Source organism: Pseudodonghicola sp., from assembly GCF_048268305.1.
Classification (GTDB): Bacteria; Pseudomonadota; Alphaproteobacteria; order Rhodobacterales; family Rhodobacteraceae; genus Pseudodonghicola.
Map to the genome: position 1 here is coordinate 220,850 of NZ_JBLWVT010000003.1, position 54,108 is coordinate 274,957.

The window sequence follows — 54,108 nt, forward strand, 5'->3', positions numbered from 1 at the left end:
ACGTCACCTGGAAGGAAGGCACGCCGAGCCCCGAGGTGATGATCAACCCCGAGATCACCGACCGATCCGCCACGCTGGTCGAGGGCGAGGAGGGGTGTCTGTCGATCCCGGGCATCACCGCCGTGGTGTCGCGGCCCGACTGGGTGGTGATGGACTGGACCGATGCCGAGGGCCGGCGCCAGAGCCGCAGGCTGGACGGCTTCGCCGCCCGCTGCGCCCAGCACGAACTCGACCACCTGGACGGGCTGGTGACCTTTGATCGTCTTGCCCCCGGCGCGCGGGAGGCGGCCTTGGCGGCCTATCAGGGGAAAACTCCGGCATGACCGCGCGCCTCTGCCTGCCCTGGCCCGACAAGCGTCTGCGTACCCCGGCCCAGCCGGTGGAGGCGATCACCGACGACATTCGCGCCATCTGGACCGACATGATCGACACGATGGAGGAGATGCCGGGGGTGGGCCTTGCCGCGCCGCAGATCGGGGTGATGCTGCGGCTGGCCGTGGTCGATGCCTCGGACAGCCGGGGGCAGGCGGTGCGCATGGCCAATCCGGAAATCCTGCACGCTTCGGTGCAACTGCGCCCGCATGAGGAAGCCTCGCCCAACCTGCCCGGGGTATCGGCCAAGATCGAGCGGCCGCGCGCGGTGACGGTGCGGTTCCTGAACGAGCGGGGCGAGATCGAAGACCGGGATTTCGTCGGTCTCTGGGCGACCTCGGTCCAGCATCAGATCGACCACCTGAACGGCCGGATGTATTTCGACAATCTCAGCAAGGTCAAACGCGACATGCTGCTGCGCAAGGCCCGCAAGCTGGCCGGCTGAGCGGTCAAGTGACGCGGCGTTCCGCCCCGGCCCGATGCTTTGGTCATTGCAACCGCCCGCTGCCTTGCGCCCATTTTGCGCGGGAAAGGCCAGTCAGGGAGGATGCAGATGGCTGAGGATACGTTGGGTTTCATCCCCTTCGAGCGTTTCGAGATCGGGCAGGTGCAGGAATTCGGCGCCTATGAGGTGACCAAGGAAGAGGTCATCGAATTCGCCAGCAAATACGACCCGCAGTTCTTTCACCTCGACGAGGAAGCGGCGAAACAGTCGCTGTTTGGCGGTCTCTGTGCCAGCGGCTGGCATACCTGCGCCATGACCATGGCGATGATGGTGGAGCATCTGGACCGGACCGGCCGGTCGCTGGGCTCGCCGGGGATCGATTCGCTGAAATGGCTCAAGCCGGTCTATCCCGGCGAGGTGCTGTCGGTGCGGATGGAGGTTCTGGAACTGACCCCGTCGAAAAGCCGGCCGATCGGTTTCGTGAAGAATAGGGTCACGGTCAGCAAACAGGACGGCGTGCCGGTGATGGAATTCATCAGCAACGGCATCTTTCCCCGCACCGAGGGCTGAGGCACTGCCAAAGCTGGACACCGGGCGGCGCATGGCTAAGGTGCGCCGCAATTGAAGGCCGGCGGCAAGGCGGAGGTTTGGCAATGCGTATCATCTTCATGGGAACCCCCGATTTCTCGGTCCCGGTGCTCGACGCGCTGGTCGAGGCGGGTCATGAGATCGCCGCCGTCTATTGCCAGCCGCCGCGCCCCGCCGGTCGTGGCAAGAAGGATCGCCCCAGCCCGGTGCAGGCGCGGGCCGAGACGCTGGGGCTGACCGTGCGCCATCCCACCAGTCTGAAGACGCCCGAGGCGCAGGCGGAGTTTGCCGCGCTGAAGGCCGATATCGCGGTGGTGGTCGCCTATGGGCTGATCCTGCCGCAGGCGGTGCTCGATGCGCCGGCGAAGGGCTGCCTCAATATCCACGCGAGCCTGTTGCCACGCTGGCGCGGGGCGGCGCCGATCCATCGCGCCATCATGGCGGGGGATGCCGAAACCGGCGTCTGCATCATGCAGATGGAGGCCGGGCTCGACACCGGGCCGGTGCTGTTGCGCGAGGCCACCCGGATCGGCGCGGAAGAGACCACCGAGCAGCTGCATGACCGGCTCTCCGCCATGGGCGCGGCGCTGATCGTCACCGCGCTGGCGCGGCTTGACGACCTGAAGCCCGAGCCGCAGCCCGATGAGGGCGTCACCTATGCCACCAAGATCGACAAGGCCGAGGCGAAGATCGACTGGTCGCTGCCGGCGGTTGAGGTCGACCGCAAGATCCGTGGCCTTTCCCCTTTCCCCGGCGCCTGGTGCGAGGTCGAGGGGGAGCGGTTGAAGCTTCTGGCCTCGCGGCTGGCCTCGGGCGGCGGCGCGCCGGGCGAGGTGCTGGATGACGCGCTGACTGTCGCCTGCGGCGAGGGGGCGATACAACTGACCCGCTTGCAAAGGGCGGGCAAGGGGGCGCAGGATACCGAGACCTTCCTGCGCGGCCGCCCGGTGCCCAAGGGCACGCGTCTCTGAGCGAAAGAGGATTGACCGGATGTACATGACGCTGATGGGGACGGTGGTGATCGCGGGGATCATCGGATACGCGTCGGAGAAATCCGGCTTTACCCGCAACGGCATCATCCCCTCGATCATTATCTGCATCGGCGGGGCCTTCCTGTTCTATTTCATCCGGGTGATGTTCGGCATAGGCTTTCATTCCGCCGGGATGAACGCCATCGTCTCGTCGATCGGGGCGCTGATCATCGTGCCCTTCCACTGGAGGAAATGAGCCGTGGGCATCGTCGCCTTGATCATCATCGGCGCCGCCGCCGGTTTCCTGGCGACGCGGATCATGCGGATCGAGGCCGATATTCCCACCACCATGCTGATCGGCATCGTCGGCGCGCTGGTCGGCGGCCTGGTGCTCAGGGCGCTGCTGACGATGATGGGGGCCCTGGCGGGTTTTGTCGGCGCGGTGCTGGGCGCGCTGGTGGTGATCTGGGTCTGGCAGACCTATCTGAAACGCTAGATCGGCCGGCTGCATGCGGTTCGGGATCGTCGCCGGATGTGGCGGAACGGTTGTCCGAGAGGAATTGCCGACCGGGGGAAATGGGGCGGTCGCGTCAATGTGACGGTCACGCGTTGGCCCACACCGATGGCGTCATCAGGCGATTCGGTGCGGGCTGCGTCCTTGGTGCCCCTTCCTGCAGCGCGATATCGTGATAGGATCGGCGAACGGATGTCCCATAGCCCGGGGGAACTTCTTATGCTTGAGACTGCGCTGGTGGAGGACAGGCGAGGGGCCGCGTTGCTCGAGGGGCAACTGACCAATTCGCGCGATTGGGCGGATGTCGATGCCTTCTGCCACAACACCTATATGCCACTGCAAATCCGCCCGCTGCAAAAGGGCGCGCGACCGGATGCGACCCTGCGCCGGGTGGAAATCGGCCAGATCACCCTGAGCCGGTTTTGTTTCGGCGTTCCCACCCGGGTCGAGGATTTCGATCCCGCCGCCGGCAATATCATCGTGCTGAATACCCTGCGGGGGCGGGTGCGACATCCGCTGGCTGGCGACACCGAGGTCGAGACCCGGCCAGGCGACAGCTATGTCGTCGATTGCAGTCGGACCGAATATTGGAATGTCGCGAACGGTGCCGATCTGCAGTTCAACCTGACCATCCCGCATCGGCTGATGGAGGAAACCGCGGAGCGCTGGTATGGCTTCGTGCCCGACGATCGGCTCTGGACCAGTCGGATCGCCTTTGGCGGCGCGCAATCCTCCTGGCTGTCGCTGCTCGATTACGCTGCCCGGTCGCTCGATGCCCGTCAGGGCGGGGTTCCGGATGCGCTGATTGCCCGGCGGATCGAAGAAACCCTGGCGATCGACCTGCTGCGGCACTGGGCCGAGGGGGCGGAGATCGACTTGGAGACCGGGGCCCGCGCTGCGGCCCCCCGCTATGTCCGCGATGCCGAACGGCTGATGCAGGAGCAGGCGGACCGGGCTCCGACGGTGGGCGATATCGCCGGGCAGCTCGGGATCACCGCGCGCAGCCTGTCGGCGGGATTTCGGCGGTTTCGCGGGATCACACCGCACGGCTATCTGAACGCGCAGCGGCTGGACGGGCTGCGGGCGGCACTTCTTGAGGCGCGCCGGGGGCAGACCGTTGCCTCGATCGCGGCGGGACGGGGCTATGTCAATCTCGGGGCGATGACCGCACGTTATCGCGAGAGGTTCGGGGAGACCCCGGCCGAGACCCTGCGGCAGAGACCCGTGAAAGGTTGACCCTCGGCGAGGGCTCGGGTCGTGAGGCGGGGGCTATCCCCTCGGCTCGCCGCTGGAGGCGCATTTCCTTTCCCGAATGGATCGGATGTTTCTTGTTTCGATCGGTTTCCCGCATGCCTTCGTCTACAATGGGGACGACCGAAGGCACTAGATAGGCACATTATCAATCAGCCCGCTGCAGAGGTTGCGGAGGGGGCTGTCCCGATGACGGGGCAGAGGCCTTATCCGCGGGCAGAGAAATCTGCGACGCTGCAGCTCTATCTGAGGAGGAGACGGCGATGAAAGCCCTCGTATACCAAGGCCCCGGCAAGAAAGACTGGATCGAGAAGCCGAAGCCGGAGATCGAAAAACCCACCGATGTGATCGTCAAGGTGACCAAGACGACGATCTGCGGCACCGACCTGCATATCCTCAAGGGTGACGTACCCGCCGTGACCGAGGGCCGGATTCTCGGCCATGAGGGCGTCGGTATCGTCGAGGCGGTCGGTGATGCGGTGGCCAATTTCAAGCCGGGCGACGCGGTGCTGATCTCCTGCGTCACCTCCTGCGGCAAATGCGCCAACTGCAAGCGTCAGCTCTATGCCCATTGCGACGACGGCGGCTGGATCCTCGGCCACCTGATCGACGGGACGCAGGCCGAATACGTCCGTATCCCGCATGGCGACAACTCGCTTTACCCGATTCCGGCGGATGCCGATGAAGAGGCGCTGGTGATGCTGTCGGATATCATGCCCACCGGTTTCGAGATCGGCGTGCAATATGGCCATGTCAAACCCGGTGACACCATCGCCATCGTCGGCGCCGGTCCGGTTGGCATGTCGGTGCTGCTGACCGCGCAATTCTATTCGCCCGGCCGGATCGTGATGATCGACATGGATCCGAACCGTCTCGAGGTGGCGAAGACATTCGGCGCCACCCATACGCTGCAGGTCGGCAAGGACGATATCGTCGCCGAGATCATGACGCTGACCGATGGGCTGGGCGTTGATGTCGCCATCGAGGCGGTGGGCGTGCCGGCGACCTTCGACACCTGTCAGAAGATCGTCTCGGCCGGCGGCTCGATCGCCAACGTCGGCGTGCATGGCAAATCGGTCGAGCTGCATATCGAAGAGCTCTGGATCAAGAACATCAACATCTCGATGGGGCTGGTGAATACCAACACCACGCCGATGCTGCTGAAGACGCTGCAAACGGGCAAGGTGAACCCGGCCGAGCTGATCACCCACCGCTTCAAGCTGGACGAGATTCTCGACGCCTATGAGGTCTTCGGGAATGCCGCGCGCGAGAAGGCGATGAAGGTGCTGATCAGCGCCTGATCCGGCTCTGGCCGACTGCGACAGCAACCCGCCCGGAAGGTCTGAGGCCTTTCGGGCGGGTTTTCTTTACGGCGGGCCTAAAGCGCCAGTCGTTCGGACAGGCTGGCGGCCAGTGCGGCGCATTGGACCCGGATGTCCGGGATTGCGGTGATTTCCCACAGCGCGCCGCGGGCACAGGGGCCGATGGCGAAGACGCGGTCCGAGGGCCGGCCGTCGCGGTCGATCAGCCGGGCGTCCTCGGTGGTATCGAGGCCGAGGCGGAGGCTATCGACCCGCGCCGCGCCGCGCGCGATCAGATCGAGGACGACGGCGGCGCTGGCGGTTTCCGGATCGCGCCGGATGCCGCGGCAGTCGATCACATGGCCCGTCATCCGGCGCAGGTCGCCTGCCGATGTGGTGATTCGGACCTTGCAGAGGGGACCATCGGGCGTGGCTTCCTCGAAGCGGGCCTTCAGGAGGGCGAGTTGACCTCGGGCCTGAGCTCTGGCGATCACCTCGGCGGACCGGGGCGGCATGCGGTGGCGGTGAACCTCCCACCAGGAGGCCGCGTGGCGCAGAAAGCGCCGGCGCTCCTCCCGGTCCCAGCTTTGCCAGATTGCGGTGACATGGGGTCTCACCCCGTCCACTGCGTCGCGCCAGGTTCCACCCTTGGCCTCGGCCTGGCGGGCTTGCCGGCGCAGCCAATGCAGGACCTGGCTGACCGATCCGCCAATGGGGAGGACATCACGGTCGATCGTCATGGCCGTCGCCGGCGCATGCGCGCGGGGCAGCAGCCCGCGGCGCGACAGGCAGGTGATCTGTCCCCGGTGGCCGGAGCCGATCAGGGAAACCACATGGTCGACCATCGACAACCCGGTGCCGATGATCACCACCGGCACATCCGGGCTGGCCGGTGGCGTGAAGTCCCAGCCGCCGCGCAGACCGCCGCCAGGGGTGGGGGAAACCGCATGGCCGGTGGCAAGGATGGCCACATCAGCGCTCAGCACGGCGCCGGTCTTCAGATGGGCCCTTACCCCGTCGGGGTCGCTGTCGAGGCGGGTGCAGTCGTCGCGCAGGCAGCGCAGCCGACTGTCGTGCCGGCCTTCGGGCTGATCTTCGGTCGGGCCGGCGATCAGGCTGCCCAGATAGCGCCCATAGGTCTGGCGCCCGACGAAACACGCCCCGGTCGCCTGCGGCGCTTCGCCAGAACGGTGCAGCCAGCGCAGGAAGTGATCGGGGTCGTCGGGAAAGGCGCTCATGTTGTGGACGCGGGTGTTCAGCAGGTGATCGGGATTGTCGGTGGCATAGGCTATGCCGCAGCCCAGCATGGCGGATTTCTCGATGATCGTGACCCGTGTCGCCGGAGCGAGGGACAGCAACTGGGCGGCCATCAGCACACCGCTGGCGCCGCCACCGATGATCAGCACATGGGCGGCGGGGTGGCCGGTGTCGAAGGTCATGGCGGTGTCGGTTGCGGTGTCGCGCATTGTGGAAACTCCCCAAGCGTCAGCTGAAAAGGACAAAGGCAAAAAGCAGGCCGTATGCGGCTGCGAAGGCCAGCAGGGCAAGGATGTGGGCTAGGTGTGGAATCAGGGCTGACATGGTGTTTCCTCGTGCCTGGTTTCGGGAAAATGCCCCCGGGCATCTGCGCCAGGGTGGCGGGTGGCGCGGGCGGCAAGCTCTCTGGCCAGGCGCTTGCCTTCGGGCCAGGGGCCGAAGCCTGCTTCGGCGTTGATATGTCCGGCCCGGCCCATGTCGACGAGTTCGGCGCCCCAGGCCCGCGCGAGGGCGCTCGCCCGGGGGAAGGACATCCAGGGATCATCGCGGCTTGCCACCATCGTGGCGGCAACCGGCAGCGGCCGTTCGGGAAGGTCACCGAAGCCGCAGAGGCGCGGGTCGCGGGTGGTTTCGGCCGGGGCCACCAGCAGCACGGCCGAAACCCTGAGCTGCGGCCATTGGGTCAGCAGCTTGACCGCAGCCACGGCGCCCAGCGAATGGCCGACCAGGACCGCGCCGGGGTGCTGAAGCAGGGCGCCGGCGATTTCGGTCAGCCAGAGATCGGGGCAGGGGCGGGACCATGAACCCTGTTCGACGATCCGGGCGGTGGGGTCGCTCTGCGCCCACCAGTGTTGCCAATGGGGGGCAGGCGACCCGTCCAGGCCGGGAAGAAGCAATGTCTGAATCATCGGGCACTCCTTTCTTGAAAAACACTATCATGTTTATCGTGATTTAATTTTCCAAATATGGGGCCCGTCGGAGAAGGCTGTTCTCTGTGGTCGGGGGGAACTGGAGCGGTCTCTACACATGGGGAAGTCCCTGGCGATTAGGTCGGGTGGATCTGCCCACATCAGCGGCGGGAGAATAAAATTCTATAATGACGATCAAAATAGGCGTGATTTTTCCTTTGATAATCTCGATCAACTCTGTCGTAATTATCGTGTCAGATGGGCGTTCCGCTCGGAGGGCTGCGGACAGGGTCGCTGGACGGTGATGTCCGATCCGGGATGGCCGCCCGTCTGACGCGAGATTGGTTTCGAGGGTCAGCAAAGGAGGCTCTGATGTTCCGCACTGTTCAGATTGGACCGCATGCACTTGCACAGGGGACTTTTGTCCGGGATCACGACGAGGGCCGGGTCGAGATCGACATTGGCGGCAAGACCGTCGTGGGGCTGCCGGTCGGTCGCGAAAAGCAAAGCGCGCCACGGCCGAACGTCTTTGTCCGGGCCTTCGGCTCGGGCCTCTGGCGCGGCGGGTTGCTGGCGCTGGCCATGGCGCTGGGCGCGATTGGCGCCACCCCCGACAAGGCAGTGGCCGAGGAAGGCCTCCTCAACGTCTCCTACGACCCGACGCGAGAGCTTTACCGGGCCTATAACACCCTGTTCGCCACCTGGTGGGAGGCGCAGGGCCATGCGCCGGTGACGCTGCGCCAGTCGCATGGCGGCTCGGGCGGGCAGGCGCGGGCGGTGATCGACGGGCTCGACGCGCAGGTGGTGACGCTGGCGCTGTCGGCCGATATCTCGGCCATCGCCGAGCGGACCGGCAAGATCCCCGCCGACTGGCAATCACGGCTGCCGCACAACTCGTCGCCCTATACCTCGACCATCGTGTTCCTGGTGCGCGACGGCAATCCGAAGGGCATCAAGGATTGGGACGATCTGATTCGCGACGACATTCAGGTCATCACCCCCAATCCCAAGACCTCGGGCGGGGCGCGCTGGAATTTCATGGCGGCCAGGGCCTGGGCGCTGAAGGCCTTCGACGGCGACGAGGCAAAGGCGCGCGCCTATATGACGTCGCTCTATCGCAATGTTCCGGTGCTCGACACCGGGGCGCGGGGATCGACCAATACCTTCACCCAGCGCGGTATCGGCGATGTGCTGCTGGCCTGGGAGAACGAAGCCTTCCTGGCGCTGGCGGAACAGGGAGAGAGCGCCTTTGACATCGTGGTGCCCTCGGTCTCGATGCTGGCCGAACCGCCGGTGACGCTGGTCGACGGCAATATCCATTCCGATGCGCAGCGCGCGCTGGCCGAGGCCTATCTGACCCATCTCTACAGCCCCGAGGCGCAGGCGCTGGCGTTGAAGAACTATTACCGCGCCTGGGACGTCTCTGCCGCCGCGCCGGAGGATATCGCGCGCTTCCCCGAGGTGGAGCGGCTGTCGATCGACACCTTCGGCGGTTGGGCCAAGGTGCAGCCGGAGTTCTTTGGCGACGGCGGTCTGTTCGACCAGCTCTATGAGGAGTGAACCATGAGGGCGGCTGGTTTTCGCATGCCCTCGCCCCTGCCGGGGTTCGGGCTGAGCTTCGGGGTCATGCTGGCGCTTCTGTCGGTGGTGGTCCTGCTGCCCCTGGCCGCCCTGCTGGGCCGGGGCGCAGGCATCGGCCTGGGGGAGCTGTGGGCGATGATCGATTCCCGGCGGGTCTGGGCGGCGCTGTCGCTGTCCTTTCGCGCGGCGCTGGTGGCGTCCCTGTTCAACCTGGTGTTCGGACTGATCCTGGCCTGGGTTCTGGTGCGCTACCGGTTCTGGGGCCGTCGCCTGGTCGACGCGGCGATCGACCTGCCCTTCGCGCTTCCGACCGCGGTGGCCGGGATCGCGCTGACCGCGCTCTATGCGCCGAACGGGGTGTTCGGCCAGGCGCTGGGCGGTCTCGGCATCAAGGTCGCCTATACCGAGATCGGCATCTGGCTGGCGCTGATCTTCATCGGCCTGCCCTTCGTCGTGCGCACGGTGCAGCCGGTGATCGAGGAGATCGACCGCGATTGCGAGGAAGCCAGCGCGACGCTGGGGGCCAGCCGGTTCTATACCCTGCGCCGGGTCGTCCTGCCGGTGCTGGCGCCGGCGCTGATGACTGGCTTCGCCCTCGCCCTGGCGCGGTCGGTCGGCGAATACGGATCGGTCATCTTCATCGCCGGCAACCTGCCGGGCCGGACCGAGATCGCGCCGCTGCTGATCGTGATCCGGCTGGAGGAGTTCAACTATGACGCCGCCGCCGCCATCGGCATCGCCATGCTCGCAATCTCCTTCGCGATGTTGCTGGGCATCAACGGCATTCAGGTTTGGAACAGACGGAGGATCGGCCATGGCTGACGCGATTTCACACAGGTTCGTTCCGGTCACCACCGAACGCCAATGGCTGCGGGCGGTGCTGATCGGGCTTGCCCTGGTTCTGGTGGCGGTCCTGCTGTTCGCGCCGCTCGGGGCGGTCTTCGCCACCGCGCTGGCACAGGGCGGGCGGGCCGCGCTGGCGGGCATTTCCTCGCCCGATGCGCTCAGCGCGATCCGGCTGACGCTGATCGTCGCGGCGATCGCCATCCCGGTGAACATCATCTTCGGCATCGCCGCCGCCTGGGCGATCGCCAAGTTCGACTTTCGCGGCAAGGCCTTTCTGATCACGCTGATCGACCTGCCGTTTTCGGTTTCGCCGGTGGTGGCGGGGCTGGCGCTGGTGTTGCTGTTTGGCAGTCACAGCGTCTTTGGCAGCTGGCTGATCGCCCATGATCTGAAGATCGTCTTCGCCTTTCCGGGCATCCTGCTGGCGACGCTTTTCGTCACCTTTCCCTTCGTGGCGCGCGAATTGATCCCGGTGATGGTCGAACAGGGCCGGGCCGAGGAAGAGGCGGCGCTGACCCTGGGCGCCTCGGGCTGGCGGATGTTCTTCACCGTCACCCTGCCGAACATCCGTTGGGCGCTGCTTTATGGCGTGTTGCTGTCGAATGCCCGCGCCATGGGCGAATTCGGTGCGGTGGCGGTGATCTCGGGCAAGATCCGGGGCGAGACCACCACCATGCCGATCATGATCGAGATGCTCTATAACGAATACCTCTCGGTCGCGGCCTTTTCGCTCGCTGCGCTCTTGGCGCTGCTGGCGCTTGTCACCCTCACCCTGAAATCCCTGCTGGAATGGCGCTACGCCGATCAGCTTGCCGCGACGCGGCGGCATTGAGACCGGCAGAGAAGGAGGCCATCATGCATATCGAAATCGACGAACTGGCCAAGGAATTCGGCACTACGCGGGCGCTGCACCCGGTTTCGCTGGCGCTGCCGTCGGGCGCGCTGGTGGCGCTGCTGGGGCCGTCGGGCTCGGGCAAGACCACGCTTCTGCGCATCCTTGGCGGGTTGGAGTTTCCCACCTCCGGCCGGGTGCTGTTCGACGGCAAGGACGCCACCGGCCTGACGGTGCAGGACCGGCGCGCCGGCTTCGTCTTCCAGCATTACGCGCTGTTCCGGCACATGACGGTGTTCGAGAACATCGCCTATGGGCTGCGCGCGCGCAAACGGCGCGAACGCCCGACCGAGGCCGAGATCGGCCGCCGGGTGAACCGGCTGCTCGACCTGATCCAATTGCCCGAGATCGGCAGCCGCTATCCCAGCCAGCTCTCCGGCGGCCAGCGGCAGCGGGTGGCGCTGGCCCGGGCGCTGGCGATCGAACCGCGGATGTTGCTGCTGGACGAACCCTTCGGTGCGCTTGATGCCAAGGTGCGCAAGGAACTGCGCCAGGGTCTGCGCGACATTCACGACACCACCGGGCTGACCACCGTCTTTGTCACCCACGATCAGGAAGAGGCCATGGACCTGGCCGATCTGGTGGTGGTGATGTCGATGGGACGGATCGAACAGATCGGCAAGCCCTCGGACATCCGCAGCCATCCGGCCACGGATTTCGTGCGAAGCTTCACCTCGGTCTGAGCGGGCGCGCCGACATGACGATCGCCAGAACCCTCCTGTCCCGGCTGGCCCGCGCGGTCTTGTTGCTGACCACGGTGCGTTGCCGCTTTCCGTTGTCCCTGCCCGAGATGGCGCGGGGGTGGCAGGTGCGCCTCGCTGCGTTGAGATGGGATATCGTCTGGCGCGACAGCCTTGCGCTGCAGGTCCGGGCGCGGGTGATCGTGATGCCGATGCCGGAAGGGGCAGGGATCGGCCCGCATTGGGGGGCGCTGCTGCGGCACCGGCGGCACCGGCTGGCGCTTTGCCCCGAGGATGCCGATCCCGCCCTGGTGCAGGCGGCGGAACAGGAGCTGTTCCGCCGGATCGCACCGCCTTGGACCGATAGATTGACAGGACCGGAGCAATGACAAAACCCACGCTCGACCGGATCGACCGGCGGATCCTCAAGGAACTGATGCGGGACGCCACCATCCCCGTTGCCCAGCTTGCCGAGCGGGTGAACCTGTCGCAGACCCCGTGCTGGAAACGGGTGAGGAAACTGGAGGAGGCCGGTTTCATCACCGGCCGCGTGGCGCTGGTCGATCCCCAGAGCATCGGCCTGGGGCTGATCGTCTTTGTCGAGATCGAGGCCGCCGATCATACGCCGGCCTGGCGCGAGGCGCTGCTGCGGACCCTGGAGGGGTTTCCCGAGGTGGTCGAAGCCTATCGGCTGGCCGGGGATGTCGATTATCTGCTGAAGGTGGCGGTGCCCGACATGACGGCCTTCGACCAGTTCTATAACAGCCTGACCGCGGGTCTGCCCTGCCGCAACGTGACCTCGAAATTCGCGATGGAGCGGATCAAGTCCACCACGGCCTGGCCGATTGATACCGAACGCCATGTGCTGTGAGGGGCGGGCGCCGGAGGCGGGCCGTCACCTCTGCACGATCATCTTTGCCACCAGCTCCGCGGCGTTCTGCACGCCGAGCTTCTTCATCACCGAACTGCGGTGCACCTCGACCGTGCGCGGCGAGATGCCCATCGCCTGGCCGGTTTCCTTGCTGGTATAGCCGTTGACGATATAGCGCGCGACCTCGCGTTCGCGCGGGGTCAGGGCGGCGGAATCCGGCGGGCGGGTGTCCAGTTGTTCGAAAGTCCAGACCATCAGCCGGAACGGATCGGTCGGTGTCAGCGTCCGGCCCGAGGCGCGGGTCCAGATGATTTCCCCGCTTCGGCATTGCATGAAGCGTTCGTCGGTATAGCGCGGCCGGCCCTCGAGCCAGCGCCGCCAGCGGGTGCCGGTCTTTTCATAGTCGACGCTTGAGGGATAGAGGGTCCGGATCGACTGCCCTTCGAGGTCGTCGCGGGTCCAGCCGAAGATGCGCTCGATCTCGGTATTGACCCGCTGGATCATCCGGTTCGACAGGACCATGATTCCGATCGGCGCATCCATGAACCCGGTAAAATTCAGATCCGCCTCGGAAATCCGGTCGTAATCCATCTTCTCCCCCTTTCGCTGCGCCTGCATCTACGTACTACCTACGTAGTTTATTACGTAATTCCACGCATTGCTGCCATGCGCTTTTCCATGAATTTTCAAGGGGGGAGGACATTCCATGACCACAGACATTTTCATCATCGGCTCCGGCCACACCCGTTTCGGCCGGCTTGAAGAGCGGCTTGAAGACCTGATCGTCGAGGCCGCGCGCGAGGCGCTGGAAGAGGCGCAGATCCCGCCCGCCGAGATCGACGCGGTCTTTCTGGGCCATTTCAATTCCGGCCTGGTTTCCGATGGCTTCGCCTCGTCTCTGATCCTGCAGGCGCATCCCGATCTGCGGTTCAAGCCGGCGTCGCGCTGTGAAAACGCCTGCGCCTCGGGCGCGGCTGCGATCCACGCCGGGCTGAACGCCATCCGGGCCGGCCGGGCCCGCAACGTGCTGGTGGTCGGCGCCGAGAAGATGACCCACCGGTCCACCCCCGATGTGACCACCGCGCTGGCCGGGGCCGGCTATCAGAACGATCCTGCCGAGGCGGCGCTGAGCTTTCCGCAGGTCTTCGCCATCGCGGCCGAGCAATATGCCGCGAAATACGGCGATCCGCTGGACGCCATGGCGCGGATCGCGGCGAAGAACCACGCCAATGCGATGCAGAACCCGCTGGCGCAGATGCACAAGGCCATGCCCTATGAATTCTGCCGTGAGGTGAGCGAGAAGAACCCGCTGATCGCGCCGCCGCTGCGGCTGAGCGATTGCTCGCTGGTGACCGACGGCGCCGCCGCCATCGTGCTGAGCGCGGGCGACGCCCGGGCGCAGGACGCCGCCGCGCGGGTCAAGGTCGCTGCCGCCGAACATGTGTCCGATTATCTGCCGATGAGCCGGCGCGACTTTCTGGCCTTCGAAGGTCCGGAGCGGGCCATTCGCCAGGCCTATGAGGCGGCCGGGATCACCGTTGCCGATCTGGATTTCGCCGAGGTGCACGATTGCTTCACCCCGGCCGAGCTGCTGATCTACGAGGCGATGGGGCTGGCGCCCAAGGGCGAAGGCGCCCGCGCCCTGGCCGAGGGCATCGTCTATGCCGAGGGGCGCACGCCGGTGAACCTGTCGGGCGGGCTCAAGGCCAAGGGCCATCCGGTCGGTGCGACCGGGGTGTCGATGCATGCGCTGGGGTTCCGTCAGCTCACCGGGCGGGCGGGGGCGATGCAACGCCAGGGGGCGGAATGGGGGCTGGCCTTCAACATGGGCGGCGCTGCGGTGGCCAATTACGCCACCATCCTGCAGGCCGACCGCGCCTGACCCCGACAATCTAGGACCGAAAAGACGATGAATATCGCGAACTGGCTCTACCAGACTGCCTTGTCATGGCCGAACCGTCCCGCGCTCTACGAGGGCGAAACCCTGCGCCAGAGCTATCAGGAGCTGTTGCAGACGACCTGCGACCGCGCCGCCTGGCTGGCCCGGGAACACGGGATCGGCGCAGGCGACCGGGTGGCGATCTTCGCCAAGAATGCCCCGGAATACATCGAGGCGATGCATGCCTGTTGGTGGCTGGGGGCGGCGGTGGTGCCGGTCAACTGCAAGCTCCACCCGCGCGAGGCGGAATGGATCGTCGGCAATTCCGCGGCAACGCTGGTGCTGACCGAAACCGGCAGGGTCTTCGCCGACAAGCCGGATATCCGCGAGACGGCGCTGGCCGCGCCGGTGCCGACCGGGGCGAAGATCGCGCCGCCGGCGCTGGCCGGGGATCACGATCTGGCCTGGCTCTTCTATACCTCGGGGACCACCGGCACGCCGAAGGGCGTGATGCTGAGCCACGACAACCTGCGGCACATGACGCTGTGCTATGCGCTCGACGTCGATGCGGCACGGGCCGAGGATCACATGCTCTATGCCGCGCCGATGTCGCATGGGGCCGGGCTTTACATGTTCGCGCAGATCCGCGCCGGCGGGGCGCATCTGGTGCCCGCCTCGCACGGGTTCGACAGTGACGAGATCATCGCCCTGGCGCAGTCGCGCGGCAATCTGGTGTTCTTCGCCGCCCCCACCATGGTCAAACGGCTGATCGCCGCCTCCAAGGCGCGGGGGTTCGACGGGACCGGCATTCGCACGATCATCTATGGCGGCGGTCCGATGTACGCCAATGACATCGACGAGGCGCTGGCCTGCTATGGGCCGCGGTTCGTGCAGATCTATGGCCAGGGCGAAACGCCGATGACGATCTCGGTGCTGCCGCGCGATCTGGTCGCCGATCAGACCCACCCGCGCTGGCGCGCCCGCCGCGCCTCGGTCGGGATCGCGCAGGGGGCGGTGACGCTGGCGGTGCTGGGGGCGGACGGCACCCCGCTGCCGCCGGGGGTCACGGGCGAGATCTGCGTGCAGGGCCCGACCGTGATGGCAGGCTATTGGAACAATCCCGAGGCCAGCGTGCAGACGCTTAAGGGGGGCTGGCTCCACACCGGTGATCTCGGCCATCTCGACGAGGACGGGTTTCTCTATCTCACCGACCGCTCGAAGGACGTGATCATCTCGGGCGGCACCAATATCTATCCGCGCGAGGTCGAAGAGGCCTTGCTGCGCCATCCGGCCGTCTTCGAGATCGCGGTGATCGGCGAGCCGGAGCCCGATTGGGGCGAACAGGTGGTGGCCTATGTCGTGCTGGAGCCGGGCCATGACGTCAGCCTGCCCGAGCTTGACAGCTGGTGTCGCCAGCAGATCGCCGCGTTCAAGCGCCCGAAGCGCTATGAGTTCGTCGAGGAGCTGCCGAAGAACAGCTACGGCAAGATCCTGAAAACCGATCTCAGAACCCGAAAAGCAAACGCGCCGGTCTGATCCCGGCACCCCTGTCCGGGCGGGAGGAGCCCGGTATCCACGGAGGAGAAAACCTATGAAAAGACGTGACTTTCTGAAATCCACCGGGGCCATCGCCGGGGCCGGTCTGGTCTCGGGCCTGCCGAGTTTCGCCCAGGCCGCCACCGCGCTGAAGTTCGACAGCTATGTCAGCGAGACGGCCGGCCCCTCCTGGATCGACCGCTGGTTCCTTGATGAGCTGACCAAGCGCAGCAATGGCGAGATCGCGGTGAAATACTATTGGGCTGGCAGCCTGAACAAGGTGGGCGAACATCTGGGCGCGGTGCGCGACGGCACCAGCGAGATCACCCTGATCGCGCCGGGCTATTATCAGGCGGAACTGCCGGTGACGCGCGGGTTGGAATGGTATTTCCGCATGGAGCGCGCCGACGAGCTGCAGCTTGTCTGCCGCGACGTCTATGCGAATTTCGCGCCGCTGCGTCAGGAGTGGGAAGACCGCCACCGCACCAAGGTGCTCTATTGGACCAACTGGAACTATGCGCCGCTGGTGATGCGCGAACCGATCACCTCGCTCGCCGACATCAAGGGCAAGAAGATCCGCGGCTATGGCGTCGCCACCGACGTGATCGAAAGCCTGGGCGGCATCGCCGTGCCGATGGCCGCGGGCGAGGTCTATCAGGCGCTCGAACGCGGCGTGCTCGATGGGGTCTATGGTTTCGATTTCGTCACCGCCGTGGCCTATAAGCTGCATGAGATCGCGCCGAATTTCTACGACATCGGCGACGGGCCGCATGCGCCGGCCGTCACCGTGATGAACCGCCGCGTCTGGGAAAGGCTGCCGGCCGAGCAACAGCAGATCTGCACCGATCTGGCGGACGAGCTCTATGGTGGCAAGTTCACCGAGATCTACAGCCAGGTGCTGACCGATTACGTGAAAAAGGCGCTGGCCGAAGGCGCGATCCTGTCCTCGCTGACCGCCGAGCAGAAGGCCGAGGCCAAGGCCATCGTGCAGCCGGCGCAGGTCAACAAGTGGATCGAGACGGTGGCAAAACCCAACGGTATCGACGGCGTCGCCATGCAGCAGGTTGTCGAGGAGGCGATCGCGCGCCATGCGGGCACCGGGACGTTGAAGCGCCCGGTCGAAATCGCGGCGGGTCTCTGATCCGATGCTGGCGCGACTGAACCGCCTGCTCGACGGGATCGCCCGGATCACATCATGGCTGGCGCTGGGGTTCCTCGCCTTCATGATGGTGGCCATCACGGTGGATGTGGTGGCCCGCGCCCTCTTTGGACGGGCGGTGCCCGGCCTGTTCGAGATGACCGAGATGTCCATGGTGATGGTCGTCTTCATGGGGCTTGGCGCGACGCTGATCGACGACGGACATATCCGGGTGACGATGATGACCGATGCGCTGCCGGGGCCGTTTTCGCGTGGCTGTACCGCGCTGGCCTGGGGCTTTGCGGCGCTCACCTTCCTGCTGCTGGCCTGGCCGGCGACGCAGGAGGCGGTCTATTCCTTCTCGATCCGGGAATTCCGCTGGGGCTATTTCCAGGTGCCGATCTGGTGGGCCAAGATCGCGGTCGCCGCGGGGCTGTGGTTCGCCGCGCTTCAGGCCGCCGTCCATGCCCTGCGCATCGCGCTGAAACAGGTGGCCCTGCCACATCCCGACGAGAGCCGCAGCCTCTCTCTCTGATCCCGACCGGGGCAGGCGGGGCCTGCCCCACTCCGGTGCCGCACCCCCGCCCGCGCGGGGGCCTGCGGTCCCGGTGCAACAACAGGACATCGAAAATGGATGTGACCCTCATCACCCTGCTCGCCGTCGGGCTGATCTTCCTTCTGATGGCGCTCGGCACGCCGGTTTTCGCGGCCCTCGCGCTGTCCGGTGCCTTCGGCATCGTCATGGTCGAAAACCTGGGCTTCCTGATCGCCCGGCTGAAATCCTTTTCCTTCGCCCATACCGCCAATTACGCGCTGACGGTGATCCCGCTGTTCATCCTGATGGGGGCCTTCGCCCATCACGCGCAGGTCGGCAAGCGGCTGTTCCATGTGGCGAACAAATGGGTGGGGCACCTGCCGGGCGGGCTGGCGATGGCCAGCATCCTGACCTCGGCCGGCTTTGCGGCGACCTCGGGGTCTTCGGTGGCCACCGCCGCCACCGTCGGCGCCGTGGCCATTCCCGAGATGAAGGCAAAGGGCTATGACGCCCGCCTGGCCGCCGGTGCCGTGGCTGCCGGCGGCGTGCTGGGGGTGCTGATCCCGCCCTCGGTCCTGCTGATCTTCTACGCCGCGCTGACCGAGGTGTCGGCGGGCAAGATGCTGATCGCCGGCTTCGTGCCCGGCATCCTGACCACGATCGCCTTCATGATCGGCGTCGCCGTGATCGGGCATCGGGTGCAGGACCGCGCCACCCGGGCGCCGCGCGCCTCCTGGGCCGAACGGGCGCGGGCGACCACCCAGGCCTGGCAGGTGCTGGTATTGTTCGTGATCGTTCTGGGCGGGATCTACCTGGGTCTCGTCACTCCGACCGAGGCCGGCGCCATCGGCGCGCTGGCCGCCCTGGTGATGCTGCTTTTCGCCAAATCCGCCCGTGGCCGGCTGGGGGCGCTGCTGTCGGAGAGCTTCCGCTCGACCACCACCACCACGGTGATGATCCTCTTCACCATGATCGGGGCGGGGATCTTCAGCTTTTTCCTCACCCTGGTGCAGGTGCCGCAGATGATCGCCGGCGCGATCACCGAAAGCGGTATCCCGCCGCATCTGATCGTTGCGGTGCTGCTGTTGCTCTATATCCCGCTCGGCATGTTTCTCGATGCCTTCTCGATGATGGTCATCACCCTGCCGATCGTCTTCCCGACGGTCTCGGGCCTGGGGTTCGATCCGATCTGGTTCGGCATCCTCTGCGTGAAGATGTGCGAGATCGGGCTGATCACGCCGCCGGTGGGGCTGAATTGCTTTGTCATCGCCGGCATCGACCGCGACACGCCGCTGCCGGATGTGTTTCGCGGCGCGCTGTGGTTCGTGGCGATGGAACTGATCACCGTCGTGGTGCTGTTCTGCTTCCCGCAGATCATCACCTGGCTGCCCGACACGATGATGGCCCGCTGATCGGGCGCGACTGGGAGGACCAAGATGACAGATCGTACAGACTATGGCACCGCCTTCATCACCGGGGCCGGTTCGGGGATCGGGCGCGCCAGTGCCCTGCGGCTGGCAGCCGAGGGCGCCGCGGTGGCGGTGAGCGATCTGCGGCGCGAGGCGGCCGAAACCGTGGCGGCCGAGATCCGCGCGGGCGGCGGCCGGGCGGTGGCCGTTGCACTCGATGTCGCTCAGGCCGAGGCCATTGCCGGCGCGGTGGCCGAGGCCGAGGCGCAGCTTGGCCCGATCGACATTCTGGTGAACAGCGCCGGGTTGATCCTGGTCGAGCCGCTGCTCGACTTCTCCGCCGCCACCTGGGCCAAGGTCATGGCAGTGAATGTCACCGGCACCTTTTTGGTAAGCCAGCAGATCGCCCGCGGCATGGCGGCGCGGGGCTATGGCCGGATCATCAACATCTCGTCGGTTTCGGGGCTGCGCGCCGGGGTCGGCCGCGCCGCCTATGGCACGTCGAAGGCCGCGATCCTCGGGCTCACGCGGCAGTTCGCGCTGGAACTCGGCGCCCGGGGGATCACCACCAACGCCATCGCGCCGGGGGTGATCGAAACGCCGATGACGCTCAACGCCTATAGCGAGGAAACCTGGGACCGGGTGCTTGCGATGATCCCGGCCCGCCGTCGCGGTGCGCCGGAGGATATCGCCGAAGCGGTCGCCTATCTCGCCAGTCCCGCCGCCTCCTATGTCAATGGGGAGGTGCTGACGGTCGACGGCGGCTATATGGCCTCGGGGATGACCCAGACCGGCCAGTTGCAGGCTTAGCCGGCGGCGACGATATCGCCACCGGCGGCCTGTCGCGTGCTGCTGGCGCTCGGCTCAGAGGTTTCCGATGCCGGGCGGGCAGGGGCGGGGCATCGTCTCGTTACAGTGAAACCGCTTCGGGCTGCGCGGTTATGACAGCCCGAAGCAGCGCCTCTTCCGCGGTATAGTCGGGCTCGGTGATCGCACCGAAAGCGGCGGCCGCCTTCCGCGTCCGGTCCTCGGCGTCGGGCAGCGCGCCCGCCCCGTCGAGCCGGAAGGAGACCGGCGACAACGGCCCGAACAGAAGCGCCCGCTCAAGCCCTGGCCGTTGTTCCAACCGCGGCTCCACCCCGGCGCGGCGCGCGAAACCGAGCGCCACCATGTTCATCGGCCGGGCCGGCGGTCCCTGCCGGGCGAGCCGCGCCTCGGCCAGTCCTGCCGCCATCTCTGCCGCGGAGGGCATCGCGCCGGGTGTTGCCCAGCAACCGGCGACATAGCGCGCCTGAAGCTCCAGCACCGGCAGATAGGGGCCGACGAGATCATAGAGACCGACGAAGGCCAGCCCGTCGAGGTCGGGATGGAAGCTGTCGGCGAAAAGGGTCATGCCCTGGGCGTCGAGGTCGATCGCATCGGCGATCTCGGGCGCGAGCCAGGGCAGCGACAGCTTGAACCCGGTGCCGGACAGGATGCCGTCGAAGCGGCCCTTGCTGCCGTCGCAGAAGCGGACTTCGCTGCCGATGATCGACTCGATCCACGGCTTCACCGTGATGCGCCCTTCGGCGACGGCGGGCAGGAAGCCCTGGCATTGGGTCACTCCGGCGGCAAAGACATCCGGGTCGGGGGCGAAGGCGCCATATTGGTCGGGCGCCCCCGCGGCCTTGAGGACCTGGGCCTTCAAGCCGGCGGCGGCGGCGACGGGGGTCAGACGCTCGCCCGCAAGCGCGCCGGCCCGGTTGAACAGCACATGTTCGGTCGGCACCCCGGCGATCAGCTTGGGGAGCACATAGCGCTGGCGGCGGTAGGCGATGGTCGCCTGGGTGCCCGACTGCGCAAGATGGGTCGCGATTTCGAGCGCGCTGACCGAGCAGCCGGCAATCAGGACCGAGGTGTCGCGATAGCGCTCTGCGCCGGGATACTGGCTGGTGTGAGCGATGCCGAACTTGCCCGAAAACGTCTCCATCCCCCTGATCTGGGGAATGCAGCCTTCCAGGTGCCGGCCCGAGGCCACGACAACGCGATCGAATGCTTCCCTCTGGCTCTCGCCGCCGCGGGAGGAGTGAATCGTCCAGCCGCCCAGCGGTGACCGGCCAAGCTGTTCGACCCGGGTGCCGAACCGGATGTCGGGCCGCAGGCCGAACATCTCGCTATAGCGGCCCAGATAGGCATGCATGGCCTCCCGGCTCGGATAGGTGGGCGTGCCGGCCGGGTGATCGAGATCCGAGAAGGCCGTCATCACCCGGCTGGTGTTGGTCACCATGCCTGGCCAGGTGGCGCTGAAAAGCCCGTTCGGGTTCCATTGGCCGCCAAGATCGCTGGACGCCTCGAAGAGGGTCGGGGTGAAGCCCAGCGCCTTGAGCCAGCGCGCGGTGACAAGGCCGGCAGGCCCCGCGCCGATGATCGCGACCGAGGGGCGGATGGGGGATATTTTGGTCATGAAAGCCTCCGATATATGACTGACGCCTTCCTGAGCCCTCGGCGGCGGAAGAGCTTGCTAAATGGCTGCTAACGGGGCGCGACTTTGTCTAAATTCCTGCTAAGGAAGGGGGGTGAATCAGAGGGAAATCTCACGTGGACGCTGCGCTTGTCCGGTTCCTGCAACGGCCCGTCATGATCATCGTCGGCACGCTTGACGCCGCATCGCGCCCCGAGATCGGCCGCGCGGTGGGGGCAAGCGTCGATCCGGAGGCCAGAGGCCTGGAGCTTGTGGTTTCGCGCTGGCAATGGCCGGCGACGATCGAGAATATCCGCACCTCTGGCCGGGCGGCAGCGACCTTTTCCCGCCCTTCCGATTACGAGACCTACCAGATCAAGGGCCGGGCGGAGCTGCGGCAGGCGACGGACACCGATCGGGAGGTCGCGCGCGCCTATTGCCGCGACACGCTGGCCGCGCTGATGGAACTGGGGGTGGCCCCCGGCCTGGTCGAACATTGGCAGGCCGAACGCGATCTTGTCGTCGTGGCCTTGTCGCCGGAGTCGGTCTTCGTGCAGACGCCGGGGTCACGGGCCGGGCAGCGGCTGGGGGGGCTGTCATGATCCGCCTGTCCGATCTGGATGCCTGTTTCGAGGGGGTGATCCCCTCGATCATCGCCACCAGCGGTGCGGATGGGGCGCCCAATATCTCCTATCTGTCGCATGTGGTCCGGGTCGACGACGATCACATCGCGCTGTCCAACCAGTTCTTCGGCAAGACCGCCGAGAATCTGCGTCGCAACCCTTGCGCCACGCTGCTGCTGGTGGACGGGCGGAGCGGGGCGCAGATCCGGGTCGAGGCGATTTTCGTGCGCTCCGAGGCGGCGGGGCCGCTGTTCGATCTGGTCGCGGCGCAACTGGCGGCAAGCTCGGCGCAGGTGGGTATGGAGAGCATGATGCGGCTGAAGGCGGTGGACGTGTTCCGCGTGCTGTCGCTTGGCGCTTCGCCGACCCTTGCCACAGCCGGCCCGGAAGTGGCGGGCAATGTGGAGCTGCCCCGGCTCGCCCAGGCTGTCGAAACCCTTGGTGCGGCGCCCGATGTCGGGCCGGCCTGCGAGGCGGCGCTTGATGCGGCCACCGGGCTGATCGGGGCGGATGCCGCCATGGTGCTGATGCGGGATCATCCGCGCGAGGCGCTGGTCGCGGTGCTGAGCCGTGGTTACGATCAGGGCGGCGCCGGCGCCGATGTGCCCTTTGGCGAGGGTGTCATCGGGCTGGCGGCCTCGATGAACCATGTGATCCGGGTTGGCGATCTTGGCAGGGTCCGGCGGCTGAATGCGGCGATCGAGGCCAGTTCCGGGCAGGAGGACCGCAGCCGCCGCATCCAGTTGCCCGGCCTCGCGGGGGCATTGAGCCAGATGGCGGTGCCGCTGCGCGCCGGTGACAGCCTTGTCGGCGTGCTGTTCGTCGAGGCGCGCCGCCGCCTTGCCTTCGGACCGCAGGAGGAAGCCGCCGCGGTCATCCTGGCCCGAATGCTGGCCACCTCGATGGGGATTGCCGAGGGCCGCCCGGCCGCGCCGGCGGCGGAGGCGGGGCAGACGAAGGTGCGACCGAACGGCGGCCGCCCCATTCGCGTCAGATGCTATGGCTATGACGACAGCGTCTTCATCGACGACGCCTATATCATCAAGGGCGTGGCCGGCCGCATCCTCGCCTTTCTGATCGGACGCTACCTGGCCGAAAACCGGGACGAATTCACCAATCGCGAAATCCGGCTGGCGCCTGTCCTGCGCCTGCCGGGCTATCGCGACAATCTTGAAACGCGGTTGATCCTGTTGCGCCGGCGGCTTGAGGAAAAGGCTGCCCCGATCCGCCTGACCCCGGCCGGGCGCGGGCGCGTCCGGCTGGTCATCGACGGGCGGCCCGAGCTGATCGAGGATCAGCCGGGCTTGGGCCAGTCATGAGGGAAAGCCGCTGAGGGCGGCGCCCGCAGGCCCGCCGCAGCGCCAGGGCCTCAGTTGGCGGGCAGGGTGACGCGATAGAAGGGGGCAGGGGCCGGCGCACCCGGGGCAACCGGCGTGGGGACCACGTTCTCGACCGGCGGCATCGACCGCAGCCAGGCGACCAGCGCGGCGAGATCGGGTTCCTCCAGCGCGGCATAGCCGGGCCAGGGCATGACCGGGGCCAGCACGCGCCCGTCCGGACGCAGCCCGGTGGTGATCGCGGTCCGGATCTCCGCATCGCTCCAGTCGCCGAGACCGGTGGTATGCGGCGTCAGGTTACTGGGCCAGAAGGTGCCGAGCCCGGGGAGCTCGAAGCCGACGGTGCCGCCCGACAGCCCGGCCTCGAACTCCGGAAGTCCGTCGGCGTCGCGCGGCATATGGCAGCCGGCGCAATCCATGATCCGGCCGAGATAGCTGCCCCGTGCGACAAGATCGGCATCCGGGGTTTCCGCGCGGGCGGTGGTGGCCAGGAAAAGGGCTGCAATGACAAGGCTGCGGATGGTCATGTTCTCTCCATGTGTTGGCCGCATCTGGGCCGTCTCGGTGGCGGCGGCACTGCGGATGACATTGGAAAGCCCGTCCCGGGACGCCTGATGGCGTGTGGTCTAGGGGCGGTTGCATCGGCGCGCATGCTAAGAGATCGCGAAGGCCATGCCTGCCTTTGCTAAAAGAATGCTAAGCGTCGTCGGCTGCGGGCGATGACGGCGGAGCGATGGTTCACCCCTCCGCCCCCGATCTCGCGCCTCAGTCTGAGACGTCCGACAGCGCGACATATTGCTGGGCGATCACCCCCGCGGGCACCGAGGCGCGGGCGATGCCGTGGAAGCCGTCGCAGCCGGCGACCAGCGCGCAGTCCAGCACCTTGTCTCACCCTCGTGGCGATAGTGAATCCGGGGCGCGTCGCTGTCGAGGTTTTCCAGCCGCACCACCTCGGCGTCGAAGATCAGCGGATCGCCCGCCTTCAGGCGCGCGTCGATCAGATCCTTGACCACCTCCTGCTGGCCATAGATCTTCACCGCCCGGCCGGTCAGCCCCGGCAGGTCCAGGTGGATGTTGCGGTGCTTGAACCGCATGTCGAGCCCGTTGTCGACCAGCCCCTCGCGCTCCATCCGCTCGCCGAGGCCGAGGTTGTGCAGGGTGTCGATGGTGCCCGCCTCGAGCACGCCGGCGCGCACGCGGCCCAGAACATAGTCGTGGCTGCGCGCCTCGAGGATGACACTTTCGACCCCCTGCTGTTTCAGAAGATGCGCAAGGAAGAGCCCGTCCGGGCCCGCGCCGATAATACCGACTTGGGTTGTCATGGTGTCGTCTTTCAGTATCTGCGCCGAGCCTATCGGCTGGTGAATGTCGCGCGTCGGACCGGGGCCCGATGGAAATCCGTGGCGGGGTCGCCGAAATAGCCCAGCGGCGTGACGCGCCTGGCGTCCTCGTGACCGTTGCGCCAGATCGCCAGAGCCTCGGGCCCGAGACGGGTCGAAACCAGGGAGGGCAGCACGCTGTCCTTCATCGTCTTGGGGTTCATCGCCAGCATGATCGAGGTTTCCCATTCGCCGGCGTGGATATCGAGAAACTCGGGCGGTGTTTCCGGCGGCACGGGGTGGAAGGGCAGCACGTTGGGATGATCGGGCGGAACCCCAAGGCGGTCGATCATCGCCGCCTCGGACAGGAAGGCCGCCTGCAACGCGCTTGCCGCCGTGCCCTGCTGCACCGTCTCGAAGATCGCGGCATTATGCGCCCGGTCGTTGTGCCCCGACGTGCAGTAGAGCACCCTGAGCCCGTCGTCGGCGAGGCCTTGCATCACGTTCGACCATCAGGGCGATCATCACCTCGGGGCGCACCTTGATCGAGGCCGGAAAACTGGCCGAGACATGGTTCCCCCCCCAGTAGAACGGCGGGATGATCAGCGCCTCGATCCCGTGATCTGCCAGCATCCGGCGCACCAGGTGCAGCCGGGCCGAGGGGATGTAGATATCGGTGCCGGTGGGCAGGTGCGGCCCGTGCTGTTCGGCCACACCGCAGCCCCAGAGCGCGATGGCACCGCGCCCCAGCGCCTCGGCCACCTCTGCATAGGTCATCTCGGCAATCGTATCCTTCAGGATCGACGCCCCCCGATCGGCGTTCAGACCGCGATCCATTTCTGCATCTCTTCCAGATTGTCCATAAGGTCTGTGGCCGCGCCCGCCATCACGATCCGCCCGCGGTCAAGCACGATGGCCTGATCCGAAAGCCGCAACGCGTCCTCAGCCTGCTGTTCGACGATGATGGTGGCAAAGCCTTCCTCGCGACGCAGCCGGTCGATGGTTTCTTCCAGCTCGTCCAGGATCACCGAGGGCGAGCCCTTCGAAGGGCTCGTCCAGCAGCAGGAGTTTCGGATTGGTCATCAGCGTGCGCCCGATCGCCAGCATCTGCTGTTCGCCGCCCGAAAGCCTGTCGCCCATGTTGCGCCGCGGCTCCTTGAGCCGCGGGAAGATGTCATAGACCCGCTCAAGCCCATAGGGGCCGGGCTGGCCCGCGATCAGCACGGTGAGCCCGGTTGATCTGGACGGTCCGGGCCAGCCCCTTGTGCACGCGGGCGGCCTGGCTCTTGCGGGTGACATCCTCGCCCGCGATCAGCACCGCGCCCGAGGTCGCGGGGATCGAGCCGGTCAGGGCGTGCACGAAAGAGGTCTTGCCGGCCCCGTTCGGCCCGATGATCGGCATGGCGCCCCCCCCGGCTGCAGGCTGAGCGACACCCGATCCACCGCGGCGAAGGAGCCGAAGCGCGAAGTCGGGATCATTCAACGAATTGGCGCGGCCCCGACGACCGCGGCGCAACTGCTGATGGCCGAGATCGCCGCGGGCGCCTGACACCGCGCCGGCGGGGTGGTTTGAGCTGGTCGGTCACGTTGCCCCGCCCTGCGAGCGGCTGGTCGCGGTTCGCAGGGCGGGGCAGAGGGGTGCTCAGCCGGTCACGCCGGCTGAAACCGCTCCATCAGCCAATGCGCCACCGACAGGACCGCGCGGTCGTCGCCCTGGCGGCCGACGATCTGCACCCCCATCGGGGCGCCTGCGGCGTCGCGCAGGATCGGCACCGTGCAGCAGGGGAAACCCAGCAGGGACCAGAGCCGGTTGAAGATCGGATCACCGGTGCCGCTGTCGAAGGCCGGGGCGACGCCGGTGGTGGCGGGGGTCAGCCAGATGTCCCCGGGGCGGGTCTCATTCATCGCGCGGCCGCGCAGGTCAATCATCCGCTGCCGGTCGGCATGGCGCATCTCGGCCGTTTGCGCGGCGCCTTGCAGGATCTGATCCCGCAGCCCCTGCGACAGCAGATCGGGCGCGATCGCCATCTCGTGACTCAGCGCCTCTGACGCCTCGATCGCCATCACCCGGGCGTGCAGATCGGGGATCTCCGCCATTGCAGCGACTAGGGCGTCCGAGAAGGGCACGCCCGCCAGGGGCGCCTGCCGCGCGAGGTCGTCTTCGAAGGCGGCCCAGGCCGTCTGCATCGCGGGGGTGGCGTGATCCCAGACCGGGCTGAGGAACAGCGACAGGGTGGATAGCGCGGGGGTGACGGGCTGCAATTCGAGCCCGGTCAGCGCTTCGACCCCAAGGGCTGCATCGGGGACCGAACGGGCGAAGACGCCGACGGTATCGAAGCTGCGGGCGAAGACGGTGACGCCGCCGGTCTCGATCAGATCGAACGATGGCTTGAAGCCGACCACGCCGCAGAAGGCCGCCGGCCGGATGATCGAGCCCGACGTCTGTGTTCCCAGCGCCAGCGGCACCATCCCCGCGGCCACCGCCGCCGCCGACCCGGAGGAGGAGCCGCCTGGCGTCGCCCCGGGCACCACCGGGTTGCGGGTGCGCGAGGGCTTGTAGCCGGCGAATTCGGTGGTCTCGGTCTTGCCGAGGATCACCGCGCCGGCTTGCCGCGCCAGCGCCACCGCGCCGGCATCGAAACCGGCCACCCGGTCACGCCAGATCGGCGAGCCGCTGCGCCAGGGCAGATCGCTGACCGCGAAGATATCCTTCACCCCCAGCGCCACCCCGTGCAGCGGGCCGCGCATCGGCCCGGCATCGAGCGCCCGGGCGGTTGCCAGGGCGCCCGCGGCATCCAGATGCACCCAGGCGCCGATCTCGTCTTCCCGTTCGGCGCAGCGCTCCAGCCGCACCCGGGTCGCGGCCTCGGCGGTCAACCGCCCCTCGGCGATCGCCCGAACGGTGTCCAGCGCGTCGGGCAGCGCGCAATTGTGGTCTTTCATCGTTTCAGCCTCTCCAGCGCTCCAGTGCCCCGCGATAGATCGCGACAGCCTCTCGCAGGCGGGCGACAGCGACATATTCGTCGGTCTTATGGGCCATTCCGGGTTCGCCGGGGCCGAGGATCACCGTCGGCACATCCGCCAGCGCCGGGGTGAAGACCGAGGCGTCGGTGAAATAGCTCATCGCCATCGGCGCGGTCTCGGCCCCCGAGATGACGGCGCTTTCACGGGTGATCTCGTCCAGCCAGGGCGTGGCCGGATCGGTCCAGACCGCCGGCAGGTCGATCAGCGCCTCGATCTCGGCATCCGGCGGCAGGCAGGCGCGGATCGCGGCGATCAGCCCGGCATGGTCGATGCCGGGAACCGAGCGCAGATCCAGCGTCACCTCGCAGAGGTCGGGCACCGAATTGGTGTTCAGCCCGCCGTGGATGGTGCCGATGTTCAGCGTCGGCGGTCCCATCACCGGATGCGCCAGGCCGAGGTGGAGCGCCTCGATCTGCAGCAGTGCCCGCGCCGCCAGGCTGACCGCGTTCACCCCGCGTTCGGGCATCGAGCCATGGGCGGTCACGCCATGGAACCGCAGCCGCAGCCAGAGCGCGCCCTTGTGCCCGGGCACCGCCCGGTTGGCGGTGGGCTCGGCCACCACCAGCGCGCCGATCTGCGGCAGCCCGCCAAGCTCGGCCAGACGCCGGGCGCCGTCGCTGCCGGTTTCCTCTCCGGCGGTGATCAGCATCGCGATACCGCCCGGCGGCGTCTCTTTCAGCTCCAGCGCGGCGGCGATGAAGGCGGCGACACCGCCTTTCATGTCGGTGCTGCCGCGGCCATAGAGCCGCCCGTCCTCGATCACGCCGGCATGGGCTGGGTGGCGCCAGGGGGCGCCGCCCAGCGGCACGGTGTCGAGATGGCCGGTGAAGCCCAGGGCCCGGCCCTGGCCCAAGCCGCGCGTGGCGACAAGGTTGCAGCGCCCCGGCCCCTGTGGGACCAGTCGGCAGTCGAAGCCGCCGGCGGTCAGCAGATCGGCGCAGAACTCCATCACCGCTTGTTCGTTTCCGGGCGGGTTGATCGTGTCGAAGGCGATCAGCCGTTGCGTCAGGTCGATGACATTCATGGCTTCACCCAAAATAAGCTTCGTGAACGGCGGAATCCTGTGCCAGATCGGCCGCCGCGCCCTGCGCCACCAGCTTGCCCCCAGACAGCACATAGCCGTAGTCCGAGATCGCCAGCGTCTGGCGCACGTTCTGTTCGACCAGGAAGACAGTGATGCCCTGATCGCGGATATCCTTGATGATGCGGAAGTTCTCTTTGACATAGAGCGGCGACAGCCCGAGCGAGGGTTCGTCGATCAGCAGGATCTTCGGCCCGCCCATCAGCCCGCGCCCGATCGAGACCATCGCCTGTTCACCGCCCGACATGGTGCCGGCGAGCTGATCGCGCCGCTCGGCCAGCCGGGGGAAGGTGGCAAAGACATGCTCCAGCCGCTGCCGGATCAACGCCTCGTCAGTGACCTGGAAGGCGCCCAGGCGCAGGTTCTCGGTCACCGTCATCTTGCCGAACATCCGCCGCCCCTCGGGGATCGCCGCGATGCCGCGGGCGATGACCTTATGGGTGGCGAGGCCCGTGATATCCTCGCCCTCCAGCAGGATCTGCCCGGTGTGCGGCGGCGTCAGCCCAAGGATCGCCCGGATCAGGGTCGATTTGCCGGCACCGTTCGAGCCGAGCAGGCAGGTGATCTTGCCCGGCGCCACGTTCAGCGACACGTCATGCAGCACGTCGGCCTTGTCATAGGCGGCGCGCAGCCCGCGAATTTCGATTCCAGCCATCAATCCGCTCCCAGATAGGCGTTCTGCACTTCGGGGTCCGCCGCCACCGCGGCATAGGGGCCCTCGGCGATCTTGCGGCCATAGCTCAGCACGCAGCAGCGGTCGGTGATCCGCTCGATCACCCCCATCTCGTGTTCGACGATGATGATCGACAGCCCTTCGCCGCGCGCCCGCACCGCGAGGATGTCGTCCATCAGCTGATGCGTCTCGTCATGGGTCATGCCGGCGGAAGGCTCATCAAGCAGGATCAGCCGCGGCCCCGAGATCAGCGCGCGGCAGATCTCGATCCGGCGCCGTTCGATCATCGGCAGGGCGCCCACCGGCTGATCCATCCGGTCGGCCAGATCACCCGAGAAGGTGCCGACCAATTCGCGCGCCAGCCGATAGGAGGCATCGAGCCGGTCGTTCAGCGCCCGGCGGTTGATCAGGTTCGACCACAGCCCCAGGTCGAGCCGCGCGGTATCGCCGATCATGATGTTGTCATAGATCGACAGCGGCAGGCACAGGCGCGACCGTTGGAAGGTGCGCACGATCCCCGCCTCGTAGACGGTGCGCGCGGGGGCGTTGGTGATCTCGCGCCCCTCGAAGAACACCTGGCCCGAGGTCGCCTTGTAGATGCCGGTCAGCACGTTGAAGCTGGTGGTCTTGCCCGATCCGTTCGGCCCGATCAGCCCGAGGATTTCGCCCGACGACAGCGTCATCGAGAAATCGTCGAGCGCGGTGACGCCGCCGAAGCGTTTCACCAGATTGCGGAATTCCAGTAGCGGCTGGCTCATTTGACGGCCCTCCGGGTCGCGAAGAAGTTGCGCAGCTGACGCGGCAGCAGCCCGTCGGGACGGAACAGCAGCACCAGCATCACCAGGATCGAGAACAGCAGGAACCGGTATTCCTGCAGCAGTTGCAGCTTTTCGGGCAACAGCACCACGATGGTTGCCGCCACCGCCGCGCCCCAGGGGCTGCCCATCCCGCCCAGAAGGACGATCGAGACCAACAGCAGGCTGTCGGAAAAGGTGAAGGAGGCCGGCGCGATGAAGGAGATCATCATGCCGTAAAGCGCGCCGCTCACCCCCAGGATCAGGTTGCCCATCAGGAAGGCGGTGATCTTGGTGCGCTTGACCGAGATGCCGAAGCAGGCCGCCGCGGTCTCGTCCAGCCGCACCGCATCCATGTGCAGCCCGATCCAGCTGCGTTCCAGCCGGCGCATCAGCACGAAGACCAGCGCGGCGAGGACGGCGGCGAACAGCGCGTAATTGGCGTAGAACGACATCTCGAACCCGCCGAGGGTGGGCGAATTGTTGAAGTCCCAGCCAAACAGCCGCATCGGCGCCACCATCAGCCCCTGCGGGCCGCCGAGGATCTCGTTCACCTCAAGAAAGGTGCGGAACAGCACGCCGAAGGCGATGGTCACCACGGCGGCATAGTGTCCGGTCGTGCGTACGATCGGCACCAGCAGCGGAATGCCGAGCAGCAGCGCCACCAACCCGCCGGCGATCAGCGTCAAAAGCGGCGGGAAGGCCTCGACCGTGCCCAGAACCGCCGCGGTATAGGCGCCGGCCCCGAAGAAGGCGGCGCCGGCGAAGTTCACCATGCCGGCGAAACCGAACTGGATGTTCAGCCCCATCGCCGCGACGAAATAGAGCAGCACCGTCGTCACCATCAGCAGCGCGAAATGCGCCTGCGACAGGGCCAGGATCAGCACGATCAGCGTGGCGAAGGCCAGCCGGTTCAGCCGCGGCTCGGACTGCGCCCAGTCCTGCTGCACGCGCCGGCTCAGCCCGGTCTTGAGGCCGACGACCACGGCCACCAGCGCCAGCAGCAGCAGGCCCAGCACCTGCCAGGTCTCCTCCGCCACGATCAGCGCCCAGACATAGAGGCCCGAGGCCAGGATCACGCTCGCTCCGGCCAGCCAGGGGCGCGGGCGGTCGAGGGGATTGAGGGAAATATCGGTCATGGTATCACACCCGGTCACTGGAGCGTTCGGGGATCAACCCGGTGGGTTTCCACGCCATCAGCGCGATGACGACGGCAAAGGCGAAGACGTCCTTATAGGCCGAGGCGAAGGGCAGGAGCGCCGCGCCGACCGTTTGCAGCCCGGCGAAGAGAAAACCGCCAAGGATCGCGCCATAGAGGTTGCCGAGCCCGCCGACGATCGCCGCCGAAAAGCCGATCAGCCCCAGGATCAGCCCCATGCCGAAATTGATCTCGTTATAGTAAAGCCCGTTCATGATGCCGGCGAAGGCCGCCACGCCGGAGCCGAGCGCGAAGGTGGCCAGAACCACCAGTGTATAGTTGATCCCCATGATGCGGGCGGTTTCCTCGTCCTGCGCCACGGCGCGGATGGCCAGCCCCAGCCGGGTCCGGTTGATCACCAGATTGAGCAGCCCGATCAGCCCCAGCCCGGCAAGCACCAGGATCACGCTGTCGGCGCGCAGAGAGAAATTGCCGATCTCGATTGCGCTGTTCGGCAGCAGCGCCGGGAATGCCTTGGGGTTGGAACCGTTCGGATAGAACAGCCGCACCACCTCGCGGATCGCGGTGCCCAGCATCAGCGTGATCAGCAAGGTGTTGAGCTGCGGCGCCTTCTTCAGCGGCAGCACCAGCCATTTCGCGATCGCCGCGCCGATCAGGGCGGTGGCGCCAAGGCTGCACAGCAGGATGCCCAGAAGCTGTATCCAGGGGTTGGTGACGCCGATGGCCTCAAGCCCCAGCCAGGCGGTGAAGCCGATGAAGGTGCCCAGCATCAGCACGTCGCCATGGCTGAACTTGACGACATCGAGCACGCCGAAGAACAGCGTGAAACCGACGGCGACGAGCGCGTACATCGTGCCGAGCAGGATGCCGTTCGCCAGGTATTGGGCGATCAATCCGAAATCCATCATTCCCTCTTTTCTCGAACAGGTGGCGCGGCAGGACAGGCCCGCCGCGCCACTGGTCTGTGGTGTTATTTCGCGGCCGGAAGCTGGCGGATGCCCTTGGCGTAATCGCTGTCTTCCCAGACCACCCATTTGCCGTCCTGGGCGACATAGCCGGTGATCAGGGCGACGGTGTTCTGGCCGTGATCGTCAAAGCTGATCGGCCCGGTGATCGACTGGTGATCCTGCACCTTGCCCATGTAGCCGACGATCGCCTTGCGATCGGGGCCGACGGTCTCGACCGCGTCGATCAGCAGGTTCATCGCGGCGAAGGCGAAGGGGCCATAGGCCTCCGGCGGGGTCGAGTAGCCGGCTTTTTCATATTCGCTCAGGAAGAAGGCGCCGCCCGGCAGTTTCTCGGCCGGTGCGCCTTCGAGGAAGGTCATCGTGCCTTCGGCCAGATCGGTGCCGAGCCCTTCGAAGAAGGCGTCCGACTTGATCCCCGACACACCTTCGAACACGGCATTGATGCCAAGCTTGTCCATCTGCTGGCGCACCCGCACGCCGCCCGGGGTCAGGCCGGCAAAGACCACGACATCGGGGTTCAGCGCCTTGACCTGGGTGAGTTCAGCGGTGAAATCCTGCTGATCCGAGGTGACGCCGAAGGAGCCGACAACCTCGGCCCCGTCTTCGCCAAGATACTTAGACAGATAGGTGAAGTGGCCTTTGCCGTAATCGGTGGTGTCGTGGATGATCGCGAAGGTCTTGTAGCCGAGGCCGGTCATCATCTTGGCGGCGGTTTCGTTCTGGTTGATCATCGTGCCATTCACACGGGTGATCTCGGGATAATCATTGCCATAGGTGATATCCGGCAGCACCGCGCCCCAGATCGTCGCCGGCAGGCCGAAGCGGTGATAGACATCGACCGTCCCCATCGCCACCGCCGAGCAATAATGCGTCACCGCGCCCGCGACCTTGCGGTTCGTCGCCAGTTTGGTCGCGACCTGCACGCCGACGTTGGGCTTGCATTCGTCATCCAGCGCATCGAGTTCATAGGTGTATTTCGAGTTCGGATCGGCATTGCGCAGCTTGATCGCCAATTCGGCCGAGTTGCGCCCGCCCAGACCGACCGAAGAGTTGCCCCCCGTCAGCGGCCCGAGGAAGCCGAGCTGGACCGTGTCCTTGGCCTGGGCGCCGGTGGCAAGAGCAAGGCCCGCGCAGGCGGTCGCCGCCAGCACGATCCCGTGAAATTTGTTTCGCATATTGAATTCCATTCCACTTTCCCTGAGATTGCTTGGGCGACTTGACCCAGAGGAAGCTCTGCCTCAAAAAATTGAATATGGTTCAACTTTTGAGCTCGATTGAGCTAAAATTTGAATTTGAGTCGTGCTGTGATGAATTTGAAGGCGGAGTTCGGGCGCGTGAGCATGGATATTGAGCACTCTGAAGATATCGGCACTCTCGCCCCCGCCGAGTCGGCTCCGCGCACGATGTCTGATCTGGGCACCCGGTTGCGCGAGGCCCGCAAGGCTCACAAGAAAACGCTGCGCATACTTGCTGAGGAAGTAGGCTGTTCGCCGTCGATGCTGTCGAAGATCGAGAATGACCAGGCCACCCCGTCGTTGCGCACCCTCCACCGCATCCTGGCGGCGCTCGATACCTCGATCGTGCATCTCTTCGCCGGAGACAGCGCCCATGAAGAGATCAGCGTGATGCGGGGCGAAAGCCGTCCCGCGGTCAAGGTCAGCCATACTGAAAACGGCGCGGCGATCTTGCTGGAACGGCTGACGCCAACCTTCCCCGAGCTTCTGCTCGACGCGAATATCCACACGCTCGAACCCGGGGCCGACAGTGGCGGCGACATCCAGCATGCGGGCCAGGAGGTCGGCTATATCCTGCAGGGGCGGGTCGAGTTGATCGTCGACGGCCGCAGCCATTTCCTGGCGCCGGGCGACAGCTTTTTCTTCGCCTCGAACCTGCCGCACCGCTACCGTAACATCGACCCGGGTGTCAGCCGGATCCTCTGGGTGGCGACGCCGGCGACCTTCTGAGGCGCCGGTTCTCTGGCCAGGTTCTCCTGCCCGGTTCTCTGGCCCCGGTCTCTGACGGCGCGCCGCCGCCAGTCCTGTGGGCGCGGGCCTTTTCCGATTGACATGATCGCCGCGCGGTCAAATAGTGCCCCCACGTCAGGGGAGTCCCGCCTAGGGGACTGAGAGGCTGATAGGGGGAAACCCCGGTGAAGCGACCCTTTGAACCTGACCCAGTTGATGCTGGCGTAGGAAGACCGAAGGGCATTTCCGCATTCCTCTGATCCTGAGGGCGGTCCTTTCGGGCCGCTGATGGCCCTTTGCGCATGGCGCGATCCGGGGCTTGAGCGGTCCCTTTCTGCCAAAAGTCTCACTTGGGTCTCATCGTGAAGAGGAGACCGAAATGAAAGACACCATTCCCACCATCACCACCGGGGCGCTGCCCGCGTCGCGCAAGGTCTATGTCGGTGGCCAAGGCCATGACATCCGGGTGCCGATGCGTGAAATCGCCGTCACCGGCGAGGCGCCGCTGACCGTCTATGACAGCTCGGGCCCATATACCGACCCGGAGGCGCGGATCGACATCGCGACCGGCCTGCCCGAAGTCCGCGGCGGCTGGCTGCAATCGCGCGGCGAGGTCGAGGAATACGAGGGCCGCATGGTGACCGATGCCGACAACGGCTTTGTCTCCGGCGCCCGGCTGACCCCGCCCTTCCCGGTGCGGCGCCCGCCGCTGCGCGGGGTGGGCGACCGGGCGGTCACCCAGCTCGCCTATGCCCGTGCCGGCATCGTCACGCCGGAGATGGAATTCGTCGCGATCCGCGAGAACGAGGGCCGGCTTGAGGCCTACTCCCGTGATGGCGAGAGCTTCGGCGCCGAGCTGCCCGATCTGGTGACGCCCGAGTTCGTCCGTCGTGAGGTCGCCGAGGGCCGCGCCATCATCCCCGCGAACATCAACCACCGCGAGTTGGAACCGATGATCATCGGCCGCAATTTCAAGGTGAAGATCAACGCCAATATCGGCAACTCCGCCGTCACCTCCTCGATGGAGGAAGAGGTCGAGAAGATGGTCTGGGCGATTCGCTGGGGCGCCGACACGGTGATGGACCTGTCCACGGGGCGCAACATCCACAACATCCGTGACTGGATCCTGCGCAACTCCCCGGTGCCGATCGGCACCGTGCCGCTCTATCAGGCGCTCGAAAAGGTCGGTGGCATTGCCGAGGATCTGACCTGGGAGATCTTCCGCGACACGCTGATCGAACAGGCCGAGCAGGGGGTGGATTACTTCACCATCCATGCCGGCGTGCGGCTGCACATGATCCCGATGACGGCGAAACGGGTGACGGGGATCGTCAGCCGCGGCGGCTCCATCATGGCGAAATGGTGCCTGCATCACCACCGCGAGAGCTTCCTCTACGAGCATTTCGACGAGATCTGCGACATCTGCCGCCGCTATGATGTGTCGTTCAGCCTTGGCGACGGGCTGCGCCCCGGCTCGATCGCCGACGCCAACGACGAGGCGCAATTCGCCGAGCTGCGCACGCTGGGCGAGCTGACCAAGATCGCCTGGGCCAAGGACTGTCAGGTGATGATCGAGGGCCCCGGCCATGTGCCGATGCACAAGATCAAGGCCAATATGGAGGAGCAGCTCAAGCACTGCCACGAGGCGCCGTTCTATACCCTCGGGCCGCTCACCACCGATATCGCGCCGGGCTATGACCATATCACCAGCGCCATCGGCGCGGCGATGATCGGCTGGTTCGGCACCGCGATGCTCTGCTACGTGACGCCCAAGGAGCATCTGGGCCTGCCCGACCGCGACGATGTGAAGACTGGCGTCATCACCTACAAGCTCGCCGCCCATGCCGCCGATCTGGCCAAGGGGCACCCCGGCGCCCAGCGGCGCGACGATGCGCTGTCACGGGCGCGGTTCGAGTTCCGCTGGGAGGATCAATTCAACCTCGGCCTCGACCCCGACACCGCCCGCGAGATGCATGACGAGACCATGCCGAAAGAGGCGCATAAGGTGGCGCATTTCTGTTCCATGTGCGGGCCGAAGTTCTGCTCCATGCGGATCAGCCACGACATTCGTGCCGAGGCCGAGAAACAGCAGGGCATGGAGGCGATGGCCGCCAAGTTCCGCGAAGGCGGCGCGCTTTATGTTCCGGCGGAGGCACCGGCGGAATGATCTCGGTCCTGGGATCGGGCGTGGCGGGGCTTTGCGCCGCCACCGCCCTGGCCGAGGCGGGGTTCGAGGTTGAGGTGATCGTTCCGGAAGAGGCTCCGGCGCCGGCCTCTCGCCTCGCTGGCGGCATGCTTGCCCCCTTCTGCGAAGGCGAAAGCGCGCCCGAGGTGATCGTGGCGCGCGGTCAGGCGGCGGTGGACTGGTGGGCGGAGCATGTGCCGGGCGTCACCCATCGCGGCACGCTGGTCCTGGCCCCGGCGCGGGACGGCGCGGAGCTGGACCGCTTTGCCCGGGCAACCCGGGCGCATCGTTGGGTCGCGCCGGACGATCTGGAACCCGACCTCTCGGGCCGCTTCGCCCGCGGGCTGTTTTTCGAGACCGAGGCGCATCTTGATCCGCGGCGGGCGCTGCTTCATCTGCGCGAGGTGCTGATCGCGCGTGGGGTGGCCTTTCACGCGGGGCCGCCGCGGGGCCGCATCGTGGATTGCCGGGCCCTGGCGGCCGCGAAGGCGCTGGGCGATCTGCGCGCGGTGCGCGGCGAGATGCTCTATCTCCACGCGCCGGAGGTGGCGCTGTCGCGGCCGATCCGCCTGCTGCACCCGCGCTTTCCCTGCTATGTCGTGCCGCGCGGCGCGGGGCGCTATATGGTCGGGGCGACGATGGTCGAAAGCGACCGCGCCGGTCCCGTCACCGCCCGCGCGGTGATGGAACTGCTGTCGGCGGCCTATACCATCCATCCCGGCTTCGCCGAGGCCGAGGTGATCGAGACCGGCGCCGGGCTGCGTCCCTCTTTCCCCGACAACCTGCCCGCGATCCGGCGCCAGGGCGATGTGATCCACCTGAACGGCATGTATCGCCACGGTTTTCTGATGGCTCCGGTGTTGGCGATGGAGCTTGCCCGGATGATGACGAAGGAGATTTGCCATGCGGATTGATCTGAACGGAACCCCGGTCGAGACCGACGCGGGGAGCTTGGCGGCGCTGATCGAGGAACGGGGCTTCGATGCCGCCTCGGTCGCGACCGCGATGGACGGCCAGTTCGTGCCGCGCCCGGCGCGGGCGGCCACCGCGCTGCGCGACGGCGCGAAGATCGAAGTCTTGTCACCGATGCAGGGGGGCTGAGCGATGTTCTATGGAATCGATCTGAAAAACCGGCTGATGCTGGGCACCGCGCAATACCCCTCGCCGCAGATCCTGCGCGAGGCGATCGCCGCCTCGGGGGCCGAGGTGATCACCGTGTCGCTGCGCCGCGAAGGGCAGGGGGGCGCGGCCTTTCGCGATATCCTCAAGGACAGCGGTTGCCGCGTCCTGCCCAATACCGCCGGTTGTCACACGGTGCGCGAGGCGGTGACCACGGCACAGATGGCGCGCGAGCTATTCGGCACGACCTGGATCAAGCTCGAGGTGATCGGCCATGCCGACACGCTGCAGCCCGACCCCTTCGCGCTGGTCGAGGCCGCCCGCATCCTCTGTTCCGAGGGGTTCGAGGTGTTCCCCTATACCACCGAGGATCTGATCGTCGGGGAAAAGCTGCTGGAGGCCGGATGCAGGCTGCTGATGCCCTGGGGCGCGCCGATCGGATCGGGGCAGGGGCTGCGCAATATCGAGGGGCTGCGCACGATGCGGGCGCATTTCGACGGGGTGCCCTTGGTGATCGACGCCGGTATCGGCGCGCCGTCCCAGGCGGCGCTGGCGATGGAGATGGGCTTTGACGCGGTGCTGCTGAACACCGCCGTCGCCAAGGCGCTGGACCCGGTCGCCATGGCGCGGGCCTTCGGTCAGGCGGTGACGGCGGGGCGGCAGGCCTATGCGGCCGGGCTGATGCCCCGGCGCGACATGGCGCAGGCCTCGACCCCGGTCTTTGGCATGGCGGTGCTGACATGACACAGCTCGATCCCTTTTATCTGATCGTCGGCCATGTCGGTCGGCTGGAACTGCTGGTGCCGCAGGGGGTCAAGCTGGTGCAGCTGCGGATCAAGGACCAGCCCGAGGCCGAGCTGCGCCGCCAGATCGCCCGCGCCCGCGATTTCTGCGCTGTCCACAAGGCGCAACTGGTGGTCAACGATTACTGGCAGATCGCGCTGGAGCTGAACTGTGGCTTCGTCCATCTCGGGCAGGAGGATATGGACAGTGCCGATTTCGCCGCCTTGCGCCGCGCCGGTGTCCGCTTTGGTCTTTCCACCCATGACGAGGCGGAGCTTGAACGCGCCCTGGCGCTGGAGCCCGCCTATGTCGCGCTGGGGCCGGTGTTCCCGACCCTGCTGAAACAGATGAAATGGGGGCCGCAGGGCTTTGACCGGGTGCGGCAGTGGAAGACGCGGGTGGGTGACACCCCGCTGGTCGGCATCGGCGGGCTCACCCCCGAGCGGTTGCCGGGCCTTTTCGCCGCCGGGGCCGATTGCGCCGCGGTGGTGACCGACATCCAGCAGGCCCCAGACCCCGAGGCGCGCTGTCGCGACTGGATCGCCGCCACCCGGGAGTACGCGCAATGAGCCGCTATGCGCGCCAGATCTGCCTGCCGGGCTTCGGCGAGGCCGGGCAGGCGCGGCTGGCTGCGGCCCGCGTGCTGGTGGTGGGCGCCGGCGGCCTGGGCGCGGGTGTGTTGCCGCCGCTGGTGGCGGCGGGCGTCGGCCATCTGCGGCTGGTCGATCCCGATGTGGTGGAGGAGAGCAACCTGCATCGCCAGACCCTGTTTCGCATGTCCGATCTGGGCCGCCCCAAGGTCGAGGCGGCGGCGACGGCCCTGGCCGGGCTCAACCCCGATTGCACGATCTCGGCATTGGTCGCGCGGCTCGATCCGGCCACGGCGGGGGTGGAACTGGAGGGGGCCGATCTGGTTCTCGACGCGGCGGACAGTTTCGCCACCAGCTATGCGCTGTCGGATCTTTGCCGCGCGACCGGCACGCCGTTGATTTCGGCTTCGGTGCTGGAGCGGCAGGGCTATGTCGGCGGCTTCTGCGGCGGCGCGCCCAGCCTGCGGGCGGTGTTTCCGGATCTGCCGGGCAGGATGGGCGATTGCGCGACGAACGGGGTAATGGGGCCGGTCGTGGCCACGCTGGGCGCGCTGCAGGCGCAGATGGCGTTGGCGGTGCTGCTGGGTCAGCAGCCGTCGCCCCTGGGGCAGATGCTGACGCTCGATCTGGCAAACTGGCGGCTGGGCGGATTCCGCTTCGACGGGGCGGAGGAGCCCGAGATTGCCACGCCCGAGATTGTCTCGCCGGGTCAGATCAGACCCGAGGATCTGGTCGTCGACCTGCGCGCGGGCGATGTGGCCGAGGTCTTGCCCGCCGCCGGGCAGCGGGTCGTTTTCCTCTGCGTCAGCGGGCTGCGCGCCTGGCGGGCGGCAAGGGCGCTTGCCGCGCGGGGGCATCCGCAGGTCGCCATCGTCGGGGTCGGCGGCTGAGCCCGCCGCCCCGCGCCTCAGCCCAGGCGCTGGGCTCAGTCCAAGCGCGCAGGTCCTGAGGTGTGGCCGCAGCGTGCCCGATGCGTCGTACCGGTTCCGCCGGCGCAGGGGGCACGGTCGCCATTAGATATTGCCATTAGATTTTGGGCGTACCCTCGTTGCATGGCGAGAGGGATGGGGTGGTGTTCATCTAGTAACTAGATGTTTTTGCGTGATATTTTATGATTATTCTCTGTCAATGATGGATTAAGAAGAAATCATAATTCGACGCAAACAGCGCCGGCTGTTTCTATTCCTCCTGTTCCCGATCCCCAAATCCTGGCTGTGGCGCCGGTCTGAGGGGGCGGGCCCTCTCCCCGCGGAGAGGTCGAAGATAGGGAAAAGGTCGAGCCATGACTGAACAGAACTCTCTGAACGCGATCGACATTCAGATCCAGTGGAACCGTCTGATCTCGATGATGGACGAGGCGGATATCGCACTGCTGCATTCCGCCTTCTCGACTGTGGTGAGCGACTCGCGCGATTACGCGGTGATCCTGCTCGACAGCCAGGCGCGCTCCATTGCCCAGGCCCAGATCTGCGTGCCGGCCTTCACCTGCTCGTTGCCGGCCGCCGCCCGCAAGATGCTGGAGGAATTCCCGCTGGACGAGCTTCAGCCGGGGGACGTGCTGTTCACCAACGATCCCTGGATCTGCCACGGCCATCTGCCGGACTTCTACGTCATCGTGCCGATTTTCAACGAAGGCCGGGTGATCGCCTTTTACGCCGGTGCCGCGCATGTGTCGGATGTCGGCGGGCGGATCGACGAGCTGACCGCGCGCGATGTCTATGAAGAGGGGGTCAGGATCCCCCCGGTCAAGCTCTATGAGGCCGGCGTGCCGGTTCCGGTGATGTTCAAGATTCTGCGCGCCAATACCCGCTATCCGCGGTTGGTGCTGGGGGATCTGGGGGCGCTGGTCGGTGCCGGCGATATCGTGGCACGCCGCTGCCGCGAGTTCGAGGCCGACTATGGCGCCGGTGCCATCGACCGGATCGGCGAAGAGATCCTGAACCGTTCGGAAAACGCGATGCGCGATGCCATCGCGGCGCTGCCCGATGGCGATTACCCGGCGGCGATCGACGTCGACGGCTATCAGACCGCGACCCATATCGCGCTGACCGTCCGGGTCCGGGGCGAGGAGATGGAACTGGACTATGCCGGTTCCAGCCCGCAGCGTGCCGACGCCTCGATCAACTGCGTGTCGAATGTCACCCATGCGCATTCGATGTTTGCGGTGAAATGCCTGCTGGCGCGCGACATCCCCAACAACGAAGGGCTGTTCCGCCCGGTGCGGACCACCGCCCCCGAGGGGTCGATCCTGAACGCGCAATTTCCGGCGCCGGTGCGGGGCCGGTCGATGACCAGCTATCACCTGCACAGCGCGATCTTCGAGGCGATGGCGCTGCTGATGCCCACCGCGGTTCAGGCGGGCAGCGGATCGTTCTGGTGGATTTCCTGCGCCGGCCGGGACAGCGACGGCGAACCCTTCGGCCTGCATGTGCTGCCCAATGGCGGCGTCGGGGCGACCGACGACATGGACGGGCATCCGGTGATGGCCTTTCCAGGCAACGGAACCTTCACCCCGGCCGAGATCATCGAACACCGCTCGCCCCTGATGATCCTCGAACGGTCGCTGCGCGACGATTCCGGCGGTGCCGGGCGCCGACGGGGCGGGCTGGGGCAGGTCATCCGCATTCGGACCCATGGGGTGCAGAACGCCCGGATGACGCTACGGCCCGACAAGCTGACCCATCCGGCGCGCGGCATCCAGGGCGGAGAGCCCGGCGCGCGGGGCGAGGTCTGGCTGGATGATCGGGCGCTGCCGCTGGAGCCCTTCGTGCTGAATGCGGGAGAGATCCTTACCCTCAAGCTGCCCGGAGGCGGCGGGTTCGGGAACCCCGACGATCGCGACCCGCAGGACATCGCCCGCGACATCGCCAATGGCTATGTCTCGGCGCTTTGCGCGGTCGAAACCTATGGCGTTGCGCGAAAGGCCCACTGATGACCCAAGATCTTCTCACACGGGCCCCGGGGGCCTTCAAGCTGGGGTTCGATGTCGGCGGCACCTTCACCGACTTTGCGCTGGTCAGCGAGACCGACGGCGCCGTACGGCTGGGCAAATGCCTGACCACGCCTGACGATCCCACCCGCGGCATCGCTGACGGGCTGCTGAGCCTGCTGGCCGATACCCGCATCTCGGCCGGCAATCTGAACGTGGCGATCCATGCCACCACGCTGATCACCAACGCCCTGATCGAACGCAAGGGGGCGGTGACGGCCCTGCTGGCGACCGAAGGGTTCCGCGATACGCTCGAGATGGGCACCGAGGTGCGTTACGACAATTACGAATTGTCGCTGGAAATGCCGAGCCCGCTTGTTCCACGTCAGCGCCGCTATGACGTGCCCGAGCGGATTTCGGCGAAGGGCGATGTTCTGGTGCCGCTCGACACCGACCGGCTGCGCGAAATCGCCCGCGAGATGCTGGCGCAGAAGGTCGAGGCGGTGGCGATCGTCTTTCTGCATTCCTTCATGAACCCGGCGCATGAGATCGAGGCGGAGCGCATCCTGCGCGAGGAGATGCCGGAGGTGCAGATCAGCCGCTCCAGCGTGATCGCCCCCGAGATCCGGGAATTCGAACGGTCCAGCACCACCGCCGCGAATGCCTATGTGCAACCCATCGTGCGCCGCTATATCGACCGGACCGAAGGCATGCTGCACGACAGCGGCTTTGCCCAGCGTATGCAGATGATGGTCTCGTCCGGCGGCATCGCGGGGGCCGAGCTGGTCAAGGCGCAACCGATCCGGATGCTCGAATCCGGTCCGGCCGCCGGCGTGCTGGCGGCGATCCATTTCTCCAAGCTTCTGGGTCTGCCCGATCTGGTCACCTTCGACATGGGCGGCACCACCGCCAAGGTCGGGCTGGTCAAGGGGCACCAGGCGCGCAAGGCCAACCAGTTCGAATTCGGCCGCGTCGCCCGGCTGATGCGCGGCAGCGGCCTGCCGGTGAAAGTGCCGATCGTCGAGCTGATCGAGATCGGCGCCGGCGGCGGCAGCATCGCCTCGACCGACAAGATGGGGCTGGTGCAGGTGGGGCCGGAAAGCGCCGGCAGCGCGCCGGGGCCGGCCTGTTACGGTCTGGGCGGCACCCAGCCGACGGTGACCGACGCGAATCTGATGCTGGGCTATCTGAACCCCGACTATTTCCTCGGCGGGCAAATCCCGCTCAGCCGGACGGCCTCGATGCGGGCGCTGGCGCGGTTGGGCGAGATCACGGCGATGTCCGCGACCGAACTGGCCTGCGGCATCTTCCGGATCGTCAACCAGAACATGACGGCGGCCTGCAAGGTGCATATCGCCGAACAGGGTGAGGACCCGCAAAAATTCTTCCTGTTCGCCTTCGGCGGTGCGGGGCCGATCCACGCCTGGGAACTGGCGCGACAGCTTGGCATGAAGGGGGTGATCGTCCCGCCCGCCGCCGGTGCCGGATCGGCGCTTGGGCTGGTGGTGAGCCCGGTCAGCTTCGATTGTTCGCGGTCGCTTCCCCGGCGTCTGGACAAGCTGACCTGGGACGACATCGACCGCGTGCTGTCGCAGATGCTGGAGGAGGCGCGCGCGGCGCTGAGCGAGGCCGGGCTGCCGTCGTCGCGCATTGCCTCGGCCGAGGTCACCTATGAAATGGATCTGCGCCATTTCGGCCAGGGGCGCGAATTGACCGTCGAAATCCCGCTTGAGATCGTCGAAAGCCGGTCGATCGACGGCGTCGCGGCGGCCTTCTATGCCGCCCATCAGGCGCGTTATGGCCACGTCCACCGCGATCTGGTGCCCGAGCTGATCACCTGCCGGCTGTCGGTCAGTACCCATGCGGCGACGCTTCCCGAGCCGCCCGCCGTGGCGATCGCAGAGACCGGCATCTGCGGGCAGCCCAGGGCCAAGGCGACGCGAGAGGTCTATTTCCCCGAGGCGGGGGGCACCCTGCCGACCCGGGTCTATGAACGGTCATCGCTGGTGCCGGGCATGCGCTTTCCCGGCCCCGCGATCATCGAAGAGCGCGAATGCACCATCGTCGCCGGTCCCGCGGCAGAGATCGAGGTGCATCCGACGCTCGCCCTTTTCATCACCCCGACGGGGGCCTCGGCAGACCAATAAACAAGCAACTAAACGACCCAACAGGAGAGAACTAAGTCCATGAAGAGACGCAGCTTTCACGCACTTGCCCTGGCGGCTGGCCTGCTGGCCTCGACCGCGGCGCTTCCCGCCTTCGCCCAAAACACCCCGAGCGATCTGGTGATCGCCCAGGCGTTCGACCCCACTTCGCTCTGGCCGAACTTCAACACCGCCTCGGACGAGATCAACGCCGGCGCGCTGATCACCGAGCCGCTGTTCTGGACCGATCCGAAGAGCAATTCGCTGATGCCGGTGCTGGCATTGGGCTATGAGATGGAGGACGACACCACGCTGGTGGTCGCGCTGCGCCAGGGCGTCAGCTTTACCAATGGCGAACCGTTCAACGCTGATGCCGTGGTGGCGAGTTTCACCAATTTCATGAACCCCGAAATCGCCCCGGCCTATGGTCGCTATGCGGGGGTCTTCGACAGCATCGAGAAGGTCGACGACCATACCGTCCGCATCAAGACCAAGTTCCCCTATCCGGCCTTGGAACTGGCACTGGGCAAGGTCTATATCGTGCCGCCCGCCTATTGGGCCGAGGTCGGCGCCGACGGGTTCGGCGCCGCGCCGATCGGGACCGGCCCGTTCAAGCTGGAAGACTGGCGGCGGGACGATCGGATCGTCATGACCCGCAACGAAGGCTATTGGGGCACCCCGCTGAAGGGGATCGAACGGGTGATCCTGCGCCCGGTGCCCGACGACATGGCCCGCGCCGCCGGGATCGAGGCCGGGGAATTCGACATCGCCACCAATATCCCGATCGCCAACGCGGCCGCGATCGAGGCGGCCGGCAAGAAGATCGTCGAGGTTCCGAGCTATCGCATCTTCTCGCTCGAGCTGTCGAACCTCGAGATGCACCCCTCGCCGATGCACGACAAGCTGGTGCGCCAGGCGGTGAATTATGCCATCGACAAGGAAGGCATCATCGACGGGCTGTTCGAGGGGCGCGCCAAGCGGCTGAACGGTCAGCTTCTGCGCAGCAATCAGCTTGGCTATAACCCCGATCTGACGGACTATCCCTATGATCCCGAAAAGGCCAAGGCGCTGCTGGCCGAGGCGGGCTATCCCAACGGGTTCGACATCGACTTCCGCTTCCCCTCCGGCCGCTATGTGCAGGATCAGGAGGTCGCCACCGCGATCGCCGGCATGCTGGAGGCGGTGGGCATTCGTCCCAACATGATCCAGCTCGAAGCGGGGGAGTTCCTGCGCCAGCTCGTGAACCGGGAACTGGCGCCGGTCGGCTATGTCGGCCTCGGGCCGGCGGACGACCCCGACCTGCAGATGGCGCAATACCGGTCGAACTGGCGGTATTCCTATGTCTCCGACCCCGAGATCGATCGTCTGATCGACGCCGGCGCCGCCGAGATGAACGGCGAGAAGCGGGCAGCGATCTATCAGGAGCTGTCGGCCTATATGCGCGAGCAGGCCTCGGTCGGCTATCTGTTCCAGAATGTCGACCTCTATGCCACCGGCGCCGATGTCGAGGGATTCCTGCCGCGGGGCGACCAGCTCTGGATGCTCTACGGCGTCTCCGTCGGCAAGGAATGACACCGCGCCGGCGCGGTGGCGGTCCGACCGTCGCCGCGCCGGCCCGACAGGGAAAGCGAGCGCTATATGGGTAAATATCTTCTGACCCGGTTGCTGTACGTCCTGCCTTCGTTGCTGGGCGTTCTGATCATCTGTTTCTTTCTGACCCGGCTGAGCGGCGATCCGACGCATCTGTTCATGCCCGTGGACGCCACCGACGAGGCGCTGGCCGCGTTCCGGGCAAAACACGGGCTGGATCGCAGTCTGCCCGAACAGTTCTGGCTGTTCGTCTACAACGCTCTGCACGGCGATTTCGGAACCTCGCTGCGCTTTTCCACTCCGGCGATCGATCTGGTGGCCGAACGGCTCCCCGCCACGCTGGAACTGGCGCTGGCCACGCTGCTGATCGCGGTCTGCACCGGCATTCCGCTGGGGGTGGCGGCGGCCTATTGGCGTGGCCGCCCCATCGACACCGCGATCCGCTATCTCGCGGCGCTCGGCCAGTCGGTGCCGACCTTCTATTGGGGGATCGTGTCGATCATCGTGCTGGCGCTGTGGATGCGCCTGCTGCCGACCGGCGGGCGGGAGGGGCTGACAAGCCTGGTGCTGCCGGCGACGACGCTGGCGACGACGATGATGGCGCTGATCATCCGGGTGACGCGTTCGTCCATGCTGAACGTGATCGAGCAGGATTATATCCGGACCGCCCGCGCCAAGGGACAGACCGAGTTCATGGTGGTGGTCCGGCACGCCCTGGGCAATTCGATCATCCCGGTGATCACCGTGATCGCGCTTCAGTTCGGCGTGCTTCTGGGCGGTGTGGTGGTGACCGAGACGGTGTTTTCCTGGCCCGGGGTCGGCCGTCTGGCGATCCAGGCGATCTATGCCCGCGACTATCCGGTGGTGCAGGCGGTGGTGCTGTTCTTCGCCGTGGTCTTCGTCTTCGTCAATCTGCTGGCGGATCTTCTCTATTCCATCGTCGATCCGAGGGTGCGGCTGAAATGACCCAAGCAAAGCCTTCCCAGCCGTCATCGCATCGCCGCAGGGTCTGGCGCGGGATGTTGAAACAGCTTCGCCGGCCAGGTGTCGCCATCGCCATGGTGGTGGTGGTCCTGCTGGTGGCGATGTCGCTTTTCCCGGGGCTGTTCACCGCGCACGACCCCAATGCGCAAAGCATTCTTCTGCGCCTCAAGGGGCCGATGTTCGAGGATCGCAGCGGCGCGCTGCACATCCTGGGCACCGATCAGCTGGGCCGCGATATCTGGGCCCGGATCGTCTATGGTGCGCGGACGACGTTGATCGTCAGCATCGGCGCCGTGCTGGTCAGCGCCGGCCTGGGCATCTGCCTGGGGCTGATCGGCGGCTATGTCGGCGGCATCACCGATGCGATCATCTTGCGGTTGGTCGACATGCAGCTTGCCTTTCCGGTGATCCTCCTGGTGATCGGGGTGGTGTCGATCACCGGCCAGTCGCTGGTCGCGCTGATCGTCCTGATGGGATTGGCAAGCTGGCCGACCTTCGCCCGGATCATCCGATCCGAGGTGCTGACCCTGCGCGATCGCGAATTCATCGAGGCGGCGCGGTCGATCGGGGCGACGCAGTCGCGGATTCTCCTTCGCCATGTAGCGCCGAACGTGCTGTCGGCGGTGATGGTCGTGGCCACCTTCGAGCTGTCGACGATGATCCTGATCGAGGCGACGCTCAGCTTTCTGGGGGTGGGGGTGCAGCCGCCGACCCCGACCTGGGGCGGGATGATCAGCGAGGGGCAGCGTTACCTGTCGCAGGCCTGGACCGTCTCGCTTTTCCCGGGGCTGGCGATCTCGATCACCATCCTTGCCATCAATACCCTCGGGGACGAGCTGCGCGATCTGCTCGATCCGCGGCTGGCGCGAACGGAGCAGTGAGTGTGATGTCCGAACCCCTTCTCGATGTCCGCAACCTGTCGACCTCTTTCGTCAACGGCAGCACAGAGACCACCGTGGTCGACGATGTCAGCTTCTCGATCGCGCTGGGGCACACGCTGGCGATCGTCGGCGAAAGCGGCTGCGGCAAGTCGATCCTGTCGCTGTCGCTGATCCGGCTGATCCCGGACAGCGCCCGCACCCGGGGCGAAATCCTGATCGGCGGCGAGGATCTGGCGCGCGTTTCTTCGGAACGGATGCGGCAGATCCGCGGCGGCAAGATCGGCATGATCTTCCAGGAGCCGATGACCAGCCTCAATCCGATCATGACGGTAGGCGCCCAGCTTTCCGAGGCGCTGAAGCTGCATTTCCCCGATCTCACCACGGCCGAGCGGCAGCAGCGGGTGATCGAGGGGCTGCGGCGGGTGCGGCTGCCGGCGCCCGAGACGCAATTCCACCGCTATCCGCACGAGCTGTCGGGCGGGATGCGCCAGCGGGTGATGATCGCCATGGCGCTGGCCTGCGAACCCGACCTGCTGATCGCCGACGAACCGACGACGGCGCTGGACGTGACCGTGCAGGCGGAAATCCTGTCGCTGTTGCGCGATCTGCAGCAGGACACCGGCATGGCGGTGATCCTGATCACCCACGACCTGGGCGTGGTCGCCGAATTCGCCGACGAGGCGATGGTGATGTACGCCGGCCGGATCGTCGAGCGGGGCGAGGTCGGGGCGATCTTTTCGGACCCGCAGCATCCCTACACGATCGGCCTGATGGGCAGCATTCCGCAACTTGGGAACCAGGACCGGTTGCTCGAGATCGAAGGCACCGTGCCGGCGTTGTCGGCGATGCCGCCCGGCTGCCGTTTCGCGCCGCGCTGCGTCTTCGCCGGGCCACGCTGCAGCGACCAGTCCCCCGCCCCGCGCGAGGTGACCGCCGGCCATGCCGTCGCCTGCCACTTCGCGCCGTTGGAGGATCACGCATGACCCGCTCGCTTCTGGAACTGCGCAATGTCGACAAGATTTATGGCCGGGGGGCCGGCCTGTTCGGCAGCGGTCGCGGCGGCACCTATGCGGTCGAGGGTGTCAGCCTGTCGGTCCGGCCGGGCGAGACGCTGGCGTTGGTGGGGGAATCCGGTTGTGGCAAGTCGACCACCGCGCGGCTGGCGTTGCGGCTGATCGAAACCAGCGGCGGCGAGGTGCTGTTCGACAGCAAGGATGTGACGCGGGCGCGGGGGGCGACGCTGCGATCCCTGCGCGAGCGGATGCAGATGGTGTTTCAGGATCCCTTCGCTTCGCTCGATCCCCGCATGTCGGTGCGCCAGATCATCGCCGAGCCGCTGCAGGTTCACCGGGTCAAGGGCGATCATCGCGCCCGTGTCGACGAACTGATGGCGCTGGTCGGGCTGCGTCCCGATCACGCCGGCCGTTTCGCGCATGAGTTTTCGGGCGGGCAGCGTCAGCGGATCGGCATCGCCCGGGCGCTGGCGCTGAACCCGGAGCTGCTGATCTGCGACGAGCCGGTCTCGGCGCTGGACGTGTCGATCCAGGCGCAGGTGATCAATCTGATGCTGGATTTGCGTGCGCGGCTCGGGCTGTCCTATCTGTTCATCTCTCACGATCTGTCGGTGGTGCGCCATATCGCGGATCGCGTCGCGGTGATGCATCTGGGGCGGATGATCGAAAGCGGCACCAAGGCGCGGATCTTTTCCGCCCCCATGCACCCCTATACCCGGACGATGCTGTCGGCGGTGCCGCAGCCCGACCCGGGCCGGCGCAAGCCCGCGGTGCGCATCCCGGCGACCTCGGGCGCCATACCGGGGCGCGAGGGCTGTCTTTATCGCGATCGCTGTCCGCTGGCCTCGGCACGCTGCGCCAGCGAAAGGCCGCAACCGCGATCCGTCGCCGAAGGCCATCTGGTCGCCTGCCATCATGCCGAGGAGCAGGCGCCCTTCGTGCTCGGGCAGGGGGGGGCGGTGCTGACCCCCGGCGCGCAACGTCGTTTCGAACTCTATGTCCGCAAACGGGCCGAACGGTCCCCGGCGTGACCCAACCCTTCCAAAGGAGATCAAGACCATGACAACTTCCCCCCTTGTGATCGACGGGCTGAACTGCGCGCCGTTGACGCCCGAACAGATCCGCCGCACCATCGAAGGCGGCATTTCGGCGATGAACCTGACCGCGATCCGGCCGCAGGCCGGGGTGCAGGACGGGCTGCTCCAAGTCCAGGAGGCACTGGACAAGATCGCCGCCATGCCCGAGCTGGCGATCGTCGGGCGTACCACCGCCGATATCCTTGACGCGCAGGCGACCGGCCGTTGCGCCATCATCATCGGCGCCCAGAACTCGGTGATGGTCGAGCCCGAGGTGCGACTGCTCGAAGTGTTCAAGACGCTGGGTCTGCGGATCGTCCAGCCGACCTATAACGAACGCAACGCCTTCGGCTATGGCGCCCCTTTCCTGGGCGATGGCGACCGCGGCATCACCGCGGCGGGGCGCGACTGGGTGGCCGAGATGAACCGTAACGGGATGATCATCGACCTGTCGCATTGCGGCCTGAAGACCAGCGCCGATTTCATCGCGGAATCGAAGCAGCCGGTGGTTTTCAGCCACGCCAACGCCATGGCGATCTGCCCGAGCCCGCGCAACAAGACCGACGAGCTGCTGCGTGCGGTGTCCGAGACCGGCGGGCTGACCGGCATGGTGACCTGGCCGCCGGTGACCTGGCTGCCCGAGAAGCCGACGCTGGAGCATATCCTCGATCACTTCGACTATCTGGTGAAGGTCTGCGGCATCGAGCATGTGGCATGGGCCAGCGACATGCCCGAGGTCGAGACCCGCGAGCATTGGGAGGAATACTGGGGTGTCGAGGGGCTTTATCCCAATATCACCGGCATTCTGGGCGAGTGGTACACCTATGATAACCGCCTGAACGCCGACGTGGGAACTATCACCAAGGTGCCGCTGATCTGGGACGGCCTGGCCAAGCGCGGCTATAGCGAGGACCAGATCGAGAAGATCTCCTCGGGCAACTGGCTGCGGGTCATGAAGGACGTCTGGGGCGCCTGATCCGACCGTTCGATCCGATCCCGGGGCCGGGAAACCCTCCGGTCCCGGGAAGGCGTGGGGATGGGTTCAGTGGGGGCAGAGATGCGCAGACAGCAAAATTGCCAGGTGGTTCGCGCAAATTTTTGGCATTTGTGTGGGCGGGCCGTCACATCTCTGTTTTTTCCGAGTGACGCCGGTTCCCGGCCTTTGAGGATATGTAAACATGGAGTTTCTGGAAGGGCTGGAGCCGATCTAAATTCCGAAGGGGAGGCGAGGAACCATGTGCTATTTGCGTGAATTCAGAACTTTCGTGGCCGTCTACGAGGAGCGGTCCTTCACCGGCGCGGCACTCCGGATGAATGCCACGCAGTCGGGGATCTCCCAGCAGATCAAGAAGATCGAACAGGTCGTCGGCATCCGGCTGTTCGACAGGGGAACCCGGGCGGTCAAGCCGACGGTGCAGGGTGAACAGTACTATATGCATTGCCTGCGGTTCCTGCGGGAATACGACGAGACGGTTTCCGACCTGCAGGGCCAGCCCGGGATGGCGTCGGCCAGCAGCATCTCGATCGGGGTGGTGCCCTGGCTCAGCCGCTGCATCCTGCCGCCGATCCTGGCACGTTTCGCCGCCTATCCTGACATCACGCTGAACATCGAGGAAGCCGGCGCCGAGGTACTGGAGACGCGGTTGCGCGAGGGGCATCTGAGCCTGATCGTGACGGAAAACGACGTCTACAGCAGCGATACCATCAGTGAAGGCGAGGTCAGCCAATGCGTTCTGGTGACCGGCCGGCACGAGCGGAGCACCTCGCGCGATATCCTGCCGGCCGAACTGACGACGCGGAACCTGATCCTGCCGCCGAAGGGCAACCCGCTGCGGGCGGTGGCCGATCGCATGTTCGCGGAATATGGGGTGAGCCCGGCGAAATCGATCGAGATCAACTCGATCTCGGCGGCGGTCAATCTGGCGGCGCAATCGAGTTGGAGCGCCTTTGTGCCCGTCGTCGCGTTGGTGGCGGAAACCGCAACGATCGATTGCGTGGTCGACCGGATCATCGGCGGTCCGAGCGTCGGCGTGGTCGTCAGAACCCGGCGCATCTCGCTCACCCCGACCGAACAGATCGTGCGCGAACACCTGATGGCCGAACTGACCCGCTTTGCGCTGAATACGCATCTGATTTCGCAGTCTCATTCCTGCGCGTCCGACGCCGGGGCCGTGACCCGGCGCCAGCCACAGGGCCGCAGCCGCGCGGGCGATGCGATGATCGAGCGGTATCTGGAACTGCCCTGATCCCGCGCGGAGCGCGCGGGGGGCCGCTTTCCCTATCTCGCGCTGCGAAAATCGAGCGTGACCTTGGCGCCGCCACCTGGCGCGTCGGTGATTTCGATCCTGCCGCGATGGGTTCGCATGATCGTCTCGGCGATGGCGAGACCAAGACCGGCACCGTTGCCTTCGCCCGGATCAAGCCGGCGATGCCGTTCCAGCACCTCGGCACGCCGTTCGGGCGGGATCCCGGGCCCTGAATCGCAGACTGCGATCTGCGGGCCAGGGCCACAGATCACCGTGACCTCGCTGCCCTGAGGCGTATGCTGCAGCGCGTTTTCCACCACGTTGCGCAGGGCGCGCCCAAGCGCGTCGGCATGGCCGCGAACGATCTGCCTGTCGGCACTGGGCACGAAGGTGATGCTGCGATGGCGCGAAATCGCCAGCGGGGCGAGATCGGAGACGACCTCGGCGGCGATCGCTGTCAGGTTCGCCTCGGCTCCGGCCGGGATCTCCAGCGCTGTGGCATTGGACATGTCGAGCATCTGTTCGATCAATCGCCGCATCGCATGCATGTCCTGCAGCAGCCCCTCGCGCCCGGGGCCGGGCGGCAGGGCCTCGGCGTTCAGCGTCGCGATGGCCAGAGGGGTGCGAAGCTCGTGGGCGGCATCGGCGGCAAAGTCTTGCAGGGCGCGCACCGATTGTTCGATCCGCGCCAGCATCCGGTTGACCGAGGCGACCAGCGCCTCGACCTCGCGCACCGGCTTGCCGGGCGGTGCGATGCGCTGGCCGATCTGTGCCGGGTCGATCCGGTCGACCGTCGCGATGACCGCCTCGAGCGGCTTCAGCGCGCTGCGCACGGCGCTGAAATTGAACAGCAGATAAAGACCCGAGAGCAGCAGCAGCGGAAAGATCACATGCACTCGGATCTCGTCCACCAGGATCGGGACATAGGGGCGGAAGCCCTGTCCCGAAATCGCCAGGCTGATCCAGAGCGGCTGGCCTGCCAGCGTGATGCGGCGGGACCCGGAGAGCAGGAACCTGTCACCGTGCTGCTCCCTTTGCGTGCGGATCACCACGAAGACTGCCGGAGGCTCATCCGCCACGCGCAGCGTGCCGTCGTCTCGGCGCGCGACGATATTCCCCGAGGCGTCATGGACCAGGAACGCCCGCGCCGTCGCGGCCGAGATCGGCGGGCCGAGCGTGTCGGGGTTGCCAAGGCGTGGCCCGGTCGCGGTCTCGACCATTTCGGCGGCGATGCGGTTGGCCTCAGCCGTGACCAGAAGTTCGTCCAGTGCGTTGGGATTGCGCACATAGATCCAGAGCACGCTCGCCAGTTGGATGGCGAAGAACAAAAGCGCCACCAGCCCGAGCCGGATGGTCATGCGTGCCCAGAGCGGTCGGACCCTTCGCGTCGCCAGGCTCATGACTGCCCCGTCGCGCAGAGCATATAGCCGATGCCGCGCACGGTGTGCAGCTCGGCCTCGGCTCCGGCCGTGGCCAGATGACGGCGCAACCGCGACACCACCGCTTCCATCGCGTTCGGCGTCACCTCCGACGCCAGGGCATAGAGCGCCTGCTCGATCGCGGGTTTGCCCACCACCTGACCGGAGCGGCGCAGCAGGAGTTCGAGCAGATCGGTTTCGCGCGGGGGCAGATGCGCCGATCGCCCAGCGATGGAGGCGGTGCGGCTGGCGCAGTCCAGCTCGATATTCGCCAGGCTCAGCACCGGGTCGAGACAGGTTGCGGGGCGACGCAGCAGCGCCCGGCAGCGGGCCAGAAGCTCGCGGATTTCAAAGGGCTTGACCAGATAATCGTCGGCCCCGGCGTCCAGCCCCTTGACCTTGTCGTCAAGTCCGCTGCGGGCGGTGATCATCAAGACCGGCACGCGGCAGCCGGAGCGCCGCAAGTGCCGCATGAATGCCGCCCCGTCGCCGTCCGGCATGCCGAGATCCAGCAGGATCAGATCGTAGGACAGGGTTTCGACCGCCTCTTCGGCGCCCGCCAGGGTACCGAAGGGGTCGGTCGCGAAGCCGGCGCCGGACAGGCCCGAGACGATCAGCGCCGAAAGCCGGGTGCTGTCCTCAATCAGCAGAACCCGCATCTCCGGCCTCCGCGCTGCCGTCTGTGCGTTTGCGCCCGTTGATCATCGACCAGATCAGGTTCTCGCGGTGACGGAAGCTTTCGAGGATCGCTGCCGCCACATGCAGCGCCACCAGCCAGACCAGCAGATCGGCCA

The 54,108-nt window shown here is 66.5% G+C and carries 59 protein-coding genes and 1 riboswitch (2 of these 60 only partly in view); of the genes, 38 read left to right on the forward strand and 21 right to left on the reverse strand.

The window, feature by feature from the left end; genetic code table 11:
* From def (ACN0V4_RS06820) to ACN0V4_RS06855, 8 genes are all read left to right on the forward strand, one after another.
* Positions 1–323, forward strand: partial view of a peptide deformylase gene (def, locus tag ACN0V4_RS06820; RefSeq protein ID WP_417674332.1) — the 3' portion only. 181 nt of this gene lie to the left of the window's left edge; only the last 323 of its 504 coding nucleotides appear in the window; the start codon falls outside the window, past its left edge; it ends in the stop codon at positions 321–323.
* A complete protein-coding gene (gene def, locus ACN0V4_RS06825) occupies positions 320–817 on the forward strand; it encodes a peptide deformylase (RefSeq protein ID WP_417674334.1) in 498 nt (165 codons plus the stop codon). The genes def (ACN0V4_RS06820) and def (ACN0V4_RS06825) overlap by 4 nt, the downstream gene beginning before the upstream one ends.
* A gap of 108 nt (positions 818–925) precedes the next feature.
* The gene (locus ACN0V4_RS06830) at positions 926–1,387 is read left to right on the forward strand and encodes a MaoC family dehydratase (protein WP_417674336.1); all 462 of its coding nucleotides are present in this window, start codon (positions 926–928) and stop codon (positions 1,385–1,387) included.
* An 83-nt stretch (positions 1,388–1,470) separates the two neighbouring features.
* Positions 1,471–2,376 carry a methionyl-tRNA formyltransferase gene (fmt, locus tag ACN0V4_RS06835; RefSeq protein WP_417674338.1) on the forward strand — a complete coding sequence of 302 codons (906 nt, stop codon included), beginning with the start codon at positions 1,471–1,473 and terminating at the stop codon, positions 2,374–2,376.
* 19 nt (positions 2,377–2,395) lie between these two features.
* Entirely contained in the window at positions 2,396–2,632 is a 237-nt protein-coding gene (locus ACN0V4_RS06840) for a hypothetical protein (RefSeq protein ID WP_417674340.1), read from the forward strand.
* Between the two features lie 3 nt (positions 2,633–2,635).
* A complete protein-coding gene (locus ACN0V4_RS06845; protein ID WP_417674342.1) occupies positions 2,636–2,872 on the forward strand; it encodes a GlsB/YeaQ/YmgE family stress response membrane protein in 237 nt (78 codons plus the stop codon).
* Positions 2,873–3,109: 237 nt separating this feature from the next.
* Positions 3,110–4,126, forward strand: coding sequence for an AraC family transcriptional regulator (locus tag ACN0V4_RS06850; protein ID WP_417674344.1), 1,017 nt, complete (start codon positions 3,110–3,112; stop codon positions 4,124–4,126).
* Positions 4,127–4,404: 278 nt separating this feature from the next.
* Positions 4,405–5,442 (forward strand): zinc-dependent alcohol dehydrogenase family protein, encoded by a 1,038-nt coding sequence (locus ACN0V4_RS06855; RefSeq protein ID WP_417674346.1) that lies wholly within the window; start codon positions 4,405–4,407, stop codon positions 5,440–5,442.
* A gap of 77 nt (positions 5,443–5,519) precedes the next feature.
* Here ACN0V4_RS06855 and ACN0V4_RS06860 read toward each other — a convergent pair whose 3' ends face one another.
* A complete protein-coding gene (locus ACN0V4_RS06860) occupies positions 5,520–6,908 on the reverse strand; it encodes an FAD/NAD(P)-binding protein (protein WP_417674348.1) in 1,389 nt (462 codons plus the stop codon).
* A gap of 102 nt (positions 6,909–7,010) precedes the next feature.
* Entirely contained in the window at positions 7,011–7,607 is a 597-nt protein-coding gene (locus tag ACN0V4_RS06865; protein WP_417674350.1) for an RBBP9/YdeN family alpha/beta hydrolase, read from the reverse strand.
* Positions 7,608–7,979: 372 nt separating this feature from the next.
* Between ACN0V4_RS06865 and ACN0V4_RS06870 the strand changes: the two genes are divergently transcribed.
* The 6 genes from ACN0V4_RS06870 to ACN0V4_RS06895 are packed head-to-tail and all read left to right on the forward strand — an operon-like array spanning position 7,980 to position 12,477.
* The gene (locus ACN0V4_RS06870) at positions 7,980–9,167 is read left to right on the forward strand and encodes a sulfate ABC transporter substrate-binding protein (protein WP_417674352.1); all 1,188 of its coding nucleotides are present in this window, start codon (positions 7,980–7,982) and stop codon (positions 9,165–9,167) included.
* A 3-nt stretch (positions 9,168–9,170) separates the two neighbouring features.
* Positions 9,171–10,010, forward strand: coding sequence for a sulfate ABC transporter permease subunit CysT (gene cysT, locus ACN0V4_RS06875; RefSeq protein WP_417674354.1), 840 nt, complete (start codon positions 9,171–9,173; stop codon positions 10,008–10,010).
* Positions 10,003–10,866: a sulfate ABC transporter permease subunit CysW gene (gene cysW / locus ACN0V4_RS06880; protein WP_417674356.1), complete on the forward strand. Its 864-nt coding sequence runs from the start codon at positions 10,003–10,005 to the stop codon at positions 10,864–10,866. Before cysT ends, cysW begins: the two co-directional genes overlap by 8 nt.
* A 23-nt stretch (positions 10,867–10,889) precedes the next feature.
* Positions 10,890–11,609: a sulfate/molybdate ABC transporter ATP-binding protein gene (locus ACN0V4_RS06885; RefSeq protein WP_417674358.1), complete on the forward strand. Its 720-nt coding sequence runs from the start codon at positions 10,890–10,892 to the stop codon at positions 11,607–11,609.
* A gap of 14 nt (positions 11,610–11,623) precedes the next feature.
* Complete coding sequence (locus ACN0V4_RS06890; protein WP_417674360.1) at positions 11,624–11,995, forward strand: hypothetical protein; 372 nt, start codon at positions 11,624–11,626, stop codon at positions 11,993–11,995.
* Positions 11,992–12,477, forward strand: a complete 486-nt coding sequence (locus ACN0V4_RS06895) for an Lrp/AsnC family transcriptional regulator (protein ID WP_417674362.1) — start codon at positions 11,992–11,994, stop codon at positions 12,475–12,477. Before ACN0V4_RS06890 ends, ACN0V4_RS06895 begins: the two co-directional genes overlap by 4 nt.
* Before the next feature lie 24 nt (positions 12,478–12,501).
* Here the strand turns inward: ACN0V4_RS06895 and ACN0V4_RS06900 are convergent, their stop codons facing one another.
* Positions 12,502–13,095 (reverse strand): LuxR C-terminal-related transcriptional regulator, encoded by a 594-nt coding sequence (locus tag ACN0V4_RS06900; RefSeq protein ID WP_417674364.1) that lies wholly within the window; start codon positions 13,093–13,095, stop codon positions 12,502–12,504.
* Between the two features lie 88 nt (positions 13,096–13,183).
* Between ACN0V4_RS06900 and ACN0V4_RS06905 the strand changes: the two genes are divergently transcribed.
* The 6 genes from ACN0V4_RS06905 to ACN0V4_RS06930 all read left to right on the forward strand — a co-directional run bounded on the left by ACN0V4_RS06905 (position 13,184) and on the right by ACN0V4_RS06930 (position 19,784).
* Positions 13,184–14,359 carry a thiolase domain-containing protein gene (locus ACN0V4_RS06905; RefSeq protein ID WP_417674366.1) on the forward strand — a complete coding sequence of 392 codons (1,176 nt, stop codon included), beginning with the start codon at positions 13,184–13,186 and terminating at the stop codon, positions 14,357–14,359.
* A 27-nt stretch (positions 14,360–14,386) separates the two neighbouring features.
* The gene (locus tag ACN0V4_RS06910; RefSeq protein WP_417674368.1) at positions 14,387–15,892 is read left to right on the forward strand and encodes a class I adenylate-forming enzyme family protein; all 1,506 of its coding nucleotides are present in this window, start codon (positions 14,387–14,389) and stop codon (positions 15,890–15,892) included.
* 55 nt (positions 15,893–15,947) lie between these two features.
* On the forward strand, positions 15,948–17,033 hold the full coding sequence (gene dctP, locus ACN0V4_RS06915) for a TRAP transporter substrate-binding protein DctP (RefSeq protein WP_417674370.1): 1,086 nt from the start codon (positions 15,948–15,950) through the stop codon (positions 17,031–17,033).
* Positions 17,034–17,037: 4 nt separating this feature from the next.
* Positions 17,038–17,565, forward strand: a complete 528-nt coding sequence (locus ACN0V4_RS06920) for a TRAP transporter small permease (protein WP_417674372.1) — start codon at positions 17,038–17,040, stop codon at positions 17,563–17,565.
* A gap of 95 nt (positions 17,566–17,660) precedes the next feature.
* Positions 17,661–18,977 (forward strand): TRAP transporter large permease, encoded by a 1,317-nt coding sequence (locus tag ACN0V4_RS06925; protein WP_417674374.1) that lies wholly within the window; start codon positions 17,661–17,663, stop codon positions 18,975–18,977.
* Between the two features lie 24 nt (positions 18,978–19,001).
* Positions 19,002–19,784: an SDR family NAD(P)-dependent oxidoreductase gene (locus ACN0V4_RS06930; protein WP_417674376.1), complete on the forward strand. Its 783-nt coding sequence runs from the start codon at positions 19,002–19,004 to the stop codon at positions 19,782–19,784.
* Between the two features lie 100 nt (positions 19,785–19,884).
* On the opposite strand, the gene ACN0V4_RS06935 is transcribed toward ACN0V4_RS06930, so the two are convergent.
* On the reverse strand, positions 19,885–21,417 hold the full coding sequence (locus tag ACN0V4_RS06935; RefSeq protein ID WP_417674378.1) for a flavin-containing monooxygenase: 1,533 nt from the start codon (positions 21,415–21,417) through the stop codon (positions 19,885–19,887).
* Between the two features lie 134 nt (positions 21,418–21,551).
* Here ACN0V4_RS06935 and ACN0V4_RS06940 point away from each other — a divergent pair, with 134 nt between their 5' ends.
* Together ACN0V4_RS06940 and ACN0V4_RS06945 are read left to right on the forward strand one after the other, a co-directional pair.
* Positions 21,552–22,016, forward strand: a complete 465-nt coding sequence (locus tag ACN0V4_RS06940) for a hypothetical protein (RefSeq protein WP_417674380.1) — start codon at positions 21,552–21,554, stop codon at positions 22,014–22,016.
* Positions 22,013–23,356: a pyridoxamine 5'-phosphate oxidase family protein gene (locus ACN0V4_RS06945; protein ID WP_417674382.1), complete on the forward strand. Its 1,344-nt coding sequence runs from the start codon at positions 22,013–22,015 to the stop codon at positions 23,354–23,356. The genes ACN0V4_RS06940 and ACN0V4_RS06945 overlap by 4 nt, the downstream gene beginning before the upstream one ends.
* Before the next feature lie 50 nt (positions 23,357–23,406).
* Here ACN0V4_RS06945 and ACN0V4_RS06950 read toward each other — a convergent pair whose 3' ends face one another.
* The 14 genes from ACN0V4_RS06950 to ACN0V4_RS07015 all read right to left on the reverse strand — a co-directional run bounded on the left by ACN0V4_RS06950 (position 23,407) and on the right by ACN0V4_RS07015 (position 33,567).
* On the reverse strand, positions 23,407–23,901 hold the full coding sequence (locus tag ACN0V4_RS06950; protein WP_417674384.1) for a c-type cytochrome: 495 nt from the start codon (positions 23,899–23,901) through the stop codon (positions 23,407–23,409).
* Positions 23,902–24,180: 279 nt separating this feature from the next.
* Positions 24,181–24,696: an FAD-dependent monooxygenase gene (locus ACN0V4_RS06955; RefSeq protein WP_417674386.1), complete on the reverse strand. Its 516-nt coding sequence runs from the start codon at positions 24,694–24,696 to the stop codon at positions 24,181–24,183.
* Positions 24,697–24,725: 29 nt separating this feature from the next.
* Complete coding sequence (locus ACN0V4_RS06960) at positions 24,726–25,193, reverse strand: creatininase family protein (RefSeq protein ID WP_417674388.1); 468 nt, start codon at positions 25,191–25,193, stop codon at positions 24,726–24,728.
* The gene (locus tag ACN0V4_RS06965) at positions 25,123–25,530 is read right to left on the reverse strand and encodes a creatininase family protein (RefSeq protein ID WP_417674390.1); all 408 of its coding nucleotides are present in this window, start codon (positions 25,528–25,530) and stop codon (positions 25,123–25,125) included. Before ACN0V4_RS06965 ends, ACN0V4_RS06960 begins: the two co-directional genes overlap by 71 nt.
* Positions 25,515–25,721, reverse strand: coding sequence for a hypothetical protein (locus ACN0V4_RS06970; protein ID WP_417674392.1), 207 nt, complete (start codon positions 25,719–25,721; stop codon positions 25,515–25,517). The genes ACN0V4_RS06965 and ACN0V4_RS06970 overlap by 16 nt, the downstream gene beginning before the upstream one ends.
* Entirely contained in the window at positions 25,636–25,833 is a 198-nt protein-coding gene (locus ACN0V4_RS06975) for an ATP-binding cassette domain-containing protein (RefSeq protein ID WP_417674394.1), read from the reverse strand. The genes ACN0V4_RS06970 and ACN0V4_RS06975 overlap by 86 nt, the downstream gene beginning before the upstream one ends.
* A gap of 46 nt (positions 25,834–25,879) precedes the next feature.
* On the reverse strand, positions 25,880–26,095 hold the full coding sequence (locus tag ACN0V4_RS06980) for an ATP-binding cassette domain-containing protein (protein WP_417674396.1): 216 nt from the start codon (positions 26,093–26,095) through the stop codon (positions 25,880–25,882).
* Between the two features lie 248 nt (positions 26,096–26,343).
* Positions 26,344–27,636, reverse strand: coding sequence for an amidase (locus ACN0V4_RS06985; protein ID WP_417674398.1), 1,293 nt, complete (start codon positions 27,634–27,636; stop codon positions 26,344–26,346).
* Positions 27,637–27,640: 4 nt separating this feature from the next.
* Positions 27,641–28,741, reverse strand: coding sequence for a M20 family metallopeptidase (locus tag ACN0V4_RS06990; RefSeq protein WP_417674400.1), 1,101 nt, complete (start codon positions 28,739–28,741; stop codon positions 27,641–27,643).
* Positions 28,742–28,745: 4 nt separating this feature from the next.
* Entirely contained in the window at positions 28,746–29,453 is a 708-nt protein-coding gene (locus ACN0V4_RS06995; RefSeq protein WP_417674402.1) for an ABC transporter ATP-binding protein, read from the reverse strand.
* Positions 29,453–30,229 (reverse strand): ABC transporter ATP-binding protein, encoded by a 777-nt coding sequence (locus tag ACN0V4_RS07000; protein WP_417674404.1) that lies wholly within the window; start codon positions 30,227–30,229, stop codon positions 29,453–29,455. The genes ACN0V4_RS06995 and ACN0V4_RS07000 overlap by 1 nt, the downstream gene beginning before the upstream one ends.
* Complete coding sequence (locus ACN0V4_RS07005) at positions 30,226–31,404, reverse strand: branched-chain amino acid ABC transporter permease (protein ID WP_417674406.1); 1,179 nt, start codon at positions 31,402–31,404, stop codon at positions 30,226–30,228. Before ACN0V4_RS07005 ends, ACN0V4_RS07000 begins: the two co-directional genes overlap by 4 nt.
* Positions 31,405–31,408: 4 nt before the next feature.
* Positions 31,409–32,329, reverse strand: coding sequence for a branched-chain amino acid ABC transporter permease (locus tag ACN0V4_RS07010; protein WP_417674408.1), 921 nt, complete (start codon positions 32,327–32,329; stop codon positions 31,409–31,411).
* 65 nt (positions 32,330–32,394) lie between these two features.
* Positions 32,395–33,567: a branched-chain amino acid ABC transporter substrate-binding protein gene (locus ACN0V4_RS07015; protein ID WP_417674410.1), complete on the reverse strand. Its 1,173-nt coding sequence runs from the start codon at positions 33,565–33,567 to the stop codon at positions 32,395–32,397.
* 165 nt (positions 33,568–33,732) lie between these two features.
* Here ACN0V4_RS07015 and ACN0V4_RS07020 point away from each other — a divergent pair, with 165 nt between their 5' ends.
* The 16 genes from ACN0V4_RS07020 (at position 33,733) to ACN0V4_RS07095 (ending at position 51,896) form a co-directional block, all read left to right on the forward strand.
* On the forward strand, positions 33,733–34,356 hold the full coding sequence (locus tag ACN0V4_RS07020; protein ID WP_417674846.1) for a cupin domain-containing protein: 624 nt from the start codon (positions 33,733–33,735) through the stop codon (positions 34,354–34,356).
* Positions 34,357–34,483: 127 nt separating this feature from the next.
* Positions 34,484–34,604: riboswitch (TPP riboswitch) on the forward strand.
* A 131-nt stretch (positions 34,605–34,735) separates the two neighbouring features.
* Complete coding sequence (gene thiC / locus ACN0V4_RS07025; protein WP_417674412.1) at positions 34,736–36,523, forward strand: phosphomethylpyrimidine synthase ThiC; 1,788 nt, start codon at positions 34,736–34,738, stop codon at positions 36,521–36,523.
* Entirely contained in the window at positions 36,520–37,455 is a 936-nt protein-coding gene (locus tag ACN0V4_RS07030; RefSeq protein ID WP_417674414.1) for an FAD-dependent oxidoreductase, read from the forward strand. Before thiC ends, ACN0V4_RS07030 begins: the two co-directional genes overlap by 4 nt.
* Positions 37,445–37,642 carry a sulfur carrier protein ThiS gene (thiS, locus tag ACN0V4_RS07035; RefSeq protein ID WP_417674416.1) on the forward strand — a complete coding sequence of 66 codons (198 nt, stop codon included), beginning with the start codon at positions 37,445–37,447 and terminating at the stop codon, positions 37,640–37,642. Before ACN0V4_RS07030 ends, thiS begins: the two co-directional genes overlap by 11 nt.
* A gap of 3 nt (positions 37,643–37,645) precedes the next feature.
* Positions 37,646–38,404: a thiazole synthase gene (locus ACN0V4_RS07040; RefSeq protein WP_417674418.1), complete on the forward strand. Its 759-nt coding sequence runs from the start codon at positions 37,646–37,648 to the stop codon at positions 38,402–38,404.
* The gene (locus ACN0V4_RS07045; RefSeq protein ID WP_417674420.1) at positions 38,401–39,012 is read left to right on the forward strand and encodes a thiamine phosphate synthase; all 612 of its coding nucleotides are present in this window, start codon (positions 38,401–38,403) and stop codon (positions 39,010–39,012) included. Before ACN0V4_RS07040 ends, ACN0V4_RS07045 begins: the two co-directional genes overlap by 4 nt.
* The gene (locus tag ACN0V4_RS07050; protein WP_417674422.1) at positions 39,009–39,923 is read left to right on the forward strand and encodes a HesA/MoeB/ThiF family protein; all 915 of its coding nucleotides are present in this window, start codon (positions 39,009–39,011) and stop codon (positions 39,921–39,923) included. The genes ACN0V4_RS07045 and ACN0V4_RS07050 overlap by 4 nt, the downstream gene beginning before the upstream one ends.
* Before the next feature lie 392 nt (positions 39,924–40,315).
* The gene (locus tag ACN0V4_RS07055) at positions 40,316–41,965 is read left to right on the forward strand and encodes a hydantoinase B/oxoprolinase family protein (RefSeq protein WP_417674424.1); all 1,650 of its coding nucleotides are present in this window, start codon (positions 40,316–40,318) and stop codon (positions 41,963–41,965) included.
* Positions 41,965–44,109 (forward strand): hydantoinase/oxoprolinase family protein, encoded by a 2,145-nt coding sequence (locus tag ACN0V4_RS07060; RefSeq protein ID WP_417674426.1) that lies wholly within the window; start codon positions 41,965–41,967, stop codon positions 44,107–44,109. Before ACN0V4_RS07055 ends, ACN0V4_RS07060 begins: the two co-directional genes overlap by 1 nt.
* A gap of 39 nt (positions 44,110–44,148) precedes the next feature.
* Positions 44,149–45,678 carry an ABC transporter substrate-binding protein gene (locus ACN0V4_RS07065; protein ID WP_417674428.1) on the forward strand — a complete coding sequence of 510 codons (1,530 nt, stop codon included), beginning with the start codon at positions 44,149–44,151 and terminating at the stop codon, positions 45,676–45,678.
* A 66-nt stretch (positions 45,679–45,744) separates the two neighbouring features.
* Positions 45,745–46,662 (forward strand): ABC transporter permease, encoded by a 918-nt coding sequence (locus tag ACN0V4_RS07070; RefSeq protein ID WP_417674430.1) that lies wholly within the window; start codon positions 45,745–45,747, stop codon positions 46,660–46,662.
* Positions 46,663–46,718: 56 nt separating this feature from the next.
* Entirely contained in the window at positions 46,719–47,561 is an 843-nt protein-coding gene (locus ACN0V4_RS07075; RefSeq protein WP_417674432.1) for an ABC transporter permease, read from the forward strand.
* 5 nt (positions 47,562–47,566) lie between these two features.
* A complete protein-coding gene (locus tag ACN0V4_RS07080) occupies positions 47,567–48,544 on the forward strand; it encodes an ABC transporter ATP-binding protein (RefSeq protein ID WP_417674434.1) in 978 nt (325 codons plus the stop codon).
* Positions 48,541–49,605, forward strand: a complete 1,065-nt coding sequence (locus tag ACN0V4_RS07085; protein WP_417674436.1) for an ABC transporter ATP-binding protein — start codon at positions 48,541–48,543, stop codon at positions 49,603–49,605. The genes ACN0V4_RS07080 and ACN0V4_RS07085 overlap by 4 nt, the downstream gene beginning before the upstream one ends.
* Before the next feature lie 28 nt (positions 49,606–49,633).
* Positions 49,634–50,626: a dipeptidase gene (locus ACN0V4_RS07090; RefSeq protein WP_417674438.1), complete on the forward strand. Its 993-nt coding sequence runs from the start codon at positions 49,634–49,636 to the stop codon at positions 50,624–50,626.
* A gap of 259 nt (positions 50,627–50,885) precedes the next feature.
* The gene (locus ACN0V4_RS07095) at positions 50,886–51,896 is read left to right on the forward strand and encodes a LysR family transcriptional regulator (protein ID WP_417674440.1); all 1,011 of its coding nucleotides are present in this window, start codon (positions 50,886–50,888) and stop codon (positions 51,894–51,896) included.
* Positions 51,897–51,928: 32 nt separating this feature from the next.
* Here the strand turns inward: ACN0V4_RS07095 and ACN0V4_RS07100 are convergent, their stop codons facing one another.
* The 3 genes in view from ACN0V4_RS07100 to ACN0V4_RS07110 are tightly spaced (each overlapping or abutting the next) and all read right to left on the reverse strand, a layout consistent with a single transcriptional unit that may run on beyond the window.
* Positions 51,929–53,296 (reverse strand): sensor histidine kinase, encoded by a 1,368-nt coding sequence (locus tag ACN0V4_RS07100; protein ID WP_417674442.1) that lies wholly within the window; start codon positions 53,294–53,296, stop codon positions 51,929–51,931.
* The gene (locus ACN0V4_RS07105) at positions 53,293–53,973 is read right to left on the reverse strand and encodes a response regulator transcription factor (RefSeq protein WP_417674445.1); all 681 of its coding nucleotides are present in this window, start codon (positions 53,971–53,973) and stop codon (positions 53,293–53,295) included. The genes ACN0V4_RS07100 and ACN0V4_RS07105 overlap by 4 nt, the downstream gene beginning before the upstream one ends.
* Positions 53,954–54,108, reverse strand: partial view of a cytochrome b/b6 domain-containing protein gene (locus ACN0V4_RS07110; RefSeq protein ID WP_417674447.1) — the final stretch only. It continues 451 nt past the right edge of the window; the window shows 155 of its 606 coding nt (coding positions 452–606); its start codon lies off the right edge, out of view — the gene reads right to left on this strand; it ends in the stop codon at positions 53,954–53,956. The genes ACN0V4_RS07105 and ACN0V4_RS07110 overlap by 20 nt, the downstream gene beginning before the upstream one ends.

What these genes read in the sequence shown, in the direction of transcription:
- ACN0V4_RS06980 (WP_417674396.1), bottom strand. Translation starts at nt 26,095, where the DNA reads ATGCCGATCATCGGGCCGAACGGGGCCGGCAAGACCTCTTTCGTGCAC.
- ACN0V4_RS07005 (WP_417674406.1), bottom strand. Translation starts at nt 31,404, where the DNA reads ATGACCGATATTTCCCTCAATCCCCTCGACCGCCCGCGCCCCTGGCTG.
- ACN0V4_RS06865 (WP_417674350.1), bottom strand. Translation starts at nt 7,607, where the DNA reads ATGATTCAGACATTGCTTCTTCCCGGCCTGGACGGGTCGCCTGCCCCC.
- thiC (WP_417674412.1), top strand. Translation starts at nt 34,736, where the DNA reads ATGAAAGACACCATTCCCACCATCACCACCGGGGCGCTGCCCGCGTCG.
- ACN0V4_RS06920 (WP_417674372.1), top strand. Translation starts at nt 17,038, where the DNA reads ATGCTGGCGCGACTGAACCGCCTGCTCGACGGGATCGCCCGGATCACA.
- def (WP_417674334.1), top strand. Translation starts at nt 320, where the DNA reads ATGACCGCGCGCCTCTGCCTGCCCTGGCCCGACAAGCGTCTGCGTACC.
- ACN0V4_RS06955 (WP_417674386.1), bottom strand. Translation starts at nt 24,696, where the DNA reads ATGACAACCCAAGTCGGTATTATCGGCGCGGGCCCGGACGGGCTCTTC.
- ACN0V4_RS06900 (WP_417674364.1), bottom strand. Translation starts at nt 13,095, where the DNA reads ATGCAGGCGCAGCGAAAGGGGGAGAAGATGGATTACGACCGGATTTCC.
- ACN0V4_RS07055 (WP_417674424.1), top strand. Translation starts at nt 40,316, where the DNA reads ATGACTGAACAGAACTCTCTGAACGCGATCGACATTCAGATCCAGTGG.
- dctP (WP_417674370.1), top strand. Translation starts at nt 15,948, where the DNA reads ATGAAAAGACGTGACTTTCTGAAATCCACCGGGGCCATCGCCGGGGCC.
- ACN0V4_RS06895 (WP_417674362.1), top strand. Translation starts at nt 11,992, where the DNA reads ATGACAAAACCCACGCTCGACCGGATCGACCGGCGGATCCTCAAGGAA.
- ACN0V4_RS06905 (WP_417674366.1), top strand. Translation starts at nt 13,184, where the DNA reads ATGACCACAGACATTTTCATCATCGGCTCCGGCCACACCCGTTTCGGC.
- ACN0V4_RS07060 (WP_417674426.1), top strand. Translation starts at nt 41,965, where the DNA reads ATGACCCAAGATCTTCTCACACGGGCCCCGGGGGCCTTCAAGCTGGGG.
- ACN0V4_RS07070 (WP_417674430.1), top strand. Translation starts at nt 45,745, where the DNA reads ATGGGTAAATATCTTCTGACCCGGTTGCTGTACGTCCTGCCTTCGTTG.
- ACN0V4_RS06850 (WP_417674344.1), top strand. Translation starts at nt 3,110, where the DNA reads ATGCTTGAGACTGCGCTGGTGGAGGACAGGCGAGGGGCCGCGTTGCTC.
- ACN0V4_RS07105 (WP_417674445.1), bottom strand. Translation starts at nt 53,973, where the DNA reads ATGCGGGTTCTGCTGATTGAGGACAGCACCCGGCTTTCGGCGCTGATC.
- ACN0V4_RS07065 (WP_417674428.1), top strand. Translation starts at nt 44,149, where the DNA reads ATGAAGAGACGCAGCTTTCACGCACTTGCCCTGGCGGCTGGCCTGCTG.
- ACN0V4_RS06890 (WP_417674360.1), top strand. Translation starts at nt 11,624, where the DNA reads ATGACGATCGCCAGAACCCTCCTGTCCCGGCTGGCCCGCGCGGTCTTG.
- ACN0V4_RS06910 (WP_417674368.1), top strand. Translation starts at nt 14,387, where the DNA reads ATGAATATCGCGAACTGGCTCTACCAGACTGCCTTGTCATGGCCGAAC.
- ACN0V4_RS06990 (WP_417674400.1), bottom strand. Translation starts at nt 28,741, where the DNA reads ATGAATGTCATCGACCTGACGCAACGGCTGATCGCCTTCGACACGATC.
- ACN0V4_RS06855 (WP_417674346.1), top strand. Translation starts at nt 4,405, where the DNA reads ATGAAAGCCCTCGTATACCAAGGCCCCGGCAAGAAAGACTGGATCGAG.
- ACN0V4_RS07000 (WP_417674404.1), bottom strand. Translation starts at nt 30,229, where the DNA reads ATGAGCCAGCCGCTACTGGAATTCCGCAATCTGGTGAAACGCTTCGGC.
- ACN0V4_RS06995 (WP_417674402.1), bottom strand. Translation starts at nt 29,453, where the DNA reads ATGGCTGGAATCGAAATTCGCGGGCTGCGCGCCGCCTATGACAAGGCC.
- ACN0V4_RS07040 (WP_417674418.1), top strand. Translation starts at nt 37,646, where the DNA reads ATGTTCTATGGAATCGATCTGAAAAACCGGCTGATGCTGGGCACCGCG.
- ACN0V4_RS07095 (WP_417674440.1), top strand. Translation starts at nt 50,886, where the DNA reads ATGTGCTATTTGCGTGAATTCAGAACTTTCGTGGCCGTCTACGAGGAG.
- ACN0V4_RS06935 (WP_417674378.1), bottom strand. Translation starts at nt 21,417, where the DNA reads ATGACCAAAATATCCCCCATCCGCCCCTCGGTCGCGATCATCGGCGCG.
- fmt (WP_417674338.1), top strand. Translation starts at nt 1,471, where the DNA reads ATGCGTATCATCTTCATGGGAACCCCCGATTTCTCGGTCCCGGTGCTC.
- ACN0V4_RS07050 (WP_417674422.1), top strand. Translation starts at nt 39,009, where the DNA reads ATGAGCCGCTATGCGCGCCAGATCTGCCTGCCGGGCTTCGGCGAGGCC.
- ACN0V4_RS06930 (WP_417674376.1), top strand. Translation starts at nt 19,002, where the DNA reads ATGACAGATCGTACAGACTATGGCACCGCCTTCATCACCGGGGCCGGT.
- cysT (WP_417674354.1), top strand. Translation starts at nt 9,171, where the DNA reads ATGAGGGCGGCTGGTTTTCGCATGCCCTCGCCCCTGCCGGGGTTCGGG.
- ACN0V4_RS06870 (WP_417674352.1), top strand. Translation starts at nt 7,980, where the DNA reads ATGTTCCGCACTGTTCAGATTGGACCGCATGCACTTGCACAGGGGACT.
- ACN0V4_RS06925 (WP_417674374.1), top strand. Translation starts at nt 17,661, where the DNA reads ATGGATGTGACCCTCATCACCCTGCTCGCCGTCGGGCTGATCTTCCTT.
- ACN0V4_RS07100 (WP_417674442.1), bottom strand. Translation starts at nt 53,296, where the DNA reads ATGAGCCTGGCGACGCGAAGGGTCCGACCGCTCTGGGCACGCATGACC.
- cysW (WP_417674356.1), top strand. Translation starts at nt 10,003, where the DNA reads ATGGCTGACGCGATTTCACACAGGTTCGTTCCGGTCACCACCGAACGC.
- ACN0V4_RS07080 (WP_417674434.1), top strand. Translation starts at nt 47,567, where the DNA reads ATGTCCGAACCCCTTCTCGATGTCCGCAACCTGTCGACCTCTTTCGTC.
- ACN0V4_RS07010 (WP_417674408.1), bottom strand. Translation starts at nt 32,329, where the DNA reads ATGGATTTCGGATTGATCGCCCAATACCTGGCGAACGGCATCCTGCTC.
- ACN0V4_RS07090 (WP_417674438.1), top strand. Translation starts at nt 49,634, where the DNA reads ATGACAACTTCCCCCCTTGTGATCGACGGGCTGAACTGCGCGCCGTTG.
- ACN0V4_RS06950 (WP_417674384.1), bottom strand. Translation starts at nt 23,901, where the DNA reads ATGACCATCCGCAGCCTTGTCATTGCAGCCCTTTTCCTGGCCACCACC.
- ACN0V4_RS06960 (WP_417674388.1), bottom strand. Translation starts at nt 25,193, where the DNA reads ATGCAAGGCCTCGCCGACGACGGGCTCAGGGTGCTCTACTGCACGTCG.
- ACN0V4_RS07045 (WP_417674420.1), top strand. Translation starts at nt 38,401, where the DNA reads ATGACACAGCTCGATCCCTTTTATCTGATCGTCGGCCATGTCGGTCGG.
- ACN0V4_RS07015 (WP_417674410.1), bottom strand. Translation starts at nt 33,567, where the DNA reads ATGCGAAACAAATTTCACGGGATCGTGCTGGCGGCGACCGCCTGCGCG.
- ACN0V4_RS06975 (WP_417674394.1), bottom strand. Translation starts at nt 25,833, where the DNA reads ATGGGCGACAGGCTTTCGGGCGGCGAACAGCAGATGCTGGCGATCGGG.
- ACN0V4_RS06985 (WP_417674398.1), bottom strand. Translation starts at nt 27,636, where the DNA reads ATGAAAGACCACAATTGCGCGCTGCCCGACGCGCTGGACACCGTTCGG.
- ACN0V4_RS06965 (WP_417674390.1), bottom strand. Translation starts at nt 25,530, where the DNA reads ATGGATCGCGGTCTGAACGCCGATCGGGGGGCGTCGATCCTGAAGGAT.
- ACN0V4_RS06840 (WP_417674340.1), top strand. Translation starts at nt 2,396, where the DNA reads ATGTACATGACGCTGATGGGGACGGTGGTGATCGCGGGGATCATCGGA.
- ACN0V4_RS06945 (WP_417674382.1), top strand. Translation starts at nt 22,013, where the DNA reads ATGATCCGCCTGTCCGATCTGGATGCCTGTTTCGAGGGGGTGATCCCC.
- ACN0V4_RS07085 (WP_417674436.1), top strand. Translation starts at nt 48,541, where the DNA reads ATGACCCGCTCGCTTCTGGAACTGCGCAATGTCGACAAGATTTATGGC.
- ACN0V4_RS06830 (WP_417674336.1), top strand. Translation starts at nt 926, where the DNA reads ATGGCTGAGGATACGTTGGGTTTCATCCCCTTCGAGCGTTTCGAGATC.
- ACN0V4_RS06860 (WP_417674348.1), bottom strand. Translation starts at nt 6,908, where the DNA reads ATGCGCGACACCGCAACCGACACCGCCATGACCTTCGACACCGGCCAC.
- thiS (WP_417674416.1), top strand. Translation starts at nt 37,445, where the DNA reads ATGCGGATTGATCTGAACGGAACCCCGGTCGAGACCGACGCGGGGAGC.
- ACN0V4_RS06885 (WP_417674358.1), top strand. Translation starts at nt 10,890, where the DNA reads ATGCATATCGAAATCGACGAACTGGCCAAGGAATTCGGCACTACGCGG.
- ACN0V4_RS07020 (WP_417674846.1), top strand. Translation starts at nt 33,733, where the DNA reads ATGGATATTGAGCACTCTGAAGATATCGGCACTCTCGCCCCCGCCGAG.
- ACN0V4_RS07030 (WP_417674414.1), top strand. Translation starts at nt 36,520, where the DNA reads ATGATCTCGGTCCTGGGATCGGGCGTGGCGGGGCTTTGCGCCGCCACC.